Source organism: Pseudorhodoferax aquiterrae (genome assembly GCF_014652235.1).
GTDB classification, from domain to species: domain Bacteria; phylum Pseudomonadota; class Gammaproteobacteria; order Burkholderiales; family Burkholderiaceae_C; genus Pseudorhodoferax; species Pseudorhodoferax aquiterrae.
In genome coordinates this window covers 1-55,076 of the sequence record NZ_BMYK01000022.1, presented here as the reverse complement: position 1 = coordinate 55,076, position 55,076 = coordinate 1, and the positions used below count along the sequence as shown (strand labels likewise).

Sequence of the window (55,076 nt, the reverse complement as noted above, 5' to 3'; positions counted from 1 at the left end):
GCAGGTGTCCTTCGGTGGCCACACCGTGGTGCATGGCGTGGACTTCGCGCTGGCCCCGGGCGAGAAGCTCGCGCTGGTGGGCGAATCCGGCTCGGGCAAGACCGTCACGGCGCTGAGCCTGCTGCGCCTGGTGCCGGACGCGCGCGTCACAGGCCAGGCCCTGTTCCAGGGCCGGGGGGGCTGGACCGACCTCGTGACCCTGCCAGAGCGCGACCTGCGCGCGATTCGCGGCCAGGAGATCGCCATGATCTTCCAGGAGCCGATGACGGCGCTGAACCCGCTCTACACCGTGGGCGAGCAGATCGCCGAGGTGCTGCAGCTCAAGCAGGGCCTGCTGCGCGGCGAGGCCTGGCGCGAGGCCGTGCGCCTGCTCGGCGACACCGGCATCCCCGAGCCCGAGCGGCGTGCCGGTGCCTATCCGCACCAGCTCTCGGGTGGCCAGCGCCAGCGCGCCATGATCGCGATGGCGCTGGCCTGCAAGCCCGCGCTGCTGCTGGCCGACGAACCCACCACGGCGCTGGACGTGACGCTGCGCGGCCAGATCCTGGACCTGCTGTCGGACCTGCAGCGCGGGAACGGCATGGCCGTGCTGCTGATCACGCACGACCTGAACCTGGTGCGCCGCTTCGCCGACCGCGTGGCTGTCATGGAAGCCGGCCACATCGTGGAGCAGGGCCCCGTCGAACAGGTCTTCGCCCAGCCCAGGCACCCCTACACCCGCCGCCTGATCGACAGCCGGCCGCAGCGCGACGTGCAGGAAACCCCGGCCGAGGGCGCGCCCGTGCTGCGCGCCGAAGGCCTGCGCGTGAGCTACCCCGTCACGCTGCCCGGCATCGCGGGCTGGTTCCGCAAAGGCCGCTTCGAGGCCGTCAAGGGTGCGGACTTCGCCGTGCCGCCGGGCCGCACGCTGGGGGTGATCGGCGAGTCGGGCTCGGGCAAGTCCACGCTGGCGCTGGCCGCGCTGGGCCTGCTGCCGTGCCAGGGGCGGCTGGACGTGGCCGGCGGTGCCTGGGGCGGCGGCCGCCGTGCCGAGCTCGCGCTGCGCCGTGCCGTGCAGGTGGTGTTCCAGGACCCTTTCTCCTCGCTGTCGCCGCGCATGACCATCGAGGAGATCGTCGGCGAGGGCCTGCGCGTGCATGCGCCGGCGCTCACGCCCGAGCAGCGCCGCCCGCGCGTGCAGGCCGCGCTGGCCGACGTGGGCATGACGGCAGAGCGCTTTCCGAGCCTGCTGCAGCGCTATCCGCACGAGTTCTCGGGCGGCCAGCGCCAGCGCATCGCGATCGCCCGGGCGCTGATCGTCGAGCCCACGCTTGTGGTGCTGGACGAACCCACCAGCGCGCTGGACGTGACGATCCAGAAGCAGGTGCTCGAGCTGCTACAGAAACTACAGCGCTCGCGCGGCCTGGCCTACCTGCTGATCACACACGACGTGGACGTGGTGCGGGCCATGGCGCACGACGTGATCGTCATGAAGGACGGTGCCATCGTCGAATCCGGCCCGGCCGACCGGCTGCTGGACCACCCCGAACACCCCTATACGCGCAGTCTGGTGGCGGCCGCCGCACCTGTGGGTGTACACAGCGCGCCCAATTTGGGCTAGAATCCGCGCTTCACGACCAAATGGGCGGGTAGCTACCGGCCCATTTTTTTTGGTCGCTTGATTTTGGGGCTTGGGCAAGCACATAGGCAGGCAGTTTGGACTGCGGTGCCGTCGCCTGTTTTGCCCAAGTCGTGTCGGTGGTGTGTGTTGTTCGGGCAGATGGCCCAAAGGAGAGCCGTGGCGTTGCAGGAGCTGGTGACCAAGACCGTCGAAGGTCTGGGATACGACTTGGTGGAGATCGAGCGCTCCGCCGGGGGCTTGCTGCGCATCACGATCGACCATCCCTGGGTGCCTGGCACCGAGCAGTTCATCACGGTCGAGGACTGCGAGAAGGTCACGCGCCAGCTGCAGTTCGGCCTGGAGGTCGAGGGCGTGGAATACCGCCGGCTCGAAGTGTCCTCGCCCGGCATCGACCGCCCGCTGCGCAACGAAGCCGATTTCGAGCGCTTCGCCGGCGAACTGGTCGACCTCACGCTCAAGGCCCCGCTGGGCACCGCCGCGGGCGGCCAGGTGGCCGCCAACCGCAAGAAGTTCCGCGGCCGGCTCGAACGCGTGGCCGCTGCCGCCGAGGGCCAGCCGGCGCAATGGCAATTGCTGTGGAGCGACGAGCCGCCCGCGCCCAAGCCCGGGCAGAAGCCTTCGCGCAAGAAGGTCGAACTGCCGGTGCACGTGCTGGGCTTCACGCTGGATGAACTGCGCGATGCCCGGCTGGCGCCGGTGGTGAATTTCAAGGGCCGCGGCAACAGCGCGGCCGCCGAAGAATGAGGGACACCCCTGGGATGTCCCCGCAACGAATGAAGACTGCAGGAGAAGCATGACATGAACCGCGAAATGCTGATGTTGGTCGACGCGATCTCGCGCGAGAAGAACGTGGAGCGCGATGTCGTGTTCGGCGCGGTCGAGGCCGCCCTGGCCCAGGCCACCAAGAAGCTCTACCAGGGCGACGTGGACATCCGCGTCGCCGTGGACCGCGACAGCGGCGTCTACGAGACCTTCCGCCGCTGGTTGGTCGTGCCCGATTCCGCCGGCCTGCAGAACCCGGAGGCCGAGGAGCTGTACTCCGACGTCAAGGAAGACATCGCCGACATCGAAGAGGGCGACTACATCGAAAAGCCGGTGGAGTCGGTGCCGATCGGCCGCATCGGCGCGATGGCGGCCAAGCAGGTGATCCTGCAGAAGATCCGCGACGCCGAGCGCGAGATGCTGCTCAACGACTTCATGAGCCGTGGCGACAAGATCTTCGTCGGCACCGTCAAGCGCATGGACAAGGGCGACATCATCGTCGAGAGCGGCCGTGTCGAAGGCCGGCTGCGCCGCAGCGAGATGATCCCCAAGGAGAACCTGCGCACGGGCGACCGCGTGCGGGCCATGATCATGGAGGTCGACCTCACGCTGCGCGGCGCGCCCATCATCCTGTCGCGTTCCTCGCCGGCCTACATGGTCGAGCTGTTCCGCCAGGAAGTGCCCGAGATCGAGCAAGGTCTGCTGGAGATCAAGTCCTGCGCCCGCGACCCGGGCTCGCGTGCCAAGATCGCCGTGGTCTCGCACGACAAGCGCGTGGACCCGATCGGCACCTGCGTCGGTGTGCGCGGCACGCGCGTCAACGCGGTCACCAACGAACTGGCCGGCGAGCGCGTGGACATCGTTCTGTGGAGCGAAGACCCGGCGCAGTTCGTGATCGGCGCACTGGCCCCGGCCAATGTCTCGTCCATCGTGGTGGACGAAGAGCGCCATGCCATGGACGTGGTGGTCGACGAGGAGAACCTCGCGATCGCGATCGGCCGTGGCGGCCAGAACGTGCGCCTGGCGGCCGAGCTGACCGGCTGGAAGATCAACATCATGGACGCCGCCGAATCGGCGCAGAAGCAGGCCGAGGAGACCGACTCCAGCCGCCGGCTGTTCATGGAAAAGCTCGATGTGGACGAAGAGATCGCCGACATCCTGATCTCCGAAGGCTTCACCAGCCTGGAGGAAGTGGCCTACGTGCCGCTGCAGGAAATGCTGGAGATCGAAAGCTTCGACGAAGAGACGGTCACCGAGCTGCGCGCCCGCGCCAAGGACGCGCTGCTGACCATGGAAATCGCCAAGGAAGAAGGCGCGGAAGGGGTGTCGCAGAACCTGCGCGACCTCGAAGGCCTGTCGGCCGAGATGATCGACAAGCTCCAAGCGAACGGGGTGAACACCCGCGACGATCTGGCCGACCTGGCCGTCGACGAACTCACAGATATCACAGGCCAGTCCGCGGACGAGGCCACGGCCCTGATCATGAAGGCGCGCGAGCACTGGTTCTCCAGCGACGCCGCTTCGCATGAGTAATGGCTATGAAAGGTTGCGCAGTACATGTCCACCACCACCGTCGCTGAATTCGCCTCCGAACTGAAGAAGCCCGCCGAGACCCTGCTGGAACAGCTCAAGGGCGCTGGCGTCGCCAAGTCTTCCTCGGCCGACACCCTGTCCGAGACCGACAAGCAAAAGCTGCTGAGCTACCTGCAGGCCAGCCATGGCACGCAGAGCGCCGAGCGCAAGAAGATCACGCTGGTCAAGAAGTCGACCACCGAGATCAAGCAGGCCGACGCCTCCGGCCGCGCCCGCACCATCCAGGTCGAGGTGCGCAAGAAGCGCACCTTCATCAAGCGCGACGACGCTGCCGAAGGCGAAGTGCAGACCGAGGGCCACGAGGAAGCCGAGCGCGCCGCCGCCGAGCGTGAAGAGGCCGAACTTGCCCGCCGCGAGGAGGAAGCCCGCCAGCAGGCCGAAGCCCTGCGCCGCCAGGAAGAAGAACTGGCCGAGCAGCGCCGCCAGCGCGACGAGCAGGAGCGCCGCGACCGCGAGGCCGCCGAGCAGGCCGAGCGCGAAGCCGCTGCCGCCGCCGCGGCGGCCGAAGCCGCACGCAAGAGCGCCGAGCAGGCGCAGGCCCAGGCCGACGCCGCCCGTGCCGCCGAGGCCAAGCCCGCGGCGGCTCCGGCGCCCGCGCCCGCGCCCGCACCTGCTGCAGCCCCGGCACCCGACAAGGCGGCGCCCGCTGCGGCCGCTCCCGCTGCCGCCAAGGCCCGCGCCGACGAGGAAGCGGCACGCGCCAACGAACTGGCCGAGCGCCGCCGCAAGGCCGAGGCCGAGGCGGCCGCCATCCGCTCCATGATGGCTGCACCCAAGAAGGTGCTGGTCGCCAAGAAGGAAGAACCCAAGCCCGTCGCCAAGCCGGCCGAAGCGGCCAAGCCCGGCGTCAAGGGCACGCTGCACAAGCCCACCACGCCTGGCGCGCGCCCGGCCGTGGGCGCACGCCCGGGTGCGCCGGCCCCGGCCGGCCCCGGCGGTGGTTCCGGCAAGGAAATCAAGTCGGCCAAGACGTCTTCCGCCTGGGCCGGCGATCCGGCCAAGAAGAAGGCGATCCCGACGCGCGGCGACTCCAGCGGCGGCGTGGGCCGCGGCAACTGGCGCAGCGGCCCGCGTGGCCGCCGTGGCGACAGCCGTGACCAGCGCGACGACCACATGCAGTCCGCACCGGCGGAAGCCCGCGTCATCGAAGTGCACGTGCCCGAGACCATCACGGTGTCCGAGCTCGCGCACAAGATGTCGATCAAGGCGTCCGAGGTCATCAAGCACCTCATGAAGCTGGGCCAGATGGCGACCATCAACCAGCCGCTGGACCAGGACACGGCCATGATCGTGGTCGAGGAAATGGGCCACAAGGCCGTCGTGGCGGCGCTGGACGATCCGGAAGCCTTCACCGACGAGGAAGCGCAAGGCCACCAGGCCGAGGCGCTGCCGCGTGCGCCCGTGGTCACCGTCATGGGCCACGTGGACCACGGCAAGACCTCGCTGCTGGACCGCATCCGCACCACCAAGGTGGCGGCGGGCGAGGCCGGCGGCATCACGCAGCACATCGGCGCCTACCACGTCGACACGCCGCGCGGCATGGTGACCTTCCTGGACACCCCGGGCCACGAGGCCTTCACGGCCATGCGTGCGCGTGGTGCCCAGGCCACCGACATCGTGATCCTGGTGGTGGCGGCCGACGACGGCGTCATGCCGCAGACCAAGGAAGCCATCAAGCACGCCAAGGCGGCCGGTGTTCCCATCGTCGTGGCGATCAACAAGATCGACAAGCCCGAAGCCAACAGCGAGCGCGTCAAGAGCGAGCTGGTCGGCGAAGAGGTCGTGCCCGAGGAGTTCGGCGGTGATTCGCCGTTCGTCGAGGTGTCGGCCCGCACCGGCCAGGGCATCGACGAGCTGCTCGAGCAGGTGCTGCTGCAGGCCGAAGTGCTGGAACTGAAGGCGCCGGTGGAAGCCGCCGCCAAGGGCCTGGTCATCGAAGCCCAGCTCGACAAGGGCCGCGGCCCGGTCGCCACCGTGCTGGTGCAGTCCGGCACGCTCAAGATCGGCGACGTGGTGCTGGCCGGCTCGACCTCGGGCCGCGTGCGCGCCATGCTCGACGAGGACGGCCGCCCCTCCAAGGAAGCCGGCCCCTCGATCCCGGTCGAGATCCAGGGTCTCACGGAAGTGCCGCAGGCGGGCGACGAGTTCATGGTCATGGCCGACGAGCGCCGTGCCCGCGAGATCGCCACCTACCGTGCCGGCAAGTTCCGCAACACCAAGCTGGCCAAGCAACAGGCCGCCAAGCTGGAGAACATGTTCTCCGACATGACGGCGGGCGAGGTCAAGACGCTGCCCATCATCCTCAAGGCCGATGTGCAGGGTTCGCAGGAAGCGCTGTCGCAGTCGCTGCTCAAGCTCTCGACCGACGAGGTCAAGGTGCAGCTGGTCTACAGCGGCGTGGGCGGCATCAGCGAGTCCGACATCAACCTGGCGATCGCCTCCAAGGCGGTGGTCATCGGCTTCAACGTGCGTGCCGACGTCGGCGCGCGCAAGCTGGCCGAAGGCAACGGTGTCGACCTCAAGTACTACAGCATCATCTACGACGCCGTGGACGAGCTGAAGACCGCGATGGCCGGCATGCTGGCGCCCGAGAAGCGCGAAGAGATCATCGGCCATGCCGAGATCCGCACGGTGTTCGTGGCCTCCAAGATCGGTACGGTCGCCGGTTCCTACGTGCTCGACGGCGTGGTGCAGCGCAATGCCCACTTCCGCCTGCTGCGCGACAACGTGGTCATCTACACGGGCGAGATCGAGTCGGTCCGCCGCATGAAGGACGACGTCAAGGAAGTGCGCGAAGGCTTCGAGTGCGGTATCAAGCTGCGCAACTACAACGACATCCGCGAAGGCGACCAGCTCGAGATCTTCGAGATCAAGGAGATCGCGCGGACACTGTGACCACCCCAGTCTGCGCGCTGCGCGCTCCGCCAACCCCTCAAGGGGCGCCGTCTGCGGCCTGGCAAAGCCAGTTCCGCGACGGCCGCTGGCACCGGGAGCGCCATGCAAGCACCAGGGTGTCCGTCAAGCCGCCGAAACATTGACATGCCAGCCAAGAAGTCCGCAGCACCGAACCGCAGCCTGAAGGTGGCCGACCAGATCCAGCGCGATCTGACGGAGATCATCGCGCGCGAGTTGAAGGACCCGCGCGTGGGCATGGTCACGGTGCAGGCCGTCGAGGTCACGCCGGACTACGCCCACGCCAAGGTGTTCTTCACCGTGCTCGTGGGCGATCCGGCCGAGACGCAGGACGCGCTGAACCAGGCCGCAGGTTTCCTGCGCAACCACCTGTTCAAGCGCCTGCACATCCACACCGTGCCAACGCTGCACTTCCAGTTCGACCGCACCACCGAGCGTGCGGCCGACATGAACGCGCTGATCGCACGCGCCGTCGCTTCGCGCTCGAAAGACGACTAGCCCATGCAAGCGCCACGCACCAGGGTGCAGCGGCGCCCTGTGCATGGGGTGTTGCTGCTCGACAAACCGCTGGGCCTTTCCAGCAACGACGCCTTGCAGAAGGCCAAGTGGCTGCTGCGCGCCGAAAAAGCCGGCCACACCGGCACGCTGGACCCGCTGGCCACCGGCGTGCTGCCGCTGTGCTTCGGCGCGGCCACCAAGTTCAGCCAGTTGCACCTGGACGCCGACAAGACCTACGAGACCACGGTGCGCCTGGGTGTCACCACGACCACGGCCGATGCCGAGGGCGAGGTGCTGGCGCGGCGGCCCGTGGCCTGCAGCGTGGGCCAGGTGGTCGAGGTGCTGGACCGCTTCATGGGCCCGATCGCCCAGCTGCCGCCCATGCACAGCGCGCTCAAGAAGCACGGCAAGGCCCTCTACGAGTACGCGCGCGCCGGCCAGACCGTGGAGCGCCAGCCGCGCCACGTCGTCATCCATGCACTGGAGCTGCTCGAGATGCAGCTCCAAGGCGATGCGCCCTTCCTGCGCCTGAAGGTGCAGTGCTCCAAGGGCACCTACATCCGCACCCTGGGCGAGGACATCGGCGAGGCGCTGGGCTGCGGCGGCCACCTCGTGGCGCTGCGCCGCGTGGCCACCGGCCCGTTCGAGGCGGCCCAGTGCATCACGCTGGCCGAGCTCGAAGCCCTGAGCGAGGAACAGCGCCTGGCACGGCTGCTGCTTTGCGAAGCCCTGCTGCCCGAACACATGCGCGTCACGCTGTCCGGGCAGGATGCAGGCCGATTCCTGTCGGGCATGCGCAGGCGCGGTGCCTGGCCCGACGCCGATGCCGCCGCGGTGTTCGGCGACCAACCGCATGCCCTTTTGGGCACCGCCCACGTCAAGGCCGGGGAGCTGATCCCGTCCCGGCTGCTGAGCCCGACCGAAATCCAACAGATCCTGGAAACCCAAGCATGAGCAAACAGATCCGCAACATCGCCATCATCGCCCACGTCGACCATGGCAAGACCACCATGGTCGACCAGCTGCTGCGCCAGAGCGGCACCTTCGCCGAGCACGAGAAGGTCGTCGACACCGTGATGGACAACAACGCCATCGAGCGCGAGCGCGGCATCACCATCCTGGCCAAGAACTGCGCCGTGACCTGGAAGGGCACGCACATCAACATCGTCGACACCCCGGGCCACGCGGACTTCGGCGGCGAGGTGGAACGCGCGCTGTCCATGGTCGACGGCGTGGTGCTGCTGATCGACGCGCAGGAAGGCCCGATGCCGCAGACGCGCTTCGTGACCAAGAAGGCGCTGGCGCTGGGTCTGAAGCCCATCGTCGTCGTGAACAAGGTCGACAAGCCGGGCGCCAACCCCGACAAGGTCATCAACGCCGCCTTCGACCTGTTCGACAAGCTCGGCGCGACCGACGAGCAGCTGGACTTCCCGGTGGTCTACGCCTCGGGCATCAACGGCTGGTCCTCGCTGGAGGAGGGCGAGCCCAACGAGCAGTGGGGCACCGACATGTCGGCCCTGTTCGACACCGTGCTCAAGCATGTGCCGGCCCACCAGGGCGATCCGTCCGCACCGCTGCAGCTGCAGATCTCGGCGCTCGATTTCTCCAACTTCGTGGGCCGCATCGGCGTGGGCCGCGTCAACGCCGGCACGATCAAGCCCGGCATGGACGTGCTGGTCATGGAAGGCCCGGACGGCCCGTCCACCAAGGGCCGCGTGAACCAAGTGCTGACCTTCCAGGGCCTGGACCGCGTGCAGGCCACGGAAGCCGGCCCCGGCGACATCGTGCTGATCAACGGCATCGCCGAGATCGGCATCGGCGTGACGGTGACCGATCCGCAGAACCCTGCGCCGCTGCCCATGCTCAAGGTCGACGAACCCACGCTGACCATGAACTTCTGCGTCAACACGAGTCCGCTCGCCGGCCGTGAAGGCAAGTTCGTGACCAGCCGCCAGATCTGGGACCGCCTGCAGAAGGAACTGCAGAGCAACGTGGCGCTGCGCGTGAAGGAGACCGACGAGGACGGCATCTTCGAGGTGGCCGGCCGCGGCGAACTGCACCTGACCATCCTGCTGGAGAACATGCGCCGCGAAGGCTATGAGCTGGCCGTGTCCAAGCCGCGCGTGGTGTTCCGCGACATCGACGGCGTGCGCCACGAGCCCATCGAACTCGTGACGGCCGACATCGAGGAAGCCCACCAGGGCGGCGTGATGCAGGCGCTGGGCGAGCGCAAGGGCGAACTCGTGAACATGGAACCCGATGGCCGCGGCCGTGTGCGCCTGGAATACCGCATTCCGGCGCGCGGCCTGATCGGCTTCACGAACGAGTTCCTGAACCTCACGCGCGGCTCGGGCCTGATCAGCAACATCTTCGACAGCTACGAGCCGCACCGCGGCGAGATCGCCAGCCGCAAGAACGGCGTGCTGATCTCCATGGACGACGGCGAGATCTTCACCTATGCGCTGGGCAAGCTCGACGACCGCGGCCGCATGTTCGTGAAGGCCAACGACCCGGTGTACGAAGGCATGATCGTGGGCATCCACAGCCGCGACAACGACCTCGTCGTCAACGCCACGCGCACCAAGCAGCTGACCAACTTCCGCGTCTCGGGCAAGGAAGACGCGATCAAGATCACGCCCCCGATCGACCTCACGCTGGAGTACGGCGTGGAGTTCATCGAGGACGACGAGCTGGTCGAGATCACGCCCAAGAGCGTGCGCCTGCGCAAGCGCTTCCTCAAGGAGCACGAGCGCAAGCGCGCCAGCCGCGAAGCCTGATCGCGGCCTGGCCGTCAGGGTTAACCCTTGAAACGGCCTCCGGATCTCCGGAGGCCGTTTTGCTTGCGCGTCCGGCAGCCCGGACCATCGGTGCGCCAGGCTTTCACAATGGCCTTGCAAATCAATGGCTTGAGCAGGATCCCCAGGTGGCATGGGCATTGCGAAGTGGCTGCTTTCCCACCCCGAAGAGACAAGCCATGGAGCCCGTCGCCAAGCCCCGTCCGTTCTACCGCTCGCTGTACTTCCAGGTCATCACCGCCATCGTGATCGGCGTGCTGCTGGGCCACTTCTACCCCGACACCGGCGCCGCCATGAAGCCGCTCGGCGACGGCTTCATCAAGCTGATCAAGATGATCATCGCGCCCATCATCTTCTGCACAGTGGTGGTCGGTATCGCCGGCATGGAGGACATGAAGCGCGTCGGCAAAACCGGTGGCTACGCGCTGCTGTATTTCGAGATCGTCTCCTCCATCGCGCTCGTCGTCGGCCTGGTCATCATCAACATCGTCAAGCCCGGTGCGGGCATGAACGTGGACGTGAGCCAGCTCGACACCCAGGGCATCGCGGCCTACACCAAGCCAGGCCAGATGCAGGGCACGGTGGACTTTCTGCTGCAGGTGATCCCGAGCACCGTGGTCGATGCCTTCGCCAAGGGCGAGATCCTGCAGGTGCTGCTGTTCTCCGTCATGTTCGGCTTCGCGTTGCACCGCTTCGGCGGCCGCGGCACGCTGGTGTTCGACTTCATCGAGAAGTTCTCGCACGTGCTGTTCGTGATCGTGGGCTACATCATGAAGGTCGCACCCATCGGCGCCTTCGGTGCCATGGCCTTCACGATCGGCAAGTACGGCGTGGGCTCGCTGGTGCAGCTGGGCCAGCTCATGGCCACCTTCTACGCCACCTGCCTGCTGTTCATCTTCGGCGTGCTGGGCGCGATCGCCAAGGCGCACGGCTTCTCGGTCTGGAAGTTCATCAAGTACATCAAGGAAGAACTGCTGATCGTGCTGGGCACCTCGTCCAGCGAATCGGTGCTGCCGCGCATCATGGCCAAGCTGGAGAACCTGGGCGTGCGCAAGTCCACCGTGGGCCTGGTCGTGCCCACGGGCTACTCCTTCAACCTGGACGGCACCTCCATCTACCTGACCATGGCCGCCGTGTTCATCGCCCAGGCCACCAACACGCCGCTGGACATCACGCACCAGATCACGCTGCTCTTGGTGCTGCTGCTCACGAGCAAGGGCGCGGCCGGCGTCACGGGCTCGGGCTTCATCGTGCTGGCGGCCACGCTGTCGGCGGTGGGCCATGTGCCGGTCGCCGGTCTGGCGCTGATCCTGGGCATCGACCGCTTCATGTCCGAAGCCCGCGCGCTGACCAACCTGATCGGCAACGGCGTGGCCACCGTGGTCGTGGGCAAGTGGACCGGCGACCTGGACACCGCCCGCATGCAGCGCGTGCTCGACAACGAAACCGGCGAGATGGCCGACGCGCCCGAGGCGGTGCTCGACGCCGTGGACCACCACATGCCCGCCGCAGCGCGGACCGCGGGCAACGCGCGGGCCTGAGCCCGACTTGGTGCAAGATGGGGGCAGGGCGCCGGGGCCGGCGTCCGCATCCGTCCTTTGCACCAGGAGACAAGCCATGGCAAGCAGCAAGACCGGCATCGACACCGAAGCCTTGATCGCCCAGTACGAACAGGCCACCAACAGGCAGGGCCAGGCCCTGCGCCAGGCCGTGCACGACACCACGCTCAAGGCCTTGCAGCAGCGCGAGCTCACGCTCAAGGCGATCAAGGAAGTGGTCAGGTCGGTGACCGAGGCGGCGGCCCAGGGTGCGGCGCGCAATACCCAGGGCGTGGACATCGACGCCATGCTGGCGCAGACCGTGGCCGGCGTCGACGATGCCGTGCGCCAGGCCGTGCAGGCCAGCCAGCGCGCGCTGCAGCAACTGCTGGACCAGGGGCTGGACCTGCGCGAGAAGCAGGTCAAGAAGGCCATGGACGACATCGAGAAGATGGAGGACATGGTGTTCCAGACCATGCGCAAGGCCACCAGCAGCGCAGCCCTCGCACCCATGCAGGGCGCCTGGGCCCAGGCCCTGATGCTGTTCGGCCAGGGCGACAGCGCCACCGGCCAGGCCGCGGGCGAAGCCGTGGAGCAACTGCTGGCCAAGGCCCAGGCGGCCGCGCGCGAGGGCCGGGCCTTCAACCAGCGCGCAGCCCAGGCCTTCATGGACCACTACGCCACCCTGGTCAGCGGTGTGCTGATCGGCATGTCCGAGGCCATGGGCGCCGCGCCGGCGGCCAAGCCCGCACCCGCGCGCAAGAGCCGCTGACAGGAGCGCGATGGCGGACCGCGCGCAGCCACCAGCCTTGCGGCTGCGCCGGTTCGTCCGCGCAACGGCCGCCGCGCTGCTGATCGGCCTGGCCGCCTGGGCCGGCAGCTGGCTCGCCATGCGCCAGGGCCTGGCCGCGCTGGAGCAGGTGGCGGCGCAGCGGCTGGAAGTGGCCGCCGCACGGCTCGATGCCCAGCTCGCGCGCTTCGACTTCCTGCCCTCGCTGCTGGAGACCTCGCCCGAGGTCATGCAGTTCCTGGCCCACCCGGAGGACGGCCAGCGCGGCTACGGCGTCAACCTGTACCTGCAGTCGCTCAACGCCATCGCGGGCTCCGACAACCTCTACCTGGTCGACCGCGCCGGCACCGCCATCGCGGCGGCCGACTTCGCCTTGCCGGGCACGCCCTATGGCCGTGACCTCTCGTACCGGCCCTATGTGCGCGACGCGCTGGCCAGCGGCCGCGGCCATTTCTACGGCGTGGGCGTCACCAGCGCCCGCGCGGGCTACTACCTCTCGTACGCGCTGCCCTCGCAAGGGCAGGCGCTGGGCCTGGCCACGGTCAAGGTGGACCTGGCCGGCATGGAGCAGGAGTGGCGCCAACTGCCGGGCCCCGTGCTCGTGGTGGACGAGCACCAGGTCGCCATCCTGTCCAGCCGCGACGACTGGCGCTGGCGCCCGCTGGTCGCGCTGACGGGCGAGGCGCGTGCCGAGGTGGCCACCGCACGCCGCTACGGACCGAGCAGCCTGGAGCCGCTGGGCTGGCACGACCGCGACCAGGGCGACGGCCTGGCCCGCCGACCGCCGGGCGACGGCCAGGCCCTTCGCGTGCAGGTCGACGGCAGGCCCTGGCTGGCCAGCACGCGCCAGGTGCACCAGGGCCGCTGGCAGCTGATCCTGCTCGACGACGAGGCCGCTGTGCGCGCCAGCGCGCGCAACTGGGCCTTCAGTGCCGCCTTGGCGACGGCGCTGCTGCTGGCCGCCGGCGCCTTGCTGGCCGCGCGCCGCCGCGCGATCCGCCAGCACCTGGCCAGCCGCGCGGCCCTGCAGCGCGCCCACGACGCGCTGGAACGCAAGGTGGCCGAGCGCACGGCGGCTCTGCAGGCCGCGCAGGACGAACTCGTCCATGCGGGCAAGCTCGCGGTGCTGGGCCAGCTCTCGGCCGGACTCGTGCACGAGCTCAACCAGCCGCTGGCCGCCCTGCAGACGGTTTCCGACAATGCCGACCAGCTGATCCAGCGCAACCGGCTCGAGGAGGCGCGCGCCAACCTGGCCCGCATCGGCCGGCTCGTGGGCCGGCTCAAGCGCCTGTCCTCGCAGCTGCGGCTGTTCGCGAGCAAGCCGGCGGACATCCTGGGCAGTGTCGAGCTGCTGCGTGTGGTGCAGGAGCTGCAACAGCAGCTGGCACCGCGCCTGCAGGAGGGCGGCATCGCGCTGTCGCTGGAAGGCTTGCCCGCCAGCCTGGCTGTGGCCGGCGACGAAAGCCGCATGGAGCAGGTGCTGGCCAACCTGCTGGGCAACGCCATCGACGCGCTGCAGGGCTGGCCCGGGCCGCGCCGCATCGAGGTGGCGGCCACGGTGGCCGGGGGGCGTGCGCGCGTGGCGATCCGCAACAATGGTCCCCTGATTCCGGACAACATCCTGGCCCGCATGTTCCAGCCCTTCATCACCACCAAGCCCGCCGGCAAGGGCATGGGCCTGGGCCTCATGGTCTCGGCCCACCTCGTGCGCGAGTTCGGCGGCACGCTGAGCGCCCACAACCTGGCGCCCACCGGCGCCGAGTTCGTGCTCGACCTGCCGTTGCGGCGCGGCGAGGCGGCATGACGCCCGAGCTGCACCCCATCCGCGTGGTCTTCGTCGAGGACGACGAGGACGTGCGCGCCGGCAGCGCCCAGGCGCTGGAGCTGGCGGGTTTCGCCGTGGCGCCCTACGAGTCGGTGGAGGCCGCGCGCCCGCATGTCACGCCCGGCATGCCGGCCGTGGTGGTCAGCGACGTGCGCCTGCCCGGCACCAGCGGCGTGGCCTGGCAGGCCGAACTGCGCCGGCTCGACGCCGAGCTGCCCGTGGTGCTCATGACGGGCCATGGCGACATCGCCATGGCCGTGCAGGCCATGCGGGAGGGCGCCTATGACTTCCTCGAGAAGCCCTGCAGTTCCGAGCAGCTCGCGGCGGTGGTGCGGCGCGCGGCCGACAAGCGCCAGCTGGCGCTGGAGGTGGCCTCGCTCAAGCGCCAGCTGGAAAGCTGGCCCGGCATCCAGGCCACGCTGCTGGGCCGCTCGGCCGCCATGCAGCGCGTGCGCGCGCTCGTGCGCACGCTCGCTGCCGCGCCGGCCGACGTGGTGGTCTACGGCGAGACCGGCACCGGCAAGGATCTCGTGGCGCGCTGCCTGCACGAACACAGCGCGCGCCGCCAGGGCCACTTCGTGCCGGTCAACTGCGCCGGTCTGCCCGAGTCGCTGGTGGACAGCGAGATCTTCGGCCACGAGGCCGGCGCGTTCACGGGCGCCACGCGCCGGCGCATCGGCAAGTTCGAGCATGCGCACGGCGGCACGCTGTTCCTGGACGAGATCGAGGGCATGCCGCTGCCCGTGCAGGCCAAGCTGCTGCGCGCGCTGCAGGACCGCAGCATCGAGCGCCTGGGCTCCAACCAGCCCGTGGCTGTGGACTGCCGCGTCATCGCCGCGAGCAAGGAAGACCTGCGCGTGGCCTCCGAGCAGGGCCGCTTTCGCAGCGATCTGTACTACCGGCTCGGCGTGGCCTTCATCGCGCTGCCGCCGCTGCGCGAGCGGCGCGAGGACATCCCGCTGCTGTTCGAGCACTTCGTGCTGCAGGCCGCGCGCCGCTACGAGATGCCCGCGCCGCTCGTCACGCCCGAGATCCTCACGCTGCTGATGGCCCACCGCTGGCCCGGCAACGTGCGCGAGCTGCGCAACGTGGCCGACCGCTACGTGCTGGGCCTCATGGACGAGGAACAGGCGCGGCTGCTGGGCGAGGGCGCGCCGGCCAGCAGCCTGCCCGAGCAGCTCGAGCAGATCGAGCGCGTGCTGGTGGCCGAGGGCCTGCGCCGCGCGCAGGGCGACGTGGGCGCCACGGCCAGTGCGCTGGGCATCGCCAAGCAGACGCTGTACGACAAGCTCAAGCGGCTGCGGCTGGAGGCAGCGACCTACCGCGTGGGCGAGTAGCGGCGTTCAGCTGTATTTGCCGGTCAGCCCGCCGTCCACCACCAGTTCCGTGCCGGTGACGTAGGCCGCCGCGTCCGACAGCAGGAAAGCGCAGGCATGGGCCACGTCCCAGGCCGTGCCCATGCGCTGCATGGGCACCTGGCGTGCCCGGGCCGCACGGGCTTCGTCCAGGCTGCTGTCGCTGAACATCTTCGCCACCGTGCCCGCGATGCGCGGCGTGTCGATGAGGCCCGGCACCACGGTGTTGGCGCGGATGCCCTGGCCCGCGTACTGCTGCGCCACCATGCGCGTGAACTGGGTGACGGCCGCCTTGGTCACGCTGTAGCCCAGGTGCGGGTAGCCCACGTAGCGCATGCCGGCCACCGAGGAGATCGCCACCAGCGCGCCGCGGCCGCGCGCGGCCATGGCCGGCAGCACCTGCTGCGCGCACAGCAGTAAGCTGCGCACGTTGACGGCGTGGATGCGGTCCAGGTCCTCGGCGCTGGTCTCCATGGGGCCGCCGGTCTTGCCGATGCCCACGTTGTGATGCAGCGCGTCGATGGGGCCGAAGCGGTCTCGGGCGGCGGCGAACAGCCGTTCCACATCCGCCGCGACCGCCACGTCGCCGACCAGGGTTTCGGCCTCGCCGCCCTCCGCGCGGATCAGCGCCGTGGTCTCGGCCGCCGAGTCGGCGTCGCGGTCGGCCACGCAGACGCGTGCGCCCAGGCGGGCATAGGTCACGCAGGCCGCGCGGCCGATGCTCCAGCCCGGGCCGGCCGAGCCGCCGCCCGCGACGAAGACCACGCGGCCCGTCAGGTCCAGCGGCAGGGCCGCCGGCGCCGTCATGCCGCGCCTTCCGGCTTCTTGCCCACGAAGGGAATCGCATGCTCCACCGTGTCCCAGATGAAGCGGCCCGAGGGGCTTTGCTGCTCCTCGACGATGTGGGCCACGAGGCCGGCCGCGCGCGAGATCACGGCGAAGCCGCGCATCACATTGGTCGGCACGCCGATCTCGCCCAGCAGCGCGGCCACGGCGCCCGTGGCGTTGATCGTGATGGGCCGGCCGGCCACTGCGTCCACGGCCTTCGACAAGGTCTCCAGCGCGCGGATGCGGTCGCCCTTCAATTCGGGCTCGGCGCGGCCCAGCTCCAGCAGCTTGTAGGCGCGCGGGTCCACGGGCTTGTGCAGGTGGTGGCCGAAGCCTGGCACGGCGCTCTTGGTCTCCTTGTGGTGGCGGGCGATCTGCAGCGCCTCGGCATCGGGATCGGCCGCGGCGGCGATGCGTTCGAGCAGCGGCGCGCAGTTCTCCATGGTGCCGACGAAGGAGCTGCCCACGGCCAGCAGGCCCGAGGCCACGGCGCCCTGCAGGTTCTCGGGCGCGCTCATGTAGACGAGGCGCGTGGCAATCGCGCTGGGCGTGAGGCCGTGCTCCATGAGCACGATCAGCACCACGTCGCAGATGCGCATGTCCACGGGCCGCGGCGGGCGCTGCAGGATCTGCATCAGCATCACTTCGGTGAAGCTGCGCTTGCCCATCAGGTCCTCGACGAGATTGGCATCGCCGTAGTGCAGGCTGGTCAGCGTGTGCGTGCACAAGCGGGTCTCGGGGGTCTTGGTCTTCATGCGTGTCTCCTTGGGATCATGGGGCTGCCAGCGCGAGTTCGCGCACGGCGTTCTTGAGCACCTTGCCGACCGGCGAGCGCGGCAGGCTGGCGTGGAAATGGATGCGCTTGGGCGTGGCCACCGGGCCCAGCCGCTCGCGCACGAAGGCCGTCAACTCGGCCTCGCTCGCCTGGTGGTCCGGGCGCAGCTGCACGGCGGCCTGCACGGCCTCGTCCCATTTGTCGTCGGGCACACCGAACACGGCGCATTCGTGCACGGCCGGGTGCTGGCCCAGCGCGTTCTCCACCTCGATCGGGTAGACGTTGAAGCCGCCCGTGATGACCATGTCCTTGAGCCGGTCCTTGAGGTAGAGCATGCCGCGTGCGTCGATGAGACCGCGGTCGCCCGTGTGCAGCCAGCCGTCCACGAGGGTCTCGGCGGTCTTCTCGGGCAGGCGCCAGTAGCCGCTCATGACGAGGTCGCCGCGTGCCACCACTTCGCCGATCTCGCCGGTCGGCAGCAGCCGGCCGTCCGGCGCCATGATGGCCACGTCGCTGAACCAGGCCGTGCGGCCGACCGAGGCCCAGTTGGACTCGTCCTCGAAGTCCTCGGGCTGCATCACCGTCAGGATCTGCGGCGCCTCGGTCTGGCCGTAGGTCGTGGCCAGCACCGGGCCGAAGAAGGCGCGCACCTCGCGGATCTTCTCGGGCGGCATGGGCGCGCCGCCGTAGATCAGCCGGCGCAGCTGCGGGAAGTCGGCGCGGCTCGCGCCGGGCTGGGCCATCAGCATGTAGATCAGCGTCGGCGGCATGAAGGCCACCGTGCCGCCGCGTTCGCGGAAAGCCGCGCGCACGGCCGCGGCGCCGCTGCCCTCCAGCAGCACATGGCAGCCGCCCTGGGCCAGGATGGGCAGCAGGTAGGTGGAGGTGCCGTGCGTGACGGGCGCGGCCAGCACGTAGCGCTCCTGCTCGGTAAAACCCCAGCAGTGGATCTGGTTGGCGATGTTGGCCATCCAGGCGCGGTAGGGCTGCATGACGCCCTTGGGCGCGCCCGTGGTGCCGCCCGTGAACTTGATGGCCTGGGTGGCGTTGTCCGGCAGCGCGATGGTGGGCTGCGGCGCGCCGGCATGGCGCGCGAGCAGGGCCGCCACGGTGTCGCCGCCGGCCGGCGCCTGGTCGGTCCACAGGCGCTGGCCGGGGGCGCCCTCGAGCAGAGCGGCGCAGTCGGCGTCCAGCACCAGGACGCTGGGCTCGGTGGCGTCCACCAGGCGGCGCAGCTCGGGCCGCGTGCTCTTGGGGTTGAGCGGCACCCAGACCTTGCCGCAGGCCAGCACGGCCAGCAGCGCCACGATGTGGGCCACGCTGTTGTGCGCACAGATGCCCACGCGGCTCTGGGCGTGCGGATCGATGGCGTTCAACGCGGCGGCCAGCGCGCGCACGCGTTCGGCCAGTTCGGCGTAGGAGAGGCTGCCTTCGGGCGCGTCGATGGCGGTGCGCGCGGGCCAGCGCGTGGCGGCGCGCCAGAAGAAGTCGATCGGGACCATGGGGTTCTCAGTGGCGGGGATGGGGTCTCATTCGGCGGAGGCGCCCGAGGCCTTCACGACGGCTTGCCAGCGCGTGATCTCGGCCTCGGCGAAGGTGCGCATCTGCTCCGGCGTGCCCGAGGCCGGGCTGGCGGCCAGGTCCTGCAGGCGCTTCTTCACCTCGGGCGCATCCAGGGCCTGGTTCAGCGCCTTGTTGAGCTGGGCGATGACGGGTGCCGGCGTGCCGGCCGGCGCGGCCAGGCCGAACCAGGACTGCACGTCCAGGCCCGGGAAACCGGACTCGGCCAGCGTGGGCACGTCCGGCAGCATGGGCAGGCGCTGGGCGCTGGTCACGGCGATGGCGCGCAGCTTGCCCGACTGCACGTGCGGCAGCGAGGAGGGAGCGTTGTCGAACATGGACTGCACCTGGCCGCCCAGCAGATCGGCCACGGCCGGCGCGCTGCCGCGGTAGGGCACGTGCAGCATGTTGAGCCCGGTCTGCATCTTGAACATCTCGCCCGACAGGTGGATGGACGAACCGCTGCCCGAGGAGGCGAAGGTGATGCCGTTCTTCTCGGCCTTGGCGAAGCGCTGGTAGTCAGCCACCGTCTTGACGGGCAGGGACGGATGCACGACCAGGATGTTCGGGATCTTGGCCATCAGGCCGATGGGGGCGAAGTCCTTGCGCGGGTCGTAGCCCAGCTTGCCGTACAGCGAGGCGTTGATGGTGTTGGCGATGGTGTAGACGTAGAGCGTGTAGCCGTCGGCCGGCGCGCGCGCCACCACTTCGGCGCCCACGTTGCTGTTGGCGCCCGTGCGGTTGTCCACGACGATCGGCTGGCCCAGCAGCTCGCCCATCTTCTGGCCGACCAGCCGTGTCACCACGTCGGTGGCGCCGCCCGCGGCGTAGCCGACCACCAGGCGCACCGGTTTGGCGGGCCAGGTCTCGGCCTGGGCGGGCAGGGTGGCCAGGCAGGCCAGGCTGGCGGCACAGGCCAGCAGGCGGCGTCGGGAAGGGTGGCGGTCGGTCATGTCGTCTCCTGGTTGGGTGGTGTGGCCGGGGCTGCGGCACACTGCGCGGCACCGCTCCCGACCGCAGGAATTCTTCGCCATGGCCCGCTCGAGCACGAACCAGAACGTCCACTCTGCGGACGATTCATCTCTTGACGCCGGCGGCGCCCGCGCGCTGCGGCGCGGGCTGCAGTTGCTCGATGCGCTGCTCGATGCGGGCCCCGAGGGCCTGCGCGTGGTGGAGCTGTGCCGGGCCTGCGCGCTCGAGCGCGCGACCGTGCACCGCTTGCTGGCCACGCTGCAGGCATCGGGCTACGTGGCCACGGCGGGGCGCTTTCGCTACGTGCCGGGTCCGCGCCTTGGCCGGGCGGCCGCTGCCCCCGGCCAGCCCAACATGGCAGTGCGGCTGCAACCGGTGCTGGCCCGGGTCAGCGCGGCCTTCGGCGATGCCGCCTTCGCCATCGTGCGCGACGGGCCGCATTCGCACTGCATCGCGCGCGAGGTCGGCACGCACCCAGTGCAGGTGCTCGTGATCCAGGTCGGCACGCGCCAGCCGCTGGGCGTGGGCGCGGCCGGTCTCGCGCTGCTGTCGGCGCTGCCCGACGCGCAGGTGCAGCAGATCGTGGCGGCCAATGCGCCGCACCTGGCGGCCTACGGCGGCATGACGGCCGAGCGGCTGCACCTGCTGGTGCGCGCCACGCGCGAGCGCGGCTGGTCGGTGATCGGCAACCACGCCACGCGCAACGTGCTGGCCGTGGGCATGGCGGTGCGCGACGCGCGCGGCGAGCCGGTGGCCGCCATCAGCCTGGCCAGCACGCTGGCGCGCATGCCGCGCGAACGCCAGCAGCTCGTGGCGCGCACCATGCGCGAGGCGCTGGCGCCGCTGGCGGTCTGAGAACGTGTGAACGAACCGCTCACACCCACGCGAGGCCCTCGATGAGCACCCGTTTCCATCATGATCGTTGCGCTCGGGGCCCCGCCCTTCGGGCCGGGGCGCGCCAGGCCGCATGCGGGCGTTGCGGTCCTTGCCCGGGCACGAGCCCGGGCTGCGGCCCGCGCCTACGCCTGCGGCCCGCCGCACCCCGTCGTGGGCGCGATCGGTTCGTTCACACGTTCTGAGCGCCTGCCGCACAATCGCGGCCGGCCGACTCCTGGCCGGAGACAAGAACGACATGCATCTCACACACACGCGCGCGCTGTTCCTGATGGTCCTGGTCACGCTGATGTGGTCCATCGCCGGCGTCGTCACACGCCAGCTGCAGGCCGCCGAGGGCTTCGAGGTCACCTTCTGGCGCAGCTTCTTCACGCTCGTGGCGCTGGCCGTGCTGCTGCCGCTGCTGCAGGGCCGGACGCTGTGGGCGCGCATGCGCGCAGCGGGCTGGGCGCTGTGGATCTCGGGCCTGTGCTGGAGCGTGATGTTCACCGCCTTCATGCTGGCGCTGACGCTGACCAGCGTGGCCAACGTGCTCGTGACCATGGCGCTGGGGCCGCTGTTCACGGCGCTGGTGGCGCGCTTCGCGCTGGGCCACCGGCTCGCGCCGCGCACCTGGGGCGCCATCGTGCTGGCCGGCATCGGCATCGCCTGGATGTACGGCAGGCAGCTGGGCGGCGGCGGCGCCGGCGTGCTGACCGGCACGCTGGTCGCGCTGTGCGTGCCCGTGGCCGCCGCCGTGAACTGGACCGTGGTGCAGCGCAGCCATGCGGCCGGGCGCGACCTCGACCTGGTGCCGGCCGTGCTGGTCGGCGCGCTGCTGTCCTCGCTGACCACGCTGCCGGCCGCGCTGCCGCTGTCGGCCACGCCGCACGACATCGGCCTGCTGGCCCTGCTGGGCGTGGTGCAGCTGGCCATTCCCTGCGTGCTGGCGGTGCGCTGCGCGCGCGTGCTGGCCGCGCCCGAGGTGTCGCTGCTCGCGCTGCTGGAGGTGATTTTCGGCATCGCGCTGGCCTGGCTGGGCGCGGGCGAGCAGCCCGGGCCGTCGGTGCTGGTGGGCGGGGGCCTGGTGATCCTGGCCCTGGTCGGCAACGAGCTGCTGGGCTGGCGGGCGCGGCGTTGAAACCTTGCGCCGCAAGGAGCCCTTGTGCCGGCACGGCTGAAGGCCCCGGCGCCTGCGCCGGGGCGTATGCTCCCTGCCATGCTGCACTGTCCTGCTCCGACCCGATCCATGCGTCTGCTGGCTGGCGCGCTGGCGCTCGCCGCCACGGCGCTGGCGGTGCCACAGGCCCGGGCTTCGCAGTCGATGCGCTGCAACGGCGAACTCGTCGGCAAGGGTGAATCGCCCCTGGTGCTGCTGCACAAGTGCGGCGAGCCCGTGTACCGCCAGCCGGTCTGCGTGCCCATGTTGCAGCTGGGCTGGATCGTCCTGCCCTACCGGCTGGACGGGCCGGGCGCCGTGCTGGCCAACCAGTGCGTGCCCATGGAGGAATGGACCTACGACCGCGGGCCCGGCAACTTCCTGGGCGTGGTGCGGCTGTACAACGGCGCGATCGAATCGGTGCGCGACGGCGCGCGCCTGCGTTAGGCGGTTCTCACGCGAAGCGCGCGAGCAGCGCCGCCACCCAGACCCCGCCGCAGAACAGCAGCGCCAGCAACACGGCCGCGCTGCCCAGGTCCTTGGCGCGCTTGGACAGTGCATGCCATTGCGGCCCGACGCGGTCGATGGCCGATTCGACGGCCGTGTTGAGCAATTCCACGACCATGACCGCGACCACGCTGCCGACCAGCAGCGCGACCTCGGCCCAGTTGCGGCCCAGCCAGAAGGACAGCGGCACCAGCAGCAGCGACAGCAGGGCCTCGAGCCGGAAGGCCTTCTCGGCCCAGCCGGCGCGCAGGCCATCGACCGAATGGCGCAGCGCATGCCACAGGCGCGCGAGGCCGTGGCGCCGCTTGTGCGGGTTGTCGAAGGAGTTCTCGGGCGAGGCGGGATGTCGGTCGGTCACGGTGCAGGAAGGTGGTGGCCGGGCGCCTGGCCCAGCGTGAGGGTGTCGCAGCGCCAGCCGTCGGCGTCCGGGCCGGTGGTGCGAAAGTGGCCGCCGTGCACGGCGGCCACGCGCTGCACGACCTGGTGGCCCAGCCCCAGGCCCAGCACGGTCCCGGCGCGCCGGGGGGCGCCCGCGTGCAACAGCGCGGCGGCGTTGTCGCGCACCTGCAGGGCCGGTGGCTCGGCCTGCACGCGGATCTCCACGGCCGTGCCGGGCGGCGTGTGGCCCAGCGCGTTGACGACCAGGTTGCGCAGCGCGATCTCCAGCAGCACCGGATGGCCGTTGGCCAGGCATTCGGCCGGCGCATCGACCGCGAGTTCGTGCGCGGCGTCGAACGCGTCCTGGGCCTGCTCGGCAGCGATCCGGCGGGCCAGCGCCGCCAGGTCCAGCGGCTGCGCGGCCTCGGCCAGCTGGGCGCGGCCGGCCCGGGCCAGGGCCAGCAGGTCGTCCATGATGGCCGCGGTGCGCGCGGCATCGGCCTCGATCTGTGCCAGCGCGGCCTGGCGCTGCGCAGGCGTCAGCGTGCCGCGCAGCGAGGCGGCGTGCAGGCGCAGCGAGGCCAGCGGCGTGCGCAGCTCGTGCGCGAAGGTGTCGGCCAGTTCGCGCTCGTGCACCAGGGCGGTCTGGTAGCGCGCACCCAGCGTCTCGATCGCCTCGACCATGGCCTGGAATTCGGCATGCGGCGGCGCGTGCAGCCGGCTGGCCTGGTGGATGTCCATGGCCCGCACGCGCGCGCTGAGGTCCAGCAGGGGCTGCAGCCCGCGCCGCACGGCCAGCGTGAGCACCAGTGTGACGATGGGCAGCAGCCACAGGCCGGGCGTGGCAACCTGCTCGGCGATGTCCTCGGCCAGGTCGTCGCGCTCCTGCACGCTGAGCAGCACCGCCACCTTGCGCGCCTGGCCCAGCGCGTCGCTGCGCACGAAGACGCGCCAGGCGCGGACGGGCTGGCCCAGCTGCAGCGTGGCGAAGCCCTCGGGCGTCGTGAAATCGACCAGGGGTGCCGGCCCGGTGCGGGTCAGCAGCCTGCCGTTTTCGTCCCAGATCGCCACGCTCAGCGACTGCTGGTAGTCGTGCGCCTTCAGGTTCGGGTCCACGCCCAGGCTGGCGGCATCGGGCCGCTGGTCCTCGAAGGCCGTGCCCGACTGCGCCAGCAGCAGCGAGGCCACGCTGGCCAGGTGGCCGTCGGTCAGCTCGTCGGATTCCTCCACGCCGGTGTGGTAACCGACCAGCATGAACACCGACCAGACCGCGACCAGCGCGCCCAGCGTCCACGCGAGCAGCTGGCGCTGCAGCGAGGGGCGGCGCGTCACGTGTGCGCTTCCTCGGGCACGAAGTAGCCGACCCCGCGCATGGTTTGGATCAGGCCGTCGCCGAGCTTCCTGCGCAGGTGGTGCACATGGACCTCGATGGCGTTGCTCTCCAGCGCCTGGTCGAAGTTGTACAGGCTGGCCTCGATCTGCTGGCGTGAGAGCACGCGCGGGCTGGCCTGCAGCAGCGTGAGCAGCACGCCGAACTCGCGCGCGGACAGCTCCACGCCACGGCCGTCGCGGCGCACCTGACGCGTCGCCGGGTCCACCTCGAGCGTGCCGCGGCGCAGCAGCGGCTGCGGCCGGCCGGCCGCGCGGCGGCACACGGCGCGCAGGCGCGCCGCGAGTTCGTGCGCGTCGAAGGGCTTGCTGAGGTAGTCGTCGGCGCCCATGTCCAGGCCCGTGATGCGCGAGGCGACCTGATCGCGCGCGGTCATGATCAGCACGGGCGTGGCCGCATCGGGCCGGCGGCCGGCGGGCGCCGCACGCAGCCGCTGCAGCAGCGTGGCACCGTCGCCGTCGGGCAGGCCCAGGTCGAGCAGCACCGCGTCGAAGGCCTCCACGCGCAGCGCCGCCCAGGCGGCTTCCAGGCCATCGACGCAATCGACGGCCCAGCCGTGCTGGCCCAGCGTCAGGCGCAGGCCCTGGGCGATGCCCGGATCGTCTTCCACCACAAGAACACGCATGGCCGCCATTGTGCCGAGCGCTCTTAAGGGTTTCTTAAGTGAGCCGCCCGAAGCTCGCCGGCATGCAAGACCGACAAGGAATCAAAGGGCCCGGCACCGTGGTGCTGGCCTTGCTCGCGCTGCCCCTGCTGTGGGACGCGGGCGGCTGGGACATGGCCCTGGCGCAGCACATGGGCGGCCCCGCGGGCTTCGCCTTGAAGAGCAACTGGTGGTTGACCCATGTGCTGCACGACGCTGCGCGCCAGCTGGCCTGGGCCGTGGGCCTGTTGCTGTGCCTGGCGGTGGCCTGGCCGGTCGGGCCGCTGCGCCGGCTGCCGTTCGCGCGGCGCCTGCAGCTGGCGCTCTCCGGCCTGCTGGCCACGGGCGTGGTGGCGCTGGTCAAGTCGGGCAGCCACACCAGCTGTCCCTGGGACCTCGCGGCCTTCGGCGGCGTGGCCCGCTACCAGTCGCACTGGCAGGGCTGGCTGCACAGCGACGGCGGGGCCGGGCGCTGCTTTCCGGCCGGCCATGCCAGCGCCGGCTTCGCCTACGTGGCGGGCTGGTTCGCGCTGCGGCGCGACCTGCCGCGCCTGGCCGCCGTCTGGCTGGCCCTGGCCGTCGCCGCCGGCCTGGTGCTGGGCCTGGCCCAGCAGCTGCGCGGCGCCCATTTCATGAGCCACACGCTGTGGACGGCCTGGATCTGCGCCGCCGTGGGCTGGGCGGTCGACGCCGCATTCGCGCACCTGCGCATGGATCTCCAAGGAGCCGCTGCATGATGCGCCGTCCGATGTCCCCGCTCTGGCTGGTGCTGGCCGCCAGCCTCTGGATGACCCTGGTGGGCAATGGCGCGCTGTGGCAGCGCCTCACGGAACTCCATCTGCTCGCGGGCAGCCGCGGCCTGGCCTTCGGCGCCGCGCTGTGGCTGGCCATCTGGGCGCTGCTGGCCGCCTTGCTGGGCCTGTTCGCCTGGCGGCCCACGCTCAAGCCCCTGCTGGTGCTGCTGCTGTTCAGCACGGCGCTGGCGCGGCATTTCATGGGCAGCTACGGCACGCTGATCGACCCCGGCATGCTGGTCAACGCCATGCAGACCGACTGGCGCGAAGCCGGCGCACTGCTGAACTGGCAACTGCTGGCCGGCGTGCTGGGGCTGGCCGTGCTGCCGGCCTGGCTGGTCTGGCGCCAGCCCGTGGCCTACGGCCGGCTGCGGCGCCAGCTCTGGCGCAACCCGGTGTTCTCGCTCGCGGCGCTGGCAGCGCTGGCGGCGCTGGTGTTGGCGATGTTCCAGCCGCTCGCTTCGGCCAGCCGCAACCACAAGGACCTGCGCTACCTCGTCAACCCGGTCTCCAGCGTGGTGTCGGTCGTGCGGCTGGCGGCGCGGCCGTTCCAGCACGAGGCCGGCCCGCTGCAGCCGCTCGGCGAGGACGCCCAGTTGGCCCTGGCCACGCCCACGGGCGGTGCGGCACGGCCGCGCCTCTTGCTGCTGGTGCTGGGCGAGACCGCGCGCAGCGACCACTTCGCGCTGAATGGCTACGAGCGGCCGACCACGCCGGTGCTGGCGCGCGAGAACGCGCTGAGCTTTCGCAACGCCTGGTCCTGCGGCACCAGCACGGCCGAATCGCTGCCCTGCATGTTCTCGCACCTGCCACGCGAGGAATACCTGCGCCGCAGCGGCAACTACGAGACGCTGCTCGATGTGCTGCAGCGCGCCGGACTGGCCGTGCTGTGGCTGGACAACCAGTCCGGCTGCAAGGGCGTGTGCGACCGCGTGCCCCACGGCGCCACCGACGCCAGCGCCAAGAGCCCGCTGTGCAACGGCGGCGAATGCCTGGACGGCGCCATGCTCGAGCAGCTGGATGCGCGTCTGGCGGCGCTGGACCCGGCGCGCCGCGCGCGCGGCATCGTCGTCGTGCTGCACCAGATGGGCAGCCACGGCCCGGCCTATGCACAGCGCTCGCCCGCCGCGGCCAAGCGCTTCCTGCCCGAATGCACGAGCAACGCGCTGCAGGACTGCGACCCGCAGCAGCTGCGCAATGCCTACGACAACTCCATCGCCTACACCGACCAGTTCCTGGGCGAGGCCATCGCCTGGCTGCGGCGCAATCCCACGAACACCGACAACGCGCTGATGTACGTGTCCGACCACGGCGAGTCGCTGGGCGAGAACAACCTGTACCTGCACGGCATGCCCTACGCGATCGCGCCCGACGTGCAAAAGCACGTGCCCTGGATCACCTGGCTGTCGCCCGGTTTCGCGCAGGCGACCGCGCTGTCGGACAGCTGCCTGCGTGGCCGGGCCGACGAGAGGGTCTCGCACGACGACTACTTCCATTCGGTGCTGGGCCTGATGGGCGTGTCCACCCACGTCTACCGCATCGCGCAGGACGCCTATGCGCCCTGCAGGCAGGACGCCACCTGGGCCGGCCGGCTGCCGCGCCAGGCCGCGGCCCTGGCCGGCGCGCCGACGGCCGGTTCCTGAACCGCGCCGTACGGCCTGGCCGTGGCGTGGAACTTGCGGCGCCCACCGCATGCTCCAACGCCTGTCCCTGTTCCACAAATTCGCCATCCTCGCGCTGCTCGGCGTGCTCATGTGCCTGCTGCCGGCCTGGCTCTACACGCGCGGCGCGCTGCAGACGCTGGCGCAGGCCAGCCACGAGGCCCGCGGCGCCGCGCCGCTGGCCGCGCTGAACCGCACCGTGCAATGGATGCAGGTGCACCGCGGCCTGTCGGCCAGCATGCTGAGCGGCAACGAAGTGCTGGCCGCGCGCAGGCCCGCGGCGCGCGATGCAGTAGCCCAGGCGCTGGCGGCCGCGGACGCGCGCTTCGCCGAAGCCGAGGTGCCCGCGGCGCAGCGCCAGGCCTGGGCGCAGCTGCGCCAGACCTGGCAGGAACTCGAGGCCCAGGTGGCCGCGCGCGGCCTGGAGGCCGCGCAAAGCACGGCCCGGCACACCGCCATGATTGCCAGCGCCATGCGCATCGGCGAGGAGTTGCTGCAGAGCTTTGGGCTCATGGTCGAACCCGAGCCGGCCTTGCAGGCGCTGATCCAGGCCGCGCTGGTGCAATCGCCCATGCTGGGCGAGAAGCTGGGGGTGATGCGCGCCCAGGGCGCCGCGTTTCTCGCGCGCGGCGAGCTGCCGCCGCCGCGCCGCGCGCTGCTGCAGTCGCTGCGCGACCGTGTGCAGGAACTGCAGGGCGAGGCGCTGCGCAACTTCGCGCGGGCCAGCGCCGGCGCGCCCGCGCTGCGGCAGGCGCTGGAGACGCCGGTGCGCCAGCAGGGCGAACGCATCGACGCCACGCTGCAGCTGGCCGAGCGCGAGCTGCTGCAGGCGGCCACGCTGCGCTTGCCGGGCCAGGCCTATTTCGACGACTTCACGCGGACCATCGACGGTCTGTACGAACTCAACGGCCTTGCCATGGCCAGCCTGGACGCGGCACTGCAGCAGCGCATCGTGGACCAGCGCCGCGCCTTGCTGTGGACCGGCCTGTCTCTGTTGCTGGCGCTGCTGCTCGCAGGCGGGTTGATGGCGGCGTTCGTGCGCTCCATCACCCGCCCCATGGCACAGGCCGTCGCGCTGGCGGACGCGGTGGCCCAGGGCGACCTCGCCGGCCCGCCCATCGCGCACGGCACCGACGAGGTCGGCCGCCTGATCGCCGCGCTGCTGGCCATGCGCGCGCAACTCACCGCGGTGGTGGTGCGCGTGCGCGGCAATGCCGACGGCGTGGCCACGGCCAGCGCCGAGATCGCCCAGGGCAACAACGACCTGTCGGCCCGCACCGAGAGCCAGGCCAGCGCGCTGCAGCAGACTGCCGCCTCGATGGAGCAGATGACGGCCACCGTGCGCCAGAACGCCGACACGGCGCGCCAGGCCAAGGCGCTGGCGCAGGACGCCAGCGGCGTGGCCGAGCAGGGCGGCGCGGTGGTGGCGCAGATGGTGCGGACCATGCAGGGCATCCATGCCGCCTCGGGCCGCATCGCCGACATCATCGGCGTGATCGACGCGATCGCGTTCCAGACCAACATCCTGGCGCTCAACGCGGCCGTGGAGGCGGCGCGCGCCGGCGAGCAGGGCCGCGGCTTCGCCGTCGTCGCGAGCGAGGTGCGCCTGCTGGCCAAGCGCAGCGCCGATGCGGCCAAGGAGATCAAGGCCCTGATCACCGACAGCGTGCAGGGCGTGGACGCCGGCCATGCGCTGGCCGGCCGGGCCGGCACCACCATGCAGGAACTGCTGGCCGCCGTGCGCCGCGTGTCCGACCTGATCGCCGCGATCAGCGCCGCCAGCCAGGAACAGTCGCAGGGCGTGGCCCAGGTCGGCGAGGCCATCGCGCAGATGGACCAGACCACGCAGCAGAACGCCGCGCTGGTCGAGCAGATGGCCGCTGCGGCGAGCAGCCTGCGCAGCCAGGCGGGCGAACTGGTCGAAGGCGTGGCGGTGTTCCGCACGCAGGCCGGGCACGGCGCGCTGCTGCTGGAAGCGGCCTGACCGGCAGGCCCGGCGCCGGGCTCATGCGGCCAGTGGCTGCCGGTCGAGCCCGAGCATCAGGTCCAGGTTCTGCACCGCCGCGCCGGCCGCGCCCTTGCCCAGGTTGTCGAACACCGCGGCCAGCAGAATCTGGCCGGTGCGCGGTTGGCCGAACACCGCGAGCCGCAGGCGGTTGCTGCCGTTCAGCGCGCGCGGATCGAGCCGCTGGCCATCGACGTCGCCGCCCAGCGGCTGCAGCTCGATGCAGGGCTGGCCCGCATAGCGCGCCTGCAGCGCGGCGTGCAACTGCGCGGCCGTCACGCCAGCGGGCAGCAGGCGCTGGTGCAGCGCGATCGTGAGCACGATGCCTTGCCGGTAGTGCCCGTAGGCCGGCACGAACGCGGGCGCGTGCGCCAGGCCGGCATGCTGCTGGATCTCCGGCACATGCTTGTGCTGCAGGCCCAGCCCATAGACCTGCAGCGGCGGGGCGTCGGCTGCGCCGGCGCCCTCGTGGTCCTCGAGCCCGGCGCGACCGCGCCCCGAGTAGCCGGACACCGCATGGATCGCCAGCGGATGGTCGGCCGGGAGCAGGCCGGCGTCGACCAGCGGCCGCAGCAGGGCCACGGCACCGGTCGGGTAGCAGCCCGGATTGCTGACGCGGTCCGCGCGGGCGATCCGCTCGGCCTGCGCCGCCTCGAGCTCCGGCAGGCCGTAGACCCAGCCCGGCGACGTGCGGTGGGCCGAGCTGGCATCGATGACGCGCACGCCGGGACGGCGCACCAGTGCCACGGCTTCCCGCGCGGCGGCGTCGGGCAGGCACAGCAGGGCGATGTCGCAGTCGTTCAGCGCCTCGGCGCGGTGGGCGGCGCTCTTGCGCTGCGCCGGCGGCAGCTGCAGCACGCGCAGATCGGTCCGGCCGGCCAGCCACTGGCGCACCTGCAGGCCGGTCGTGCCTTGGTCGCCATCGATGAAAACGAGAGGGGTCATGGAGTGCTCCAGCAAGGATCGGAGCGCATGGTGACGCGCCTTTCGAGTGCAGACCAGTTGAATCTGACAAACTGCGGATTCAGCAAACCTGAATCCCAAACGGCGAGGGGCCGACCATGCGCGAACTCAATCTCGACCGACTGCGCACGCTGCTGACGGTGGCCGACCTCGGCTCGTTCGCCGCGGCAGCCAAAGCGCTGCACCTGGCGCCGCCCACCGTGACGCTGCACGTGGCCCAGCTCGAAGCCCGGCTGGGCACGCGCCTGCTGCACCGCGCACCTTCGGGCGTGACGGCGACATCCGCCGGCGGCCTGCTGATCGACAAGGCGCGGCGGCTGCTCGCCGAGGCCGACGAACTGTTGCAGGCCGTGCAGGCCCAGGTCGCCGCCCGCGGCGGCCGCGTGCGGCTGGGGGCTTCCACGGGTGCGCTGGCGCACCTGCTGCCGCAGGCGCTGCAGGCCCTGGCCGTGCAGCATCCGCAGATCGACGTGCAGGTCGCGGTGATGACCAGCGTGGAGACGCTCGCACGCCTGGCTGCCGGCAACCTGGACATCGGCATCGTCGCGCTGCCGCAGCCGGCCCTGCGTGGTCTGCGCCTGCGGGCCTGGCGCCAGGACCCCGTGCTGGCCTTCGTGCCCGCGGACTGGAAGCCGCCGCGGCAGGTGACGCCCGCCTGGCTGGCCGCCCGGCCCCTGATCGCCAACGACAGCGGCACCCGGCTGTCGCGCCAGACCGCCGAATGGTTCGCGGCGGCCGGCGAGCGGCCGCAGGCGCGCATCGCCCTGAACTACAACGACGCGATGAAGAGCCTGGTGGCGGCGGGCTACGGCGCCGCGTTGCTGCCGCACGAGGCCGGCGCGCCGCTGCCGGACCAGCGCATTGCCATGCGGCCCTTGCGGCCGGCGCTGTCGCGTGCGCTGGGCATCGCGCACCGGGCCAGGCTGGACGACGGGCCGACGGAGTTGACGCTGCGGGCCCTGCTGGAGATGCCGGCGCGCTGAGGTGGCGCGCCAGAAAAAAGCGCAAGGCCCGTTGCCGGGCCTTGCGCTGCGGGGTGGGGCGGCGTTACAGCGCGCCGTCGCCCAGCACGATGCCTTCGCGGCGCGGGTCCACGCCGCCCTGCAGCACCCACTTGCCGTCCTTCTGCACGCGCATGACGGTGGAGATGCCGCTGGACTGGGCGCCGGAGTTCACCGTGTGGCCCATGGCCTGCAGGCCGCTCACGAGTCCCGTGAGGTCCAGCGTGGCGTTGGGGTTGGCGGTGGTCCTGGCGTTGGAGCCGTCGACGTTGGTGGTGGCGCTGTTGGCCGCGCCGAAGTCCACCAGCGAGGTGGCCTGCTGCGCATCCAGGCCCCAGTCGAGCGCGCCGACCACGGTCTTGACCACGTACTGGATGATGGTGCCGCCGCCCGGCGAGCCGGTGGCCATCATGAAGTCGTTGGTGTCGGCGCCGCGGAACACCAGCGTGGGTGCCATGGTGCTGCGGGGACGCTTGCCGGGGGCGATGCGGTTGGCGACCAGGGTGTTCGTGCTGTCCACCGGGTTGGCCGAGAAGTCGGTCAGCTGGTTGGTCAGCAGGAAGCCGCCGGTCATGTGGAACGACCCCATGGAAGACTCGACCGTGGACGTGACCGAGGCGACGTTGCCGTAGGAGTCGACGATGGAGAAGTGCGTGGTGCCGGCTTCGGTCGTGGTGTCACGTCCCAGCGGCACGCTGCCCAGATCGCCCGGCTGGGCCGTGCGCATGCTGGTTGCCGTGTTGATCAGCGCCGCGCGGCTCTTCAGGTAGTTCTTGTCCAGCATGGTGGACATGCCGTTGCCGGGGAGCGGGATGTAGTCCGTGTCGGCCACGTACTTGTCGCGGTCGGCATAGGCCAGGCGCTCGGCTTCGGACACCAGGTGCACGCCCATCACGCTGGGCACGCCGCCTTCGTTCTCGGGATTGGTGGGACCGTAGCCCGAGAGCGTGAAGTTCTCCAGGATGCCCAGGGTCTGGGCCACTGCGATGCCGCCCGACGACGGGGGGGCCATCGAGCAGACGTAGTAGGCGCGGTAGGTGATGCAGGCCGGGTCGCGCTTCTTGGCCTGGTAGCCTGCCAGATCGGCCATGGTCATGAGGCCCGGGGTGATCGGCGTGCGGGCGGTGTCGTCGCCGACGCTCTGCGCCACCTTGGCCACGATGGCCTCGGCGATGGGGCCCGTGTGCAGCGCGTTGGCGCCCTGGCTGGCCAGCGCCTTCAGCGTGTCGGCGTAGGGCAGGTTCTTGGTCGTGTCGCCGGCCTTCTTCGGCGTGCCATCCGGGTTGAAGAAGGCCGCCACGGCATTCGCGTCGAGCCGCAGGTTGTTGGCATTGCTGCCGATGGCGTCGCCCATGCGGCGCGGAATGACATAGCCATTGGTCGCCAGGTTGATGCCTTCGTCGAACAGCCCGTTCCACTTGAGCCGGCCATGTTCCTTGTGCGCCATCTCCATCATGCGCATCACGCCCGGCACGCCGATGGAGCGGCCGCTGCGCCGGGCATTCGGCACAGGAGCGGGCGAGCTGGCATCGGCCTGGTCCTGGCGGACAAGGTAGTAGTTCGTGGCGGCCGCAGGGGCCGTCTCGCGGCCGTCGTAGGCCGTGATCTTCTTGGTCCTGGCGTCGTAATACATCATGAACGCGCTGCCGGCGATGGTGCTCGACTGCGGCTCCACCAGGCCCAGCACGGCCTGCACGGCGATCGCCGCATCGGCGGCCGTGCCGCCGGCCTTCAGGACCTCGCAGCCCGCCTTGACGGCCAGCGGCGTGTTGGCCACCACCATGTAGCTGTTGGAGTTCTTGGCCTTGTACCCGAGGCGGTAGTCGGAAGCCGCCTCCGGCGCTGCCGGGTCGCCGGCCAGGCCGGAGCCGACCGTGACGGGCGTGCCGCTGCTGTTCAGCAGGGAACAACTGCTCGCGTTGGTGTCGACGATCAGGTCGTCGCCATCTCCGCCGCAGGCGACGACCGCGAGCGCGATGGCAATGGGGGTCGCGATCCAGAGAGGGGTGCGTGTTGTGAATTTCATTGGTAAGGGATAGACCTCGGAACAGGGAAGCTGCGCCCCACGATGGGGCACAGGGCGACGTGGGAAGCATCGACTGTGCCAGCCACGCCGTCGCCGCGGCCATTGCTGCAAACCAGCAAAAGTGTTGCCGGGTGTTACGGGCGGTCGGCGACGACTTTGCGTGCAGGCAAGCGCACCACCCCCGTCGCCAAGGCCGTCCCGCACAGGATCACCACGCCGCAGCCCAGCATCGCCGGCGTCAGCGCTTCGCTCAGCAGCAGCGTGCCGTACAGCACGCCGAACACCGGCACCACGAAGGTCACGGTCAGCGTGCGGGCCGGGCCCACGGTGGAGATCAGACGGAAGAACAGGATGTAGGCCAGCGCCGTGCACAGTACGCCCACGGCGAGCAGGCTGGCGAGGGCCGTGAGGCTGGGCGCCCGGCCGGGCCACAGCCACAGCGCCGGCAGCGCCAGGCCCAGCGTGGCGCCCAGCTGGCTGCCGGCGGCCAGCACCAGCGGCTTGACCTCGGCCAGGTAGCGCTTGGTGAAGGTGGCGGCCAGCGCATAGCAGACGCAGGCCAGCAGGCAGGCCAGCACGGCCCAGCCCGTGGCGGCGGCGCCGGCCTTGGGCGTGAAGCTGGCCTTGTTCCAGGCCAGCAGCGCCACGCCCACGAATCCCAGGGCCAGGCCGAGGCTGCGCGAGGCGCCGGGCCGCTCGCGCAGCCAGGCCCAGGCCACGACCGCGCCGAACAGCGGCACCGTGGCGTTGAGGATGGCCGACAGGCCGGTGGAGATCGACAGCACGGCGTACGAGTACAGCGCGAACGGGATGCCGGAGTTGAGCAGGCCCACGAACAGCACGGGCCGGTGGTGGCGCACGAGTTCGGGCAGCAGGCCGCGCCGCCACAGCAGCGGCAGCAGGCACAGCGCCGCGATGCCCACGCGCGCGGCGGCCGTGGGCAGCGGCCCCAGCTCCATCGCGGCATTGCGCATGAACAGGAAGGAGGCGCCCCACAGCGCCGAGAGCAGCAAAAAGTCGCCGAGCCAGGCGCTGCGCGGCTGGCTCATGCGGCGAGCTCCAGCAGCGCGCTCTCGCGCCGCAGCAATGCGCTCTTGCGCGGCAAGCCGCCCGCGTAGCCCGTCAGCGCTCCGGCATGGCCGAGCACGCGGTGGCAGGGCACGATCACGCTGATCGGATTGCGGCCCACGGCCGCGCCCACGGCGCGCACGGCAGCCGGCCGCGCGAGACGGTGGGCGAGCGCGCCATAGCTGCAGGTAGCGCCGGGCGCGATCGCCAGCAAAGCCTGCCAGACCGCGCGTTGGAACGCGGTGCCGCCGGACAGGTCCAGCGGCAGCTCGAAGCGTTCGCGCGCGCCGGCGAAGTAGGCCAGCAACTGCTCCTGCGCGGCCAGCAGCACCGGATGCCGCGCGGCCCGGGGCCAGGCATCGTGCAGGGGCTGGTGGCGCTGGCCGTCGAACCAGGCGCCGTTCAGGCCGGCCTCGGAGGCCGACAGCACCATGGCGCCCAGCGGCGTGTCGATGCGGGTGTGGACGGTGGACGGGTGGAACTGCATGCTCATTCCTTCGGGGTCTTCGGGGTGGGGCGTGCCGGCAGCAGCGCCCAGGCGCGCAGCACGGCATAGCTGCGCCAGGGCTTCCAGGGTTCGGACGCGGCCTCGGCCGCGCGCGCGGGCTGCGGCGCATCGCGCACGCCCAGCGCGTTGTGCAGCGCCACGTCGCCGGCGGGGAAGGCGTCGGGCCAGCGCAGCGCGCGCATGGCGATGTACTGCGCGGTCCAGTCGCCGATGCCGGGCAGGGCCTTGAGCGCGGCGATGGTGGCCGGCACGTCGCCACCGGGCTGCAGGTTCAGCCCGTCCGCCGCGGCGCGCGACAGCGCCACGATGGCGGCCTGGCGCTGGCGCACGATGCCCAGGCCGCCCAGCGCGTCGCCGGCGGCATCGCCGAGATCGGCCAGCGCCTGCGGCGCCGGAAACAGATGGGTGAGACCGGGTTCCGGCGTGGCGATGGGCTGGCCGAAGCGCGTGACCAGGCGGCTGGCCAGCGTGCGCGCGGCCGCCACCGTGATCTGCTGGCCCAGCACGGCGCGCACGGCCAGCTCGTAGCCGTCCATGCAGCCCGGCACGCGCAGGCCGGCACCATCGGGAAAGCGCGCGCCCAGCACGGCGTGGATGGCCTGCGGATCGGCATCCAGGTCCAGCAGCACGCGCACACGCCGGATCACGAGCGGCAGCACCGCGCGCAGGCTGTCGGACACGCGCAGCAGCAGCTGGTGGCGCTCGGGCGCGAAGGCCATGTGCAGCCAGCCCTCGTGCCGCTGCCCGGCCACCTGCAGGGCCAGCGTGCGGGCGATGCCGGGCGCCGCCGCCGCGGGGCCGGCCACGGTCTCCATGCCCGGGATCTGGCGCGCCGCGAAGAAGGCCAACATGGCCTGCCAGTCGTACGGCGGGCGGTAGCCGAGCCGCACCTGGCTGCCCTGGCCTTCGCGCTGGCCGCCGGCGCGGCGCAGGGCGGCGGGATTGAGCCCGTAGTGTGCGACGAAGGCCGCGTTGAAGCGGCGCAGGCTGTGGAAACCGCTGGCCTGGGCCACCTGGGCGACGGGCAGGTCGGTGTCGGCCAGCAGCTGCTTGGCCGCCAGCAACCGGCGGGTCTGCAGGTACTGCAGCGGCGAGACGCCGAACTGCGCCTCGAAGATGCGGCGCACGTGCCGGTCGGACACACCCAGCCGCTCGGCCAGGGCCTGCACCGTCGGGCCGGCCTCGGGCCAGGCATCCGGCGCGTCGAGCAGCCGCGCGGCCTGCTGGGCGAGGATGCTGGAGGCGTCCTGCGTGGACCAGGGCAGGGCCTGCGGCGCCAATTCGGGCCGGCAGCGCAGGCAGGGGCGAAAGCCCGCACGCTCGGCCTGGGCGGCGTGCTCGAAAAAGCGGCAGTTCTCGCGCCGCGGCGTCTTCACGCTGCAGACCGGCCGGCAGTAGATGCCGGTGCTGGTGACGCCCGTGAAGAAGCGGCCGTCGAAGCGCGCATCGCGGGCGGCCAGCGCGCGGTAGCGGGCTGCGTCGAGGGGGTCGCCGGGGGAGGGGGTGGACGGGTCCATGGCCGGGATCATAGGTGGCGCGCCGCCGCGCGACTCGCCGTTTTCGGACATGTGCCTCGCTGCGTGCCGACAGCACCGCGGGACGCCGGCCGACAGCCGGTTCACACCCGTGGCAGCACCATGGCAGTTGAAAGGATGTCTTGCCATGACCACCAAGAACCACTATTGCGTGACCGCCGTGCGCTACCAGAACCAGCAACTCACGGCGGTGCAGCTGGGGCAGGGCGACGGCAGCGGTGCCTGGCAGCAGGAGCCCCACGAAGTCCCGGTCGACCAGGTGGCTGCGCGCATCGACGCGGGCGACCCGGTGCACGCCCTGCTGCGCGATGGCGCGCAGGTGACGCTGGGCCCGCGCCTGAAGGTCGTGCAGGGCGAAGAGGGCCGCCGCTCGCTGGCCCTGGACAACCAGCCCAGCGACTGCCTGGAACTGGCCGACCTGGAACGCTTTTGACCATGCAGCGCAAGCCCCTGAACCACGTGCAGTACGTGGCCGAACTGAACCAGCGCCTCTGGGCCGATCCGGAGTTCTCCGAAGGCATGGCCTTTCGCATCTATCCGGACGGCAAGATCGCAGGCCATCTGCGCGATGCATCCGATGTCGGCAGCTGCCGGATCCCTGCGGTGTTCGCCCGCATCGAGCAAAGCGTGGCGCGCGAGTTCGAGCTCGTCGTGCCGGTGGTGGCGCCGCCCGTGGCCGAAGGCATGCTGGCATAGCGGCCTGCGCCCTGGTGCGCGCGCCTAGACTCGGGCCTTCGCTACCTGCAAGGAGACCCGCATGTACAAGCAGATCCTGGTGCCCGTGGATGGCTCGCAGACCGCGCTGGCCGCGCTGCGCCACGCCGTGGGACTGGCCCGCGCCTTCCAGGCCGAGCTCTTCGTCGTCCACGTGATCGACATCTACCCCTTCCTGGGCGTGGGCACGGACACCGCCGTGGGCCAGGCCGAGTACCTGTCGGCCGCCAATGCCAATGCCGAAGGCGCGCTGCGCGCGGCGCTGGCCATCGTCGAAGCCGCCGGCGTGCCCTGCGAGTCGGCTACCGTCGAGGGCCATGCCGCGGAGGAGGGCATCCTGCAGGCGGCCGGCACCTGCGATGCCGACCTGATCGTGATGGGCTCGCACGGCCGGCGCGGCATCGAGAAGCTGCTGCTGGGCAGCGTCACGCAACGCGTGCTGCAGAACGCGCGCGTGCCGGTGCTGGTGGTTCGCGGCAGCGAAGCCTGAGCGCGCGGCCCGGCCGGCGGCCGTGGCACCATCGGCGCCCGTCCACCTGCCGAAGGAGCGCCATGTCCGCCGATGTCACCCTGCACGCCACCCTGGGCGCCACGCCCTACGCCGTCGAATTCCGCGACGAGGCCGGCCACCGCTGGAGTGGGGACGAGCCGGCGGCCCAGGGCGGCGGCGACACCGGGCCCACGCCGCACGCGCTGCTGCTGTCCAGCCTGGGCGCCTGCACGGCCATCACGCTCAAGATGTTCGCGGCCCGCAAGCAGTGGCCGCTGGAAGGCGTCGAGGTCGCGCTGACGCTGCGCGCCGCCGCACCGGGCACGGCCGGCACCGACATCGAACGCCGCATCACGCTGCAAGGCCCGCTCGAGGCGGCCCAGCGCGAGCGCCTGCTGGCCGTGGCCAATGCCTGCCCGATCCACAAGGTGCTGACGGGCGAGGTGCGCATCGCCACGGCGCTCAACTAGCCCGTCCCAGCGCGCTGCGGGCCGCCCTCAGCCCGCTTCGCTCTGCGCCAGCTCCGCCGCCACCGCCACGACGAGCTCGCGCAACCAGCGGTGTGCCGGATCGTCGCGGTAGCGCACGTGCCAGGCCATCTGCACCGGAAAGCTGCCCAGGTCCACCGGCGCGGGCAGCACCTTGAGCCGCGCGTCGCCGGCCAGGCGGCGGCAGATCTGGCGCGGCAGCGTGGCGCAGTAGTCGGTCACGGCCACGAGTTCGGGGATGGCGAGGAAGTGCGTGACCGAGACCGCGACCTCGCGCTTGAGCTGCGCGCGCTCCAGCCGCTGGAACAGCCCCGCGCGCAGCCGGCCCGGCGGCAGCATGTTCACGTGCTTGAGCCGCTCGTACTGGCGCCGCGTCATGCGCGTGCCGATGTCCGGATGGTCGGCCCGCACCACGCAGGCCAGGCCGTCGTCCATGAGGTGCTGCACGACCAGGTTGTCCGGCGGATCGTCGATGCGGCCGAACACCATGGCCGTGGCGCCCGAGACCACGCCGGTCTCCGCGAGGTCGGCACCATAGGGCGTGAGCCGCAGCCGGATGCCGGGCGCCAGCGCGCGCAGCCGCGCCACCAGGGCCGGCACCAGCACGTACTCCACATAGCTGTTGGGTGCGATGGTGACCAGGCGTTGTGCGCTGGCCGGATCGAAGGCCTGCTGGCCGCGCACCAGGCCGTCCAGCGATGCGAGCGCCTCGGCGATGGCCGGCGCCAGTTCCTCGGCCTTGGGCGTGGGCTGCATGCCGTAGCGCGCACGGATGAACAACGGGTCCTGCAGCAGCGCGCGCAACCGCGTCAGCGCGTTCGACAACGCTGGCTGCGTGATGCCCAGGCGCTCGGCCGCGCGCGTCACGCTGCGCTCCTCCATGAGTGCCAGGAAAACGGGCAGCAGGTTCAGGTCGTAACGCATCCAGATATGTTGCTTGAGCTATATCTGAAATTCAACGAATAAATTGGATGAATGTACCCTTGCGCCCCAAACTTCGCTCCATCCCACTGCAACGGAGCTGCACCATGACCACCGACACCCTGTTCACCCCGACCCGCCTGGGCGCCATCGCCGTGAAGAACCGCATCGCCATGGCCCCGCTGACGCGTTCGCGCGCCGGCATGGACGGCGTGCCCTCGCCGCTGGCGGCCACCTACTACGCGCAGCGCGCCTCGGCCGGCCTGCTGATCGCCGAGGCCACCAACATCTCGCGCCAGGCGCGCGGCTATGCCTACACGCCCGGCATCTACACCGATGCGCAGGTGGCCGGCTGGAAGACCGTGACCGAGGCCGTGCACGCGGCCGGCGGCCGCATCGTGCTGCAGCTGTGGCATGTGGGCCGCATGTCGCACACCAGCCTGCAGGAGGGTGGTGCCGCGCCGGTCGCGCCCTCGGCCCTGCAGGCCGGCGGCAAGGTCTTCACCGAGGCGGGCTTCGAGGCGCCCTCGGCACCGCGCGCGCTCGAATTGCACGAGATCGCCGCCATCGTCGAGGACTACCGCCAGGCCGCCGTGCGCGCCAAGGCGGCCGGTTTCGATGGCGTGGAAGTCCATGCCGCCAACGGCTACCTGCTCGAGCAGTTCCTGCGCGACAGCACCAACCGGCGCACCGACCGCTACGGTGGCTCCATCGAGAACCGCGCCCGTCTCACGCTGGAAGTGGTCGAGGCCGTGGCCGGTGTCTGGGGGGCGGACCGCGTAGGCCTGCGCCTGTCGCCGCTGTCCACCGCCATCGGCGACACGCCGCTGGACAGCCAGCCCCAGCAGACCCATGCCTACCTCGCCGGCCGCCTGGGCGCACTGGGCCTGGCCTACCTGCACGTGGTGGAAGGCCAGATGCATGCCGAAGACGGCAGCAGCCGCTTCGACAATGCGGCCCTGCGGCAGGCCTTCGGCGGTGCCTACATCGCGAACAACGGCTACGACCGCCAGCGCGCCATCGCCGCCACGGCCGCGGGCCATGCCGACATGGTGGCCTTCGGCCGCGACTTCATCGGCAATCCCGATCTGGTCGAGCGCTTGCAGCACGGCCTGCCGCTGTTCCACGCACCGGCGACCGGCTACTTCGGCGGCGGCGCCGAGGGCTATACCGAATTCACGGCCGCAAAGGCCGCCTGAACCGACGCCCGGATGCCTGGCCCGGCCGGCTTATCCCGGTCGGCTGTGGACATCCTTGGGGACAGCGGCTGGACGGCGCAGCCAAAGCCAGTCCCCATGCGGCCTGGCGCTGCGCTGCCTCTTTTTTGGGCGGCCGCCAGTGGCTGGCCCCAAGCCGCTGGCGTTGGCGCGGCGGCGTACCGCTCAATGCACCTTGAAGAAGCCGTGGCGCTCGGCCAGCAACGCCAGGATGCGGCGCGGATCGGAAACGAAGTGCCTGCCGTTGACCGTCTGCGCATCGGGCGGTGGCGGCAGGCCGTCGCCGAAGATCAGCACGGGCAGGCCCTGGTGGTCGGCATCGAGCGCCGCCACCACGGCCGCGCGCGGCCGCGCGAAGGCCACGCGCTCCACGTCCAGCTGGGCGCCGCGCGTGGGGTCGCTGGCCAACAGGCCTTCGATGGGCAGGCAGTCGATGCAGACGAACTGCTCGCCCGGATACTTGGCGTCGCTGAAGCCGGGCTGCAGCAGGATCAGGCGGTCGTTGGCCATGGCTCGGGCTTCAGCGGTTCGGCTGCGGCGTGATGCGCAGGTAGGGCCGCACGGCGGTGTAGCCCTTGGGGAAGCGCTCGGCGAGTTCCTGGGGATCCTGCAGGCTGGGCAGGATCACCACATCGTCGCCGTCCCTCCAGTTGGCCGGCGTGGCGACCTTGTGGCTGTCGGTCAGCTGCAGCGAATCGATCACGCGCAGGATCTCGTCGAAGTTGCGGCCGGTGCTGGCCGGGTAGGTGATGGTGGCGCGCACCATCTTGTTCGGGTCGATGATGAACACGCTGCGCACGGTGGCCGTGGCCGAGGCGTTGGGGTGGATCAGGTCGTAGAGCTCGGACACCTTGCGGTCGGCATCGGCCAGGATCGGGAACTGCACCGAGGTCTTCTGCGTCTCGTCGATGTCGGCGATCCACTGCCGGTGCTTGTCGACCGGATCGACGCTGATCGCAATCGGCTTGACGCCGCGTTTGGCGAACTCGCCCGACAGCGCGGCGGTCTTGCCCAGTTCGGTGGTGCACACCGGCGTGAAGTCCGCCGGGTGCGAGAACAGCACGACCCAGTTCTGGCCGGCCCAGGCATGGAAGTCGATGGGGCCGAGGCTGGATTGCTGGGAGAAATCGGGGGCGGTGTCGCCCAGGCGGAGAGTGGCCATGGAGGGCTCCGGAAAGAAGAGGAACGCTCCGAGTATTCGGAAAGCGCCCGCCGGAACCAACGAATTTCTGCTTCTATGCTTAGACGCCGGACGCCAGGCTGCCCAGCAGACCCAGGGCCAGCAGCACCGCGCCGGCCCGCAGCAGCCGCACGATGCGCCGAGGCGCATAGCTCAGCGTGAGCACCACGGCCAGCGCCGCCACCATCATCGCGCCGAACCAGAACACCCAGCCCTGGGCGCTGCCGTAGCCCGCGATGGCGGCCCACAGCGACAGCGCCAGGCCCAGCGCGCCGCCCAGCTGCATCCAGCGCCGCAGCGCTGCCGGCGGCGTATGGCCGCGGCCCTTGTAGTCCTCGTAGTGGCGGTCCATCGCCAAACTCAGCGCCGAGAAGCCCGTCAGCGCGGCCGAGAACGCCAGCAGCGCCTTCATCGGCCGGCTCCCGCGGTCTCGAGCCGTGGCTCGGCCGCCAGCACGCTGGCCTTGGCAGCGGCCGCGCGCGGCCTGGTGGCCGGCTTGCGCTTGCCCACGTACCACGCGGCCGCCAGCAGGCCCGCGCCCAGCGCGGCTGCCGTCAGGTCGAAGCCGGCGATGCGCCATGCGCCCGCCGGCAGGCTCGTCAAGAGGCCCATGCCGCCGCTCAAAGGGTTCAGCACCGGCAGCAGCGCGAACAGCAGGCCGCCCAGCGCCAGCTGGATCTGCCACATGCGCCGGCCCGGCCAGGCCAGGCCGGCCACGGCGGCCAGGCCCCAGGCCCAGAAGAAGCAGGCGATCTCGGTGGCGGGCCGCTCGGCGATGCCGACAGGCACGAAGCGGTTGGCCCAGAAGAACGCGGCCATGGCCAGCGGCAGGCCGGCGATGGCGCCCAGGTTGAGCCCATCGACCAGGCGCAGGCCGAAGCCGACGCGCCCCCCCAAGGCTCGCGCCTTGCCGTACTTCTGGCGCTCCTTGACAGACCACAGCAACAGGCCCGTGGCCACCATCACGCAGCCGGCCACGCCCGAGACGAAGAACAGCCAGCGCAGCAGCGGGTGCGCGAAGCGGCCGATGTGCAGGCCGTAGAGCACACCGCGCGTGTCGGAGGCCGGCGCGATGTCCTCGCCGGCGCGGCCCAGCAACTGGCCGCTGGTGCCGTCGAAGGTCATGGAACTCTGGTTGGCCGAGAGCGTGCCGCCCTCGTGCCGGTACAGCGTCACGCGGGCCGTGGCGTCGCCCGGGTTGTTCACGACGACGCGGCTGACGGCCGCGCCATGCCAGGCCGCGCTGGCCTGGCGCATGAGCGCGTCCACGGGCACCAAGGGCGCTGCGATGCCGGTGGCCTTCTGGTTGCCGAAGCCGGCGGACGCGGGGAAGACCTCGGCGATGAAGGTCTGGCGGTCGTCCTTGTAGACGGCTTGCTGGCCCCAGGGCATGTACAGGAACATCAGCGTGACGAGTCCCGTGTAGGTGATCATGAGGTGGTAGGGCAGGGCCAGCACGGCGGTGGCGTTGTGCGCGTCCAGCCAGGAGCGCTGTCCCTTCTTCGGCCGGAAGGTGAAGAAGTCCTGGAAGATGCGCTTGTGCGTGACGATGCCGCTGACGATGGCCACCAGCATGAACATCGCGCAAAAGCCCACGATCCAGCGGCCCCAGATCGCCGACATGTAGTGCAGGTCGAAGTGCAGGCGGTAGAAGAAGTCGCCGCCGCGCGTCTCGCGCGGGGCTGCCACGGGCTGGCCCGTGGCCGGGTCCAGCGTGGCCGAGGCGAAGCGGGCGCGGCGCGGGCGCTCGTCGGCGCGCGGCGCGGAGGCGGCGGCCGCCGGGGGCGGCACGGTCCAGCCCGCGCGCAGCAGTGGCTCGCGTTCGCTGGGCAGCTCGATGGTCCAGCGCGGGCTGCCGGCCGCCGCGCGCTGCAGATGCTGCAGCGCCAGGCCGACGGCCTGCTCGGGCCGGGCCGGGGCGCTGGCCGTGCCCGCGTGCAGCTCGGGCTTCATCCACAGGCTGATCTCGTCGCGGAAGTAGGCCGAGGTGCCGGCCGCGAACACCATGAACAGCACCCAGCCGACCAGCAGGCCCGACCAGGTGTGCAGCCAGGCCATGGACTGGCGAAAGCCCTCCTTCATGCCGCTGCTCCCGCGCCGTGCGCCAGCCACAGGCCGCCGGCCAGCAGCAGGCAGGGCAGGGCCAGGCCGCCCCAGGCACGCCAGGCGCTGCGGGCCGCGAACGCCCACAGCACGGCGCAGGTGTAGACGACGAAAGACGCCAGCGTGCTTGTGATCACCGCCTCCGCGCGGTGCAACGGCAGGTACAGCGCTGCGGCCGTGGCGGCCAGGGCCGACAGCGCGTAGCCGCCGCCGATGGCGGCCAGGGCGCGCGAGGCCACCGCGAGGCGGTAGCGCGCGCCGATCTTTTCCTTCGACATCCCTCGTCTTCCTTCGGCCTCGGTGGGCCGGCTGGGCCCGGCATGGCGGGCTGGCGGGGAACAGGCATCCCCGGAAGCGGGTGATGTTAAATGAAAACTACTCGCAATTGAGTGCTTTGCCGACCAAGACGCCGCGCCTTCAGTCCACGTCGGTCAGCACCACGCGGTTGCGTCCGCCGTGCTTGGCCTCGTAGAGCGCCCGGTCGGCCGCCTGCAACAGCCGGTCCAGGCCGGCGTCGGCCGGCTGGCTCACGCTGGCGCCGATGCTGACCGTGAAGCCGAGGGTGCGGCCCTGGCCCAGGTCCACGGCCGTCTCGGCGCAGGCCTGGCGCACGCGCTCGGCCACCGCACGCGTGTGCGCATGGTCGGCCCCGGGCAGCAGCACGGCGAACTCCTCGCCGCCCAGCCGCCCGAGCAGCAGCGGGCCGTCGGGCAACTGGTCGGCCACGAGGTTGGCAGCCAGGACGATGACCTGGTCCCCCACGGCATGGCCGTAGGTGTCGTTGACGCTCTTGAAACGGTCGATGTCCAGCACCAGCAGGCCCACGCCCTGGCGGGCGGTGCGGGCGCTGCGCAAGGCCTTTCCGGCCTGCTCGGCGAAGGCGCGGCGATTCATGGTGCCGGTCATCGGGTCGTGCTCGGCCAGGTGGCGCAGCTGCGCCATCAGGATGCGGTTGGCGGCCATGGCGCTGGCCACGGCCAGCGGCGAGATCGCGATCAGCGTCACGCCCAGGCGCACCGACATCAGCATGGCCGGCGATTCGATCTGCACTGCGGTGTCGAGGACGCCCTTGGACATCGCCACCAGGGTCCATGCCGTGGTCAGCAGCGACAGCACGGCGGTCGGAAAGACGCCGTAGCGCATGCCGCACCACAGCAGCGCCGGCACCGGGAAGGCCACGGCGCCGGGCCCGCCGACCAGCAAGGCGGCCGCCACGGAGGCCAGCAGGGCCAGCAGCGGCGCGGCGCGGCGCAGCGGCGGCATGCTCTTGCGCCACTGGCGCACCACCTCGCGGTGCTGCGCCGTGGGGATGCTCAGCACGGCCGGCAGGATGGTGAAGTAGTTGAGCAGTTCGCTGGCGAACCAGGCCAGGCCGGACTCCAGCGCCGTGCCGCCGAAGGCCATCGGCCCGACGAAGCTGCCGGCCAGGCCGCCGGCCACCGAGGCCAGGCCCGCGATCCCGAGCAGCTGCAGCACGCCCGCCGCGCCCAGCAGCTTGCGTGCATCGGCCCCGAAGGGTTGGGCCAGCAGCAGATAGCCGGTGATCACGCTGGCGAAGTTGGTCAACGTGAGCAGCACCGAGATGGGCAGCGGGTCGCCGACGATGAAGCCGGCCAGCAGGTGGCCGGCGCAGGCGCCGACCCAGCCGGCTGCGGTGTCCAGCCGCGGAAAGCGGATGAACAGGCCCAGCAGCAATGCGTTGGCGGGCCAGAACACGGCGAGCTGGCCGGCCAGGCGGGTCCAGACGCCGAACAGGCAGACCGTCGCCATGATCGCGGCCACCAGGACACCCCCTGCGAACAGCTGCGCCGGACTCGCAGGCAGGGCCGGAACGCTCGGTTCCAGCTTCTGCGGACGGGTCAGCTTGTCGCGTTGGGAGTTCATGGTCTGCATTGCGTCTCCCTGCTTGGTGGGGGCGGGTAGGCGCGCAAGCGTGCCAGGCAACTCAAATTGTTGCAGATGTCGGAGCCGGTCCAGCCGGAAAATTGTGAATTTCCAACATCAAATTGGCCGATGAACGCCATTGACGCGCCGCAATGCTGCGCCTTGCGCAGCGGGGCCCGGGGTTCAGTCCACGGTGGCGCCCGACGCCTTGACGATGCGCTCCCACTTCGCCAACTCGCTGCGCGTGTAGTCGGCGAATTCGCGCGGGGTGTTGCCGACGGGTTCGGCGCCCAGGCCGGCCAAGCGTTCGCGCACGGCCGGCTGGCGCACGATCTGGGCGATCTCCTGCGACACCCGGTTCACGATCCCGGCCGGCGTCTGCGGCGGCGCCCAGACGCCGTACCAGGTGCTGATGTCGTAGCCCGCCACGCCGGATTCGGCGATGGTCGGCACGTCCGGCAGGGCGCTGGCGCGCCTGGCCGTGGTCACGGCGATGGCGCGCAGCTTGCCAGCGCGGATGTGGGCGATGCTGGACGGCATGGAGTCGAACATCAGCTGCGTCTGCCCGCCGATCACGTCGGCCAGCGCCGGTCCGCTGCCCTTGTAGGGCACGTGCTGCATCTGCACGCCCGTGGCGATCTTGAAGGCCTCGCCGGCCAGGTGCGGCGCTGCCGCATTGCCCGAGGACGCGAAGTTGAGCCGGTTCGGATCGGCCTTGGCCGCGGCGATGACGTCCTGCACGGTATGGAAGCCCAGCGACGGCGCGGCCACCAGCACCAGCGGCACATCGGCGATCAGACCCACGGGCGCGAAATCGCGGATGGCGTCGTAAGGCGGCTTCTTGTACAGGCTGGGGTTGATCACGTGGATCGACGCATTGACGAGCAGCGTGTAGCCGTCCCCCGGTGCCTTGGCCACGATGTCGGCGCCGATCATGCCGCTCGCACCCGGCTTGTTGTCCACCACCACGGGCTGGCCGAGCCGGCCTTCGAGCTGCTGGGCCACGATGCGGCCCAGGATGTCGGTGGGCCCGCCGGGCGGGTAGGGAATGACCATGCGGATGGGCTTGGCCGGCCAGGCCTGGGCCAGCGTGAGGCCGCTGGCCGTGGCCAGCAGCAGCGCGGCGAGCGCGCGGCGGTTCGGATGGGGCATGTGTCGTCTCCTCGTTATCGCGGGATCAGCCCTGCACGGCGATGCCGTGGCGTTCCAGCGCTGCCACCTCGTCAGCGGCATAGCCGAGTTCGGCCAGCAGCGCGCGCGTGTGCTGCCCCGTGGCCGGTGCGGGCGGGATCGGCCCGCCGCGCGGCGTGCCCGGCAGGTAGGGCATGGGCAAGGTCTGGTAGGGCGGCTGCGCCAGCGCGCCGAAGGTGCCCATGTGCTGCATCTGCGGGTGGTTGCGGAACTGCGCGTAGTCCTGCACCTCGGCGCACAGCACGTCGGCCGCTTCCAGCGTGGCGATCCAGTGCGCGCTGGGCTGCCCGGCCAGTTGTTCGGCGATGGCCGCGTTGAGTGCAGCCGCGTTGCGGCCGCGCGCGTGGTTGTCGGCGTAGTCCGGGTCGCTGCGCCACGCGTCGCGGCCCAGCGCCGTGCACAGCCGCTCCCACATGTCCTGCCGCAGCACCAGCAGCGTGACGAAGCCGTCCTGCGTGCGGAACACGCCCGAAGGCACGGCCGTGGGCGGCGCCTGGCGGCCCGCGAACAGCGCGCTCTCGTAGATCGGCGCGGCCTGGAAGGCGGCGCAGCATTCGGCCAGCGAGACCTGCACATGCCGGCCCCGGCCCGTGCGGCTGCGCGCATAGAGCGCCGCGCCCAGCGCCTGCGTGGCGTACAGCGCCGAGACCGTGTCCGGCACCAGCATGCCGATGCGGCGCGGCCGGCCATCGGGCTCGCGGTTGAGCATGGCCAGGCCCGTGTAGGCCTGCAGCACGGAATCGGTGCCCGGCTTGTCGACCCAGGGTCCGCTCGCGCCGAAGCCCGAGATCGACAGGTAGACCAGCGCGGGATGGCGGGCGCAGAGCGTGGCCGCATCCAGGCCCAGGCGCGCCATCACGCCGGGCCGGAAGTTCTCGACCAGCACGTCGGCCCGCGCCGCCAGGCGTTCGATGGCGGCCCGGCCGGCGGGCTGGCGCGCGTCGATGCACAGCGCGCGCTTGCCCAGGTTGCTGGCCACGGCGAGCGGCGTCATGCCGGCCTCGCCGCCGCCCATCACGCGGATCCAGTCGCCGCCGGGCGGCTCGACCTTGACCACGTCGGCTCCCTGGAGGGCCAGCAGCGTCGCGCAGTAGGGGCCGGCCACGCCCTGGCTCATGTCGAGCACGCGCAGGCCGGCGTATGCCTGTTCCTGCGGCATCACTCGACCTTCACGCCGGTGGCGGCGACCACCTTCTTCCACTTGTCGATCTCCGCCGCGATCTGGCGGCCGAAGTCGTCGGGGGCATTGGCCAACGGCGCGGCGCCCATCTCCTGCAGGCGCTGCGCGGCAGCCGGCTGGCCCAGCAGTTCGGCCACGCCGCGCTGCAGCTGCAGGGCGATGGGCCGCGGCGTGCCGGCCGGCGCCAGCAGGCCGAACCAGGCACTGGCCTCGTAGCCCGGCACGCCGCTTTCCGCGACGGTCGGAATGTCGGGCGTGCCCGGCCAGCGCTGGGCCGTGGTGACGGCCAGCGCGCGGATGCGGCCGGACTGGATGTGGGCCATGGACGAGGGCAGGTTGTCCACGCCCATGGGAATCTGGCCGCCGATCAGGTCGGTCAGCATGGGGCCGCCGCCCTTGTACGGGATGTGGACCATGTCCACACCGGCCATCATCTTGAGCAGCTCCACGCTCATGTGCGGCGAGCCGCCCGCGCTGGTCGAGCCGAAGCTCAGCTTGCCGGGCTGGGCGCGCGCCATGGCCAGCAGCTCGGGCAGGGTCTTGACGGGCAGCTGCGCGTTGACGGTGATGACGTTGGGCGTGCTCGCCACGCAGGTGATGGGCGCGAAGTCGGCCACCGGGTCGTAGGGCAGGGCCTTGTTCAGCGCGCTGTTGATGCCGTGCGAACTGATGGTGGCCATGACCAGCGTGTAGCCATCCGCTGGCGACTTGGCCACGGCCAGCGATCCGATGGCACCGCTCGCGCCGGCCCGGTTCTCGACCGTGAAGTTCTGGCCCAGCTTCTCCGCGAGGCCGGCGGCGACCAGGCGGGCCAGCAGGTCGGTGGTGCCGCCGGGCGGGTAGGGCACGACGAGGCGCACGGGCTTGCCGGGATAGGCGGGCTGTGCGAAGGCGCGGGTGGCCGCCAGTGCGGCCAGCCCTTGCAATGCGGTGCGGCGCTTCATGCGGGCTTCCTTTCGGGGTGGTTGCGCAGTTCGCCCATCAGTGCCTCGGGCACGTCGATCGGAAAGCGCAGCAGCGCCGCCGACATGGCCTTGCCGTACTGGTCCAGTGCGAGGCTGCGCGAGACGCCGCCACCGAGCGCGCCGTGCGCGACGAAGTTGATCGCGTGCAGGCCGTCCACGGGATAGCGCAGCACCTCGCCCGTGATCGCGCCCTGGTAGAAGGCCTTCACGCGCTCGGCGCTCAGCTGTTCGACGAGCAGCGGGTACAGCGCCGGTTCGTACGCGAACACGGCGATGTTGACGGTGTTGCCCTTGTCGCCGGAGCGGCAATGGGCCAGGTGTTGGAGCATCACTTGCATGGTCAGCTTTCGAGGTAGGTGATGACGGGCTGGACCGCCTCGCGCGGCACCAGCGTGGACCACACGCCGATGACCTCGCGCGTGCGGTCCTGGTGCGGCACGCGCTTGCCCGTGTGCGCGATGCCCGAGACCGCCATGCCGTCGACCTCGCGGCCGACCTTGAGTGCTTCCTCCCGGGTTCGCGTGCGCGCGGCCACGCGCACTGCGATCTCGTAGGGCTCGGGCCAGTCGGCGGGCGTGGCCTTGCCGTGCACGGCGTTCATGCCGAGGAAGTCGATGCGCAGGTCCTCGGCTTGCAGACCCACGATGCGCAAGCGCTCCTCGAGGATGCGCTTGGCCAGTTGCGCGCGGCGCAGTGCGCCGGGGCCGGCGTAGAAGAACATGTCCTCGCCGATGAAGCCCTCGGTGCAGCCCACCGAGGCCTTGAGCGTGGGCGTGCGCGGCTTGCCGGTGATGCCGCTCACGCGCACGCGGTCGGGCCCGATCTGCTCGAGCCGCGTGCTCGTGAAGTCCACCACCACGTCGGGCGTGATGTAGTTGGCGGGGTCATGCACCTCGTAGAGCAGTTGCTCCTTGACGGTGCGCAGGTCGATCGCGCCGCCCGTGCCGGCCACCTTTTCGAGCACCGCGCTGCCGTCGGCTGACACCTCGGCGATCGGGAAACCGAAGTTCCAGGGCTCGGGCACATCCTTGAAGCCGGGGTCGCTGAAGTAGCCGCCCGTGACCTGGGCACCGCATTCGAGCAGGTGGCCGATGCCGTTGCCCGCGCCCAGGCGGGCATGGTCCAGCGGGTCCCAGCCGAACGCGGCCATCATGGGCGCCATGAAAACCGAGGGGTCGGCCACGCGGCCCGTGACCACGATCTGCGCGCCCGCGCGCAGCGCCTGGGCGATGGGCTCGGCGCCCTGGTAGACCTCGGCCGAGATGATGCTGCCCGCCAGCGACGCGAGCGGCGCGCCGGTCTCCATGATGGTGTCCGCCAGCTGCGCGATGCGCTCGGTCACGAGGCTGCCGTCCACGGCCGCGATCTTCACGCCCCTGTGGCCCATGCCGGCCAGCAGTTCGGCGATGCGGGCGGCGGCGCCGCGCGGGTTGATCCAGCCCTGGTTGGACACGATGCGCACGCCCTGGGCCATGCAGGCCGGCAGCACGGCGCGCATGCGGTCGTCCAGGTAGGTGTCGTAGCCCGGGAAGGACGGGTCGCGGCGCGCGCGCACCTGGGCCGCCGAGACCGTGGCCTCGGCCATGGTCTCGAAGCACAGGTAGTCGAGCCGGCCCTGTTCGGCGTTCAGCTGCGCGGGTTCGACGCGGTCGCCCCACCAGGCCGAGCCGGAGCCGATGCGGATGGTCTTGCTCATGGATTCCTCACGGTGTGTTGTCGCACGCTTGGGTTGCGCCATCGGGGTTTTTGCGAGGTGCCGGCACGCAAACGCGGGGAGTACGCTGCGCACCCCCACTCAGCACACAGGAGGAGACCCCATGACATCTGTATACGGAACGGCGGCACGCAGGCGCGGCCTGCGCCCGCATGGCGCCGGCGTGGTGGCCGCGCTTGCGCTGGCGGCCTGCGGTGGCGGCAGCGACATGTCGGTCACCGAACGTGCCATGGCACAGGGCGCGGGCTCGGCCTGCCAGGCACGGGTCAACAACACGCTGGACAAGCTGACGGAGTGCGTGACGCTGGACGGCGTGCGGCGCCACCAGGCCGCACTGCAGGCGATTGCCGACGCCAATGGCGGCACGCGTGCGGCCGGCACGCCGGGCTACGCGCGCAGCGTGGACTACGTCGTCGAGCAGATGACGGCGGCCGGCTACAGCGTCACGCTCAACAGCTTCCCGTTCCTGTACGTGCCGCTGCCCACGCTGCGCCAGCTGGCGCCCGTGGCAGCCAGCTACGAGACCGGCGCCTTCACCGGCACCGGCTACGGCACGGTCACGGCGGCGGTGACGCCGGTCGACATCAACCTCGTGCCGCCGCGCGACAGCTCCAGCGGCTGCGAGGCGGCCGATTTTGCCGGCTTCGTCGCGGGCAACATCGCCCTGGTCCAGCGCGGCACCTGCCCGTTCGCCACCAAGGCCTTGAACGCCGCGGCCGCCGGTGCCTCGGCGGTGATCATCTTCAACCAGGGCAACGCCGAGACTCCGGACCGCATGGACCTGATCGTCGGCACGCTGGGCGGGCAGAACATCGTCGGCATCCCGGTCGTGGGCGCTTCCTACGCCGATGGCGTGGCGCTGTCGCAGCCTGGCGCGCAGGCCACGATCGCGCTGGACGCGCCGCAGCAGACGGTGCAGTACAACGTCATCGCCGAGTCGCGCACGGGCGACCCGAACAACGTGGTGATGGTCGGCGCGCACCTGGATTCCGTGCAGCGCGGACCCGGCATCAACGACAACGGCTCGGGCAGTGCCGCCATCCTCGAAACTGCGCTGCAGATGGCCAAGGTCAAGCCGCGCAACAAGCTGCGCTTCGCCTGGTGGGGTGCGGAGGAGGGCGGCCTGCTCGGTTCGACCGCCTATGTCGCCGGCCTCGCGCAGGCCGAGCGCGACCGCATCGCGCTGTACCTGAACTTCGACATGATCGGCTCGCCGAACCACGCCTTCTTCATCTACGACGGGGACGATTCCGATGGCGAGGGCGAAGGCCCCGGCCCCGGCGGCTCGGCCGAGATCGAGAAGGTGTTCGAGGCCTTCTACAGCCAGCGCGGCGTGCCGTTCAAGGGGACGGACTTCACCGGACGCTCCGACTACGGGCCCTTCATCGCCAACGGCATTCCCGCGGGTGGCCTGTTCACTGGCGCCGAGGGCATCAAGACCGCGCAGGAAGCCGCCCTGTTCGGCGGCACGGCCGGCACCGCCTACGACCCTTGCTACCACCAGAGCTGCGACAACTACGCCAACAACAACGACGACGCGCTCGACGTCAACAGCGACGCGGTGGCCCACGCCACGCTGTTCTTCGCCATGAGCACCGAGACGGTGAACGCACAGCGCGGCAAGGGCAACTTCAAGGCACCGGCCGTGAAGTGGCTGCAGGAGCGGTGATCCGCAGCGCGCGCTCATGAGCGCGGTCCCGGCGCCGGCCGCGTGCCGGCGCCGCCCAGGTCGACCAGGGCATCGACGACCACCGCGCCCTGGCCGGCCGGACCCAGCATCACCGGGTTGAGGTCGATCGCGGCGATGCGGCCGGCCCCGGCGCTGATCAGGCCGCCCACGCGCACGGCGATGTCGGCCAGCGCCTGTACATCCAGCGCGGGGTCGCCGCGCGTGCCGGCCAGCAGCGGCGCGATGCGCAGGCCACGCAGCGCCTGCACCACCTCGCCATGCGCGAAGGGCGGTACCAGCAGCGCCACGTCGCGCATGGCCTCCACGTACTTGCCACCATCGCCCACGGCCACGACCGGGCCGAACTGCGGGTCGATGTGGGCGCCGACCATGGCCTCGTGCCGGCCGTGCTGCATGCGCGCGACCAGCACGCCCTCCTGCGCGGCGCCCATGGCCGCGAGCCGGCTCCACTGCTGTGTGAAGGCGGCGGCCACGGCATCGGCATCCTGCAGGTTCAAGGCCACCAGGCCGTGCTCGGACTTGTGCGGCACGTCGCGCGAGCAGGCCTTCACGGCCACGGGGCCACCGAGTTCGGCGAAGGCGGCGCGGGCCTCGTCGGCGCTGCGGCACAGCCGGTGCGCGACCACCGGCACGCCGTGCGCGGCCAGCAGGGCCAGGCTGTCGGCTTCGTTGAGCAGGCCCTCGCCCGCGGGCAGCATGGCAGGCGCCGATGTCGGTAGCACGGGCAGCGGCTCGCGCAGCAGTGCCGTGTGCCCGGCCACCTGGGCCAGTGCGCCCAGCGCCTCGTCCTCGTTGGCATAGGTCGCCACGCCGGCCGCACGGAAGACTTGCGCCACGCTCTCCTGCCAGGCCGCCACGGCCACGGGCTTGCCGCTGGCCCGGGCGAACGCGGCGGTGTCGCGCGCGAAGCGCTCCACGTCGTAGCCGGCGCCCGAGACCGGGATGTGGATGAAGACCATGTCGGCCGCATCGTCCTGCGCGAGCACGGGCAGCACCTCGCTGAACAGGCCGCTGTTGGACAGCAGCGCGGCCGTGATGTCGATGGGGTTGGTGGTCGTCGCGAAGCCCGGCAGCCGCGCCGCCAGTTCGCGCCGCGTGGCCTCGGACAGCGTGGCGATCGACAGGCCATGCTGCTCGGCCGCGTCGGCCCCCATCACGCAGCTGGCGCCCGAGTTGCTGACGATGACCAGGCGGCGCCCGGCGGGCCGCCAGCCCTGCAGGTAGCCCGGGGCCGCCAATGCCAGGGCATGCGGGTCGCGCGCACGCCAGATGCCATGGCGGCGCAGGAAGGCCTCGACCACACGGTCTTCGTTGGCCAGCGCGCCCGTGTGCGAGGAAGCGGCCTGCGCGCCGCCGGCCGTGCGCCCGGCCTTCACGGCCACGATGGGCAGGCCGCGCTGGCGTGCATGGGCGGCCGTGGCGGCCAGCAGGGCCGGGTTGGCGATGTGCTCCAGATACAGCAGCAGCAGCTTGACCTCGGGATCCTGCGCGACGGCCCAGGCCAGGTCGGCCACACGCACGTCGGCCTCGTTGCCGGTGGCATGCACATGGCGCACGCCCAGGCCGCGCTGGCGCAGCAGGCCGTAGGCCATGGCCGCCATGCCGCCGCTCTGGCTGACCACGGCCACGGGGCCGTCGGCTGGCGGCATCTCGGTGAACAGCGTGGAGAAGCTCGCGATGGCGCCCGTCCCGAAGTTGGCCAGGCCCTGGGTGTTGGGACCGATGAGGCGCATGCCCGCCGCGCGGGCCACGTCGCGCATGTGGTCCTGCTGCGCGCGGCCCTGGGCGCCGGTCTCGCCGAAGCCCGAGGCGATCACCACGGCGCAGCGTACGCCGCGTGCAGCGCAGTCCTCCACCGCCGCGACGGCCTGATCGCCCGCGACGATGACGATGGCCATCTCGGGCACCTCGGGCAGATCGGCCAGCGCCGCATAGCACGCCAGGCCCTGCAGCTCGCGCCGGCTGGGGTTGATCGGGTAGAGCCGGCCCTGGTAGCCCATGCGCTGCATGTAGGCGATGGGGCGGCCACCGATCTTGTGCGGGTTCTCGGAGGCGCCGATGACGGCGATGGAGGACGGGTTCAGCGCGGCGGTGAGCAGGTCGGTCATGGGGCGGGGTAGGTCGGCTTGCGTTTGTCGAGGAAGGCCGCGATGCCCTCGCCGGCCTCGGGGCCGTAGAGGCTGGCGACGAAGGCGTCGCGCTCGGCGTCGAGCTGGGCGCGGTGTCCACGGCCACGCGCGGCGTGCACGAGCTGCTTGATGCGCTGCTGCGCGGCACGCGGGCCTTGCGCGAGGCGCTCGGCCCAGGCCAGGGCGGTGGCGAGGGCCTGGCCCGGCGGCGCGAGGCGGTTGACCAGGCCGAGCGCGTGCAGGCGCTGCGCAGTGGCCACATCGCCATCGAGCAGCAGTTCCAGCGCAGCCTGCGGCGGCAATGCGCGGGCCAGCGCGTCGGAACCGCCGCCGTCGGGCGACAGGCCGATGCGCACGTACGACATGACGAAGCGCGCATCCTCGGCCGCCACGATCAGGTCGCAGCCCAGCGCCACGGAGAAACCGCCGCCGGCCGCCGCGCCTTCGACCGCGGCGACCACGGGCAGCGGGCAGGCACGCATGGCCTCGATCCAGTCGTGCAGCGCGTCGAGGATCTGCCGCTGGCCCTCGGCCGGCTGCCCACGCTGCTGCTGCAGCCGGCGCAGGTCGCCGCCGCCGCAGAAGTGCGCGCCGTCGCCGCACAGCACGATGGCGCCCAGGCCGTCATCGGCCCCAGCGTCGCGGAAGTGCTTCGTCGCCTGCGGGTACAGGCTGGGGTGCAGCGCGTTGCGGGCTTCGGGTTGGCTGATGGTCAGCAGCAGCACGCGGCCGCGGCGCTCGCTCAAGAGACGTGGTGGCATCTCAGAACGTGTGAATGAACCGATCGCGCCCACGACGGGGTGCGGCGGGTCGCAGGCGAAGGCGCAGGCCGCAGCCCGGGCTGATGCCCGGGCAAGGACTGCAACGCCCGCAT

Annotated in this window: 50 protein-coding genes (1 of these 50 running past the window's edge); 24 read left to right on the top strand and 26 right to left on the bottom strand. The window is 71.3% G+C overall.

What is annotated here, in order from left to right; translation table 11 throughout:
- The 11 genes from IE209_RS25165 to IE209_RS25115 all read left to right on the top strand — a co-directional run.
- Positions 1-1,600, top strand: partial view of an ABC transporter ATP-binding protein gene (locus IE209_RS25165; RefSeq protein ID WP_189689628.1) — the 3' portion only. 35 nt of this gene lie to the left of the window's left edge; 1,600 of the gene's 1,635 nt are visible here — the last part of the coding sequence; its start codon lies off the left edge, out of view; its stop codon occupies positions 1,598-1,600.
- Positions 1,601-1,777: 177 nt separating this feature from the next.
- On the top strand, positions 1,778-2,365 hold the full coding sequence (gene rimP / locus IE209_RS25160) for a ribosome maturation factor RimP (RefSeq protein WP_189689678.1): 588 nt from the start codon (positions 1,778-1,780) through the stop codon (positions 2,363-2,365).
- A gap of 54 nt (positions 2,366-2,419) precedes the next feature.
- Positions 2,420-3,916 (top strand): transcription termination factor NusA, encoded by a 1,497-nt coding sequence (gene nusA, locus IE209_RS25155; RefSeq protein ID WP_189689627.1) that lies wholly within the window; start codon positions 2,420-2,422, stop codon positions 3,914-3,916.
- A gap of 24 nt (positions 3,917-3,940) precedes the next feature.
- Positions 3,941-6,871, top strand: a complete 2,931-nt coding sequence (infB, locus tag IE209_RS25150) for a translation initiation factor IF-2 (RefSeq protein ID WP_189689626.1) — start codon at positions 3,941-3,943, stop codon at positions 6,869-6,871.
- A 144-nt stretch (positions 6,872-7,015) separates the two neighbouring features.
- Positions 7,016-7,387 (top strand): 30S ribosome-binding factor RbfA, encoded by a 372-nt coding sequence (rbfA, locus tag IE209_RS25145; RefSeq protein ID WP_189689625.1) that lies wholly within the window; start codon positions 7,016-7,018, stop codon positions 7,385-7,387.
- A 3-nt stretch (positions 7,388-7,390) separates the two neighbouring features.
- A complete protein-coding gene (gene truB, locus IE209_RS25140) occupies positions 7,391-8,341 on the top strand; it encodes a tRNA pseudouridine(55) synthase TruB (RefSeq protein WP_189689624.1) in 951 nt (316 codons plus the stop codon).
- Positions 8,338-10,164 carry a translational GTPase TypA gene (typA, locus tag IE209_RS25135; protein WP_189689623.1) on the top strand — a complete coding sequence of 609 codons (1,827 nt, stop codon included), beginning with the start codon at positions 8,338-8,340 and terminating at the stop codon, positions 10,162-10,164. Before truB ends, typA begins: the two co-directional genes overlap by 4 nt.
- A gap of 197 nt (positions 10,165-10,361) precedes the next feature.
- Positions 10,362-11,723: a dicarboxylate/amino acid:cation symporter gene (locus IE209_RS25130; RefSeq protein WP_189689622.1), complete on the top strand. Its 1,362-nt coding sequence runs from the start codon at positions 10,362-10,364 to the stop codon at positions 11,721-11,723.
- 76 nt (positions 11,724-11,799) lie between these two features.
- Complete coding sequence (locus IE209_RS25125; RefSeq protein WP_189689621.1) at positions 11,800-12,492, top strand: DUF6781 family protein; 693 nt, start codon at positions 11,800-11,802, stop codon at positions 12,490-12,492.
- A gap of 10 nt (positions 12,493-12,502) precedes the next feature.
- On the top strand, positions 12,503-14,314 hold the full coding sequence (locus IE209_RS25120) for a sensor histidine kinase (RefSeq protein ID WP_189689620.1): 1,812 nt from the start codon (positions 12,503-12,505) through the stop codon (positions 14,312-14,314).
- Positions 14,311-15,672, top strand: a complete 1,362-nt coding sequence (locus IE209_RS25115; RefSeq protein WP_189689619.1) for a sigma-54-dependent transcriptional regulator — start codon at positions 14,311-14,313, stop codon at positions 15,670-15,672. Before IE209_RS25120 ends, IE209_RS25115 begins: the two co-directional genes overlap by 4 nt.
- A 6-nt stretch (positions 15,673-15,678) precedes the next feature.
- Here the strand turns inward: IE209_RS25115 and IE209_RS25110 are convergent, their stop codons facing one another.
- Genes IE209_RS25110 through IE209_RS25095 form a run of 4 tightly spaced genes read right to left on the bottom strand, consistent with a single transcriptional unit; the run spans position 15,679 to position 19,806 of the window.
- Positions 15,679-16,497: an SDR family NAD(P)-dependent oxidoreductase gene (locus IE209_RS25110; RefSeq protein ID WP_189689618.1), complete on the bottom strand. Its 819-nt coding sequence runs from the start codon at positions 16,495-16,497 to the stop codon at positions 15,679-15,681.
- Positions 16,494-17,273, bottom strand: coding sequence for a citryl-CoA lyase (locus IE209_RS25105; RefSeq protein WP_189689617.1), 780 nt, complete (start codon positions 17,271-17,273; stop codon positions 16,494-16,496). Before IE209_RS25105 ends, IE209_RS25110 begins: the two co-directional genes overlap by 4 nt.
- Positions 17,274-17,289: 16 nt before the next feature.
- Positions 17,290-18,795 carry a class I adenylate-forming enzyme family protein gene (locus IE209_RS25100; protein ID WP_189689616.1) on the bottom strand — a complete coding sequence of 502 codons (1,506 nt, stop codon included), beginning with the start codon at positions 18,793-18,795 and terminating at the stop codon, positions 17,290-17,292.
- Positions 18,796-18,822: 27 nt separating this feature from the next.
- Entirely contained in the window at positions 18,823-19,806 is a 984-nt protein-coding gene (locus tag IE209_RS25095; protein WP_189689615.1) for a tripartite tricarboxylate transporter substrate binding protein, read from the bottom strand.
- 79 nt (positions 19,807-19,885) lie between these two features.
- On the opposite strand from IE209_RS25095, the gene IE209_RS25090 reads away from it, so the two are divergent.
- From IE209_RS25090 to IE209_RS25080, 3 genes are all read left to right on the top strand, one after another.
- On the top strand, positions 19,886-20,680 hold the full coding sequence (locus tag IE209_RS25090) for an IclR family transcriptional regulator (protein WP_189689614.1): 795 nt from the start codon (positions 19,886-19,888) through the stop codon (positions 20,678-20,680).
- Positions 20,681-20,957: 277 nt separating this feature from the next.
- Positions 20,958-21,839, top strand: coding sequence for a DMT family transporter (locus IE209_RS25085; protein ID WP_189689613.1), 882 nt, complete (start codon positions 20,958-20,960; stop codon positions 21,837-21,839).
- Positions 21,840-21,947: 108 nt separating this feature from the next.
- Positions 21,948-22,304, top strand: a complete 357-nt coding sequence (locus tag IE209_RS25080) for a DUF2845 domain-containing protein (RefSeq protein WP_189689612.1) — start codon at positions 21,948-21,950, stop codon at positions 22,302-22,304.
- A gap of 7 nt (positions 22,305-22,311) precedes the next feature.
- On the opposite strand, the gene IE209_RS25075 is transcribed toward IE209_RS25080, so the two are convergent.
- Genes IE209_RS25075 through IE209_RS25065 form a run of 3 tightly spaced genes read right to left on the bottom strand, consistent with a single transcriptional unit; the run spans position 22,312 to position 24,757 of the window.
- A complete protein-coding gene (locus IE209_RS25075) occupies positions 22,312-22,722 on the bottom strand; it encodes a diacylglycerol kinase (RefSeq protein WP_189689684.1) in 411 nt (136 codons plus the stop codon).
- Complete coding sequence (locus tag IE209_RS25070) at positions 22,719-24,074, bottom strand: histidine kinase dimerization/phospho-acceptor domain-containing protein (RefSeq protein ID WP_189689611.1); 1,356 nt, start codon at positions 24,072-24,074, stop codon at positions 22,719-22,721. Before IE209_RS25070 ends, IE209_RS25075 begins: the two co-directional genes overlap by 4 nt.
- Positions 24,071-24,757, bottom strand: coding sequence for a response regulator transcription factor (locus IE209_RS25065; protein WP_189689610.1), 687 nt, complete (start codon positions 24,755-24,757; stop codon positions 24,071-24,073). The genes IE209_RS25070 and IE209_RS25065 overlap by 4 nt, the downstream gene beginning before the upstream one ends.
- Positions 24,758-24,819: 62 nt before the next feature.
- Here IE209_RS25065 and IE209_RS25060 point away from each other — a divergent pair, with 62 nt between their 5' ends.
- Genes IE209_RS25060 through IE209_RS25050 form a run of 3 tightly spaced genes read left to right on the top strand, consistent with a single transcriptional unit; the run spans position 24,820 to position 29,214 of the window.
- Positions 24,820-25,512, top strand: coding sequence for a phosphatase PAP2 family protein (locus tag IE209_RS25060; protein ID WP_189689609.1), 693 nt, complete (start codon positions 24,820-24,822; stop codon positions 25,510-25,512).
- Positions 25,509-27,212, top strand: a complete 1,704-nt coding sequence (locus IE209_RS25055; protein WP_189689608.1) for a phosphoethanolamine transferase — start codon at positions 25,509-25,511, stop codon at positions 27,210-27,212. Before IE209_RS25060 ends, IE209_RS25055 begins: the two co-directional genes overlap by 4 nt.
- A gap of 49 nt (positions 27,213-27,261) precedes the next feature.
- Positions 27,262-29,214, top strand: a complete 1,953-nt coding sequence (locus tag IE209_RS25050; protein WP_189689607.1) for a methyl-accepting chemotaxis protein — start codon at positions 27,262-27,264, stop codon at positions 29,212-29,214.
- A gap of 21 nt (positions 29,215-29,235) precedes the next feature.
- On the opposite strand, the gene argC is transcribed toward IE209_RS25050, so the two are convergent.
- Positions 29,236-30,180, bottom strand: a complete 945-nt coding sequence (gene argC / locus IE209_RS25045) for an N-acetyl-gamma-glutamyl-phosphate reductase (protein ID WP_189689606.1) — start codon at positions 30,178-30,180, stop codon at positions 29,236-29,238.
- Positions 30,181-30,296: 116 nt separating this feature from the next.
- Between argC and IE209_RS25040 the strand changes: the two genes are divergently transcribed.
- Entirely contained in the window at positions 30,297-31,181 is an 885-nt protein-coding gene (locus tag IE209_RS25040; RefSeq protein ID WP_189689605.1) for a LysR family transcriptional regulator, read from the top strand.
- 64 nt (positions 31,182-31,245) lie between these two features.
- On the opposite strand, the gene IE209_RS25035 is transcribed toward IE209_RS25040, so the two are convergent.
- The 4 genes from IE209_RS25035 to IE209_RS25020 form a co-directional block, all read right to left on the bottom strand.
- Positions 31,246-33,225 carry a gamma-glutamyltransferase family protein gene (locus IE209_RS25035; RefSeq protein WP_189689604.1) on the bottom strand — a complete coding sequence of 660 codons (1,980 nt, stop codon included), beginning with the start codon at positions 33,223-33,225 and terminating at the stop codon, positions 31,246-31,248.
- Positions 33,226-33,359: 134 nt separating this feature from the next.
- Positions 33,360-34,274 carry a DMT family transporter gene (locus IE209_RS25030; RefSeq protein WP_189689603.1) on the bottom strand — a complete coding sequence of 305 codons (915 nt, stop codon included), beginning with the start codon at positions 34,272-34,274 and terminating at the stop codon, positions 33,360-33,362.
- Entirely contained in the window at positions 34,271-34,780 is a 510-nt protein-coding gene (locus IE209_RS25025) for a methylated-DNA--[protein]-cysteine S-methyltransferase (RefSeq protein ID WP_189689602.1), read from the bottom strand. Before IE209_RS25025 ends, IE209_RS25030 begins: the two co-directional genes overlap by 4 nt.
- Positions 34,781-34,782: 2 nt before the next feature.
- On the bottom strand, positions 34,783-36,318 hold the full coding sequence (locus tag IE209_RS25020; protein ID WP_229883033.1) for a DNA-3-methyladenine glycosylase 2 family protein: 1,536 nt from the start codon (positions 36,316-36,318) through the stop codon (positions 34,783-34,785).
- A 145-nt stretch (positions 36,319-36,463) separates the two neighbouring features.
- On the opposite strand from IE209_RS25020, the gene IE209_RS25015 reads away from it, so the two are divergent.
- The 4 genes from IE209_RS25015 to IE209_RS25000 all read left to right on the top strand — a co-directional run bounded on the left by IE209_RS25015 (position 36,464) and on the right by IE209_RS25000 (position 38,010).
- Entirely contained in the window at positions 36,464-36,769 is a 306-nt protein-coding gene (locus IE209_RS25015) for a hypothetical protein (RefSeq protein ID WP_189689600.1), read from the top strand.
- 2 nt (positions 36,770-36,771) lie between these two features.
- Positions 36,772-37,032 (top strand): hypothetical protein, encoded by a 261-nt coding sequence (locus IE209_RS25010; protein ID WP_189689599.1) that lies wholly within the window; start codon positions 36,772-36,774, stop codon positions 37,030-37,032.
- Positions 37,033-37,093: 61 nt separating this feature from the next.
- Positions 37,094-37,540, top strand: a complete 447-nt coding sequence (locus IE209_RS25005) for a universal stress protein (protein WP_189689598.1) — start codon at positions 37,094-37,096, stop codon at positions 37,538-37,540.
- A gap of 62 nt (positions 37,541-37,602) precedes the next feature.
- Complete coding sequence (locus tag IE209_RS25000; RefSeq protein WP_189689597.1) at positions 37,603-38,010, top strand: OsmC family protein; 408 nt, start codon at positions 37,603-37,605, stop codon at positions 38,008-38,010.
- A 27-nt stretch (positions 38,011-38,037) separates the two neighbouring features.
- On the opposite strand, the gene IE209_RS24995 is transcribed toward IE209_RS25000, so the two are convergent.
- Complete coding sequence (locus IE209_RS24995) at positions 38,038-38,952, bottom strand: LysR family transcriptional regulator (RefSeq protein WP_189689596.1); 915 nt, start codon at positions 38,950-38,952, stop codon at positions 38,038-38,040.
- Between the two features lie 104 nt (positions 38,953-39,056).
- On the opposite strand from IE209_RS24995, the gene IE209_RS24990 reads away from it, so the two are divergent.
- Positions 39,057-40,148: an alkene reductase gene (locus tag IE209_RS24990; RefSeq protein ID WP_189689595.1), complete on the top strand. Its 1,092-nt coding sequence runs from the start codon at positions 39,057-39,059 to the stop codon at positions 40,146-40,148.
- A 183-nt stretch (positions 40,149-40,331) separates the two neighbouring features.
- On the opposite strand, the gene IE209_RS24985 is transcribed toward IE209_RS24990, so the two are convergent.
- The 11 genes from IE209_RS24985 to IE209_RS24935 form a co-directional block, all read right to left on the bottom strand.
- The gene (locus IE209_RS24985) at positions 40,332-40,676 is read right to left on the bottom strand and encodes a DUF3088 family protein (protein WP_189689594.1); all 345 of its coding nucleotides are present in this window, start codon (positions 40,674-40,676) and stop codon (positions 40,332-40,334) included.
- A 10-nt stretch (positions 40,677-40,686) separates the two neighbouring features.
- Complete coding sequence (locus IE209_RS24980) at positions 40,687-41,328, bottom strand: peroxiredoxin (RefSeq protein WP_189689593.1); 642 nt, start codon at positions 41,326-41,328, stop codon at positions 40,687-40,689.
- Positions 41,329-41,407: 79 nt separating this feature from the next.
- Positions 41,408-41,758 (bottom strand): DUF3325 domain-containing protein, encoded by a 351-nt coding sequence (locus IE209_RS24975; protein ID WP_189689592.1) that lies wholly within the window; start codon positions 41,756-41,758, stop codon positions 41,408-41,410.
- Positions 41,755-43,428, bottom strand: coding sequence for a PepSY-associated TM helix domain-containing protein (locus IE209_RS24970; RefSeq protein WP_189689591.1), 1,674 nt, complete (start codon positions 43,426-43,428; stop codon positions 41,755-41,757). Before IE209_RS24970 ends, IE209_RS24975 begins: the two co-directional genes overlap by 4 nt.
- Positions 43,425-43,727, bottom strand: coding sequence for a DUF3649 domain-containing protein (locus tag IE209_RS24965; protein ID WP_189689590.1), 303 nt, complete (start codon positions 43,725-43,727; stop codon positions 43,425-43,427). Before IE209_RS24965 ends, IE209_RS24970 begins: the two co-directional genes overlap by 4 nt.
- 139 nt (positions 43,728-43,866) lie before the next feature.
- Entirely contained in the window at positions 43,867-45,342 is a 1,476-nt protein-coding gene (locus tag IE209_RS24960) for a GGDEF domain-containing protein (protein ID WP_189689589.1), read from the bottom strand.
- 174 nt (positions 45,343-45,516) lie between these two features.
- Positions 45,517-46,485, bottom strand: a complete 969-nt coding sequence (locus IE209_RS24955) for a Bug family tripartite tricarboxylate transporter substrate binding protein (RefSeq protein WP_189689588.1) — start codon at positions 46,483-46,485, stop codon at positions 45,517-45,519.
- Between the two features lie 25 nt (positions 46,486-46,510).
- The gene (locus tag IE209_RS24950; protein WP_189689587.1) at positions 46,511-47,683 is read right to left on the bottom strand and encodes a CaiB/BaiF CoA transferase family protein; all 1,173 of its coding nucleotides are present in this window, start codon (positions 47,681-47,683) and stop codon (positions 46,511-46,513) included.
- Entirely contained in the window at positions 47,683-48,648 is a 966-nt protein-coding gene (locus tag IE209_RS24945; RefSeq protein WP_189689586.1) for a Bug family tripartite tricarboxylate transporter substrate binding protein, read from the bottom strand. The genes IE209_RS24950 and IE209_RS24945 overlap by 1 nt, the downstream gene beginning before the upstream one ends.
- Positions 48,645-49,007 (bottom strand): AtuA-related protein, encoded by a 363-nt coding sequence (locus IE209_RS24940; RefSeq protein WP_189689585.1) that lies wholly within the window; start codon positions 49,005-49,007, stop codon positions 48,645-48,647. Before IE209_RS24940 ends, IE209_RS24945 begins: the two co-directional genes overlap by 4 nt.
- 2 nt (positions 49,008-49,009) lie before the next feature.
- Positions 49,010-50,365 carry an acyclic terpene utilization AtuA family protein gene (locus IE209_RS24935; protein WP_189689584.1) on the bottom strand — a complete coding sequence of 452 codons (1,356 nt, stop codon included), beginning with the start codon at positions 50,363-50,365 and terminating at the stop codon, positions 49,010-49,012.
- A gap of 121 nt (positions 50,366-50,486) precedes the next feature.
- Here IE209_RS24935 and IE209_RS24930 point away from each other — a divergent pair, with 121 nt between their 5' ends.
- Positions 50,487-52,052: a M28 family metallopeptidase gene (locus IE209_RS24930; protein WP_229883032.1), complete on the top strand. Its 1,566-nt coding sequence runs from the start codon at positions 50,487-50,489 to the stop codon at positions 52,050-52,052.
- 14 nt (positions 52,053-52,066) lie between these two features.
- Here the strand turns inward: IE209_RS24930 and IE209_RS24925 are convergent, their stop codons facing one another.
- Both IE209_RS24925 and IE209_RS24920 read right to left on the bottom strand, forming a co-directional pair.
- Positions 52,067-54,181, bottom strand: a complete 2,115-nt coding sequence (locus IE209_RS24925; RefSeq protein ID WP_189689583.1) for an acetate--CoA ligase family protein — start codon at positions 54,179-54,181, stop codon at positions 52,067-52,069.
- Positions 54,178-54,963 (bottom strand): oxepin-CoA hydrolase, alternative type, encoded by a 786-nt coding sequence (locus IE209_RS24920; protein WP_189689582.1) that lies wholly within the window; start codon positions 54,961-54,963, stop codon positions 54,178-54,180. Before IE209_RS24920 ends, IE209_RS24925 begins: the two co-directional genes overlap by 4 nt.
- Between the last annotated feature and the right edge of the window lie 113 nt (positions 54,964-55,076).

What these genes read in the sequence shown, in the direction of transcription:
- nusA (WP_189689627.1), top strand. Translation starts at nt 2,420, where the DNA reads ATGAACCGCGAAATGCTGATGTTGGTCGACGCGATCTCGCGCGAGAAG.
- infB (WP_189689626.1), top strand. Translation starts at nt 3,941, where the DNA reads ATGTCCACCACCACCGTCGCTGAATTCGCCTCCGAACTGAAGAAGCCC.
- rbfA (WP_189689625.1), top strand. Translation starts at nt 7,016, where the DNA reads ATGCCAGCCAAGAAGTCCGCAGCACCGAACCGCAGCCTGAAGGTGGCC.
- truB (WP_189689624.1), top strand. Translation starts at nt 7,391, where the DNA reads ATGCAAGCGCCACGCACCAGGGTGCAGCGGCGCCCTGTGCATGGGGTG.
- typA (WP_189689623.1), top strand. Translation starts at nt 8,338, where the DNA reads ATGAGCAAACAGATCCGCAACATCGCCATCATCGCCCACGTCGACCAT.
- IE209_RS25130 (WP_189689622.1), top strand. Translation starts at nt 10,362, where the DNA reads ATGGAGCCCGTCGCCAAGCCCCGTCCGTTCTACCGCTCGCTGTACTTC.
- IE209_RS25125 (WP_189689621.1), top strand. Translation starts at nt 11,800, where the DNA reads ATGGCAAGCAGCAAGACCGGCATCGACACCGAAGCCTTGATCGCCCAG.
- IE209_RS25120 (WP_189689620.1), top strand. Translation starts at nt 12,503, where the DNA reads ATGGCGGACCGCGCGCAGCCACCAGCCTTGCGGCTGCGCCGGTTCGTC.
- IE209_RS25115 (WP_189689619.1), top strand. Translation starts at nt 14,311, where the DNA reads ATGACGCCCGAGCTGCACCCCATCCGCGTGGTCTTCGTCGAGGACGAC.
- IE209_RS25110 (WP_189689618.1), bottom strand. Translation starts at nt 16,497, where the DNA reads ATGACGGCGCCGGCGGCCCTGCCGCTGGACCTGACGGGCCGCGTGGTC.
- IE209_RS25105 (WP_189689617.1), bottom strand. Translation starts at nt 17,273, where the DNA reads ATGAAGACCAAGACCCCCGAGACCCGCTTGTGCACGCACACGCTGACC.
- IE209_RS25100 (WP_189689616.1), bottom strand. Translation starts at nt 18,795, where the DNA reads ATGGTCCCGATCGACTTCTTCTGGCGCGCCGCCACGCGCTGGCCCGCG.
- IE209_RS25095 (WP_189689615.1), bottom strand. Translation starts at nt 19,806, where the DNA reads ATGACCGACCGCCACCCTTCCCGACGCCGCCTGCTGGCCTGTGCCGCC.
- IE209_RS25090 (WP_189689614.1), top strand. Translation starts at nt 19,886, where the DNA reads ATGGCCCGCTCGAGCACGAACCAGAACGTCCACTCTGCGGACGATTCA.
- IE209_RS25085 (WP_189689613.1), top strand. Translation starts at nt 20,958, where the DNA reads ATGCATCTCACACACACGCGCGCGCTGTTCCTGATGGTCCTGGTCACG.
- IE209_RS25080 (WP_189689612.1), top strand. Translation starts at nt 21,948, where the DNA reads ATGCGTCTGCTGGCTGGCGCGCTGGCGCTCGCCGCCACGGCGCTGGCG.
- IE209_RS25065 (WP_189689610.1), bottom strand. Translation starts at nt 24,757, where the DNA reads ATGCGTGTTCTTGTGGTGGAAGACGATCCGGGCATCGCCCAGGGCCTG.
- IE209_RS25060 (WP_189689609.1), top strand. Translation starts at nt 24,820, where the DNA reads ATGCAAGACCGACAAGGAATCAAAGGGCCCGGCACCGTGGTGCTGGCC.
- IE209_RS25055 (WP_189689608.1), top strand. Translation starts at nt 25,509, where the DNA reads ATGATGCGCCGTCCGATGTCCCCGCTCTGGCTGGTGCTGGCCGCCAGC.
- IE209_RS25050 (WP_189689607.1), top strand. Translation starts at nt 27,262, where the DNA reads ATGCTCCAACGCCTGTCCCTGTTCCACAAATTCGCCATCCTCGCGCTG.
- argC (WP_189689606.1), bottom strand. Translation starts at nt 30,180, where the DNA reads ATGACCCCTCTCGTTTTCATCGATGGCGACCAAGGCACGACCGGCCTG.
- IE209_RS25040 (WP_189689605.1), top strand. Translation starts at nt 30,297, where the DNA reads ATGCGCGAACTCAATCTCGACCGACTGCGCACGCTGCTGACGGTGGCC.
- IE209_RS25035 (WP_189689604.1), bottom strand. Translation starts at nt 33,225, where the DNA reads ATGAAATTCACAACACGCACCCCTCTCTGGATCGCGACCCCCATTGCC.
- IE209_RS25030 (WP_189689603.1), bottom strand. Translation starts at nt 34,274, where the DNA reads ATGAGCCAGCCGCGCAGCGCCTGGCTCGGCGACTTTTTGCTGCTCTCG.
- IE209_RS25025 (WP_189689602.1), bottom strand. Translation starts at nt 34,780, where the DNA reads ATGCAGTTCCACCCGTCCACCGTCCACACCCGCATCGACACGCCGCTG.
- IE209_RS25020 (WP_229883033.1), bottom strand. Translation starts at nt 36,318, where the DNA reads ATGGACCCGTCCACCCCCTCCCCCGGCGACCCCCTCGACGCAGCCCGC.
- IE209_RS25015 (WP_189689600.1), top strand. Translation starts at nt 36,464, where the DNA reads ATGACCACCAAGAACCACTATTGCGTGACCGCCGTGCGCTACCAGAAC.
- IE209_RS25010 (WP_189689599.1), top strand. Translation starts at nt 36,772, where the DNA reads ATGCAGCGCAAGCCCCTGAACCACGTGCAGTACGTGGCCGAACTGAAC.
- IE209_RS25005 (WP_189689598.1), top strand. Translation starts at nt 37,094, where the DNA reads ATGTACAAGCAGATCCTGGTGCCCGTGGATGGCTCGCAGACCGCGCTG.
- IE209_RS25000 (WP_189689597.1), top strand. Translation starts at nt 37,603, where the DNA reads ATGTCCGCCGATGTCACCCTGCACGCCACCCTGGGCGCCACGCCCTAC.
- IE209_RS24995 (WP_189689596.1), bottom strand. Translation starts at nt 38,952, where the DNA reads ATGCGTTACGACCTGAACCTGCTGCCCGTTTTCCTGGCACTCATGGAG.
- IE209_RS24990 (WP_189689595.1), top strand. Translation starts at nt 39,057, where the DNA reads ATGACCACCGACACCCTGTTCACCCCGACCCGCCTGGGCGCCATCGCC.
- IE209_RS24985 (WP_189689594.1), bottom strand. Translation starts at nt 40,676, where the DNA reads ATGGCCAACGACCGCCTGATCCTGCTGCAGCCCGGCTTCAGCGACGCC.
- IE209_RS24980 (WP_189689593.1), bottom strand. Translation starts at nt 41,328, where the DNA reads ATGGCCACTCTCCGCCTGGGCGACACCGCCCCCGATTTCTCCCAGCAA.
- IE209_RS24975 (WP_189689592.1), bottom strand. Translation starts at nt 41,758, where the DNA reads ATGAAGGCGCTGCTGGCGTTCTCGGCCGCGCTGACGGGCTTCTCGGCG.
- IE209_RS24970 (WP_189689591.1), bottom strand. Translation starts at nt 43,428, where the DNA reads ATGAAGGAGGGCTTTCGCCAGTCCATGGCCTGGCTGCACACCTGGTCG.
- IE209_RS24965 (WP_189689590.1), bottom strand. Translation starts at nt 43,727, where the DNA reads ATGTCGAAGGAAAAGATCGGCGCGCGCTACCGCCTCGCGGTGGCCTCG.
- IE209_RS24960 (WP_189689589.1), bottom strand. Translation starts at nt 45,342, where the DNA reads ATGCAGACCATGAACTCCCAACGCGACAAGCTGACCCGTCCGCAGAAG.
- IE209_RS24955 (WP_189689588.1), bottom strand. Translation starts at nt 46,485, where the DNA reads ATGCCCCATCCGAACCGCCGCGCGCTCGCCGCGCTGCTGCTGGCCACG.
- IE209_RS24950 (WP_189689587.1), bottom strand. Translation starts at nt 47,683, where the DNA reads ATGCCGCAGGAACAGGCATACGCCGGCCTGCGCGTGCTCGACATGAGC.
- IE209_RS24945 (WP_189689586.1), bottom strand. Translation starts at nt 48,648, where the DNA reads ATGAAGCGCCGCACCGCATTGCAAGGGCTGGCCGCACTGGCGGCCACC.
- IE209_RS24940 (WP_189689585.1), bottom strand. Translation starts at nt 49,007, where the DNA reads ATGCAAGTGATGCTCCAACACCTGGCCCATTGCCGCTCCGGCGACAAG.
- IE209_RS24935 (WP_189689584.1), bottom strand. Translation starts at nt 50,365, where the DNA reads ATGAGCAAGACCATCCGCATCGGCTCCGGCTCGGCCTGGTGGGGCGAC.
- IE209_RS24930 (WP_229883032.1), top strand. Translation starts at nt 50,487, where the DNA reads ATGACATCTGTATACGGAACGGCGGCACGCAGGCGCGGCCTGCGCCCG.
- IE209_RS24925 (WP_189689583.1), bottom strand. Translation starts at nt 54,181, where the DNA reads ATGACCGACCTGCTCACCGCCGCGCTGAACCCGTCCTCCATCGCCGTC.
- IE209_RS24920 (WP_189689582.1), bottom strand. Translation starts at nt 54,963, where the DNA reads ATGCCACCACGTCTCTTGAGCGAGCGCCGCGGCCGCGTGCTGCTGCTG.